Raw genomic sequence first — 57,671 nt, 5'->3', positions numbered from 1 at the left:
GTGGTGGCTGGGTCGGTGAGCGCAGCCCAATCTACGGTTTCCGGCAAATCTCCCTTGCGCGAGTGGCCAGTGACGAACCTGACCGACTGAGCATGGTCACGGTGCGTCAGGGAAACGCCCAGGCGTGCCGCCATGGCAGAAGCCGCAGTGATGCCGGGAACAACGGTTGCCGGGATGCCTTCGGCAGCAAGACGGTCGAGCTCCTCACCACCACGACCGAAGATCATCGGATCTCCGCATTTGAGCCGCACCACGTGTCTGCCCTGACGTGCCAGCGAAACCATCATGTCGTTGATGTCTTCCTGGCGGCAACTTTCCCGACCGCCTCTTTTTCCGACCAGCATCCGCCTGGCTTCTCGACGCGCAAGTTCGAGAACCGCGTCATCGACCAGATCATCGAAGAGGATGACATCAGCCGATTGCAGCGCACGCACGGCTTTCAGTGTCAGATATTCGGCATCGCCCGGCCCTGCACCCACAAGGGTGACTTTGCCTGCAGCAGACGTCCTCGCGTCCTCCAGAAGTACTTCGGCGAGATGTTCTTCCTCTTCAGGCGCCGAACTGCCCGAGAAGGCAAGTTCGGAGATCCGCTCCCAGAACCGGCGCCGCTGTGCCCCTGCGTCCAGCAGGGAAAGCGTCTTTTCCCGCAAACGGCTTGCCAGCTGCGCCCATCCTTGCAGACTTTCAGGCATCAGCGTCTCGATCCGCCGTCGGATCGCCTGGCCAAGGATCGGCGCGACCCCATTGGTCGAGATTCCGATCACGACCGGTGACCGGTTGACGATGGACCCGAACTGGAAGTCGCAATAGGCGGGGTTATCGATCACATTGACCGGAACTCCCGTGCGCCGCGCGGCCAAAACAAACGCTTCTGCTTCTTCGTCACTCTCTGCATCGGCAATCGCAAGGGCTGCGCCCTCGAAGCCTTGCTGCGACCAGCAGGACCGGTGATGTATGAAACGCCCCTTGATGCTGCCGGCCGCAAGAAGTGCCTCGAAAGCCGGCTCCAGCTCCTGTGCATGAACATGCACGTCTGCCCCGGCAGCAGCCAGCAGCTCCGCCTTCCAGGCGGCAGCTTCCGTGCCGCCTGCCAGCAGGACTTTTCTTCCTTCAAGCGGAAAGAACAGCGGCAGGCTTGCAAGAGCCCCCACGCGTGCCGGACGGCTCCGGCGCTTTACCTCAGCTGGCTTGCGCAATGTCGGCATCATCGAGGCTTTCCTTTGCAATTTCATCGAGAAGCGTCTGGATTTCCGAGCGGCAGGAGCCGCAATTCGTGCCGGCTTTCAGTGTTTCACCGATTGCACCTACACTTGTCGCACCGCAGCGTGCGGCTTCGGCAATCTGGTTGCAGCCGATCTGGAAGCAGGAGCAGACCAGTGCTCCCGGATCAGGCCTGTCTGCCGGCACCCGTCCGGCAAGAACCCGTGCCCGCTCCTGCGGCGAAACGGGCCCCTCACCCAGCAGCCCACAAGCCCATTGGCGCGAAACTTCCACCGGGGATGCGGAAAAGAAGAACGCTGCCTGCAGCACATCGTCCCGCCACTCAGCCAAACGTCTCCAGCCAGCGGCACCGTCCGATATATCGGTCGTCTCGTTGCTGGACGAGGTCAACGTAGCTGCGGTTTCCGCGAAATCGGCATCTGATTTCGCCGCGAACTCAAGCCGGTAACCGCCAGGAACAGGAGCAAGGGCCCAGTAGTCGGCAGCGATCTTCTCCGGTCGCTGGCGCAAGACGGCAAAACCGAACCAGGCCATTTTCGCTTTTGCCACAGCCACAGGCGTGAACTTGGATCCTGGTTGTCCGGAATGGGGGTCTGTCTCGGGCGCCATGACCGCATCGATGCGAGCTTTCGATGCAAGCTGGTCGGTCCAATGCATGGGCACGAAGACTTCTCCCGGGGCGACCCGGTCTGTCAGTAACGCCCGCACAATTACGGCCCCAAATGGGCTTTTCACCGTCACCAGATCTGCCGGGTCGATCCCGAGCTTTTCAGCATCGATCGGGTTGAGTTCGGCAAAAGGTTCGGCAATATGCGCGGTAAGGCGCGGCGTCTTGCCGGTGCGCGTCATGGTGTGCCACTGATCTCGGATCCGGCCCGTATTCAGGGAGAACGGATAGCGGCGCTCTGTTTGCCGCGGAGCCTTGAAAACGACAGGCACGAACTGTCCCTTGCCGTTGTCCGTGAAATACCCACCTCCGGCAAAGAACCTCATATCGGCCGGTGGCATCCCCGCCGGTTGCGGCCACTGAAAGGGCTCCAGAGCATCGAAAGCGGCATCGGTCACGTCCCGATAAGCGCCGATATCGAAATCCCGGCTGCCTTCATTCCGATAACCGGAAAGCTCCGCATGCTCACGGAAAATCGCCGCAGCCCCTTCATAGGAAAAGGCCCCGGCAAAGCCCATGCGCCTTGCGACTTCGCTCAGGTGCCACCAGTCGGGGCGAACCTCACCGGGAAGCTCCAGGAACGCACGCTGTCTTGAGATCCGGCGCTCGGAGTTGGTAACCGTCCCGTCCTTTTCACCCCATGCAGCTGCAGGCAGCAACACGTTCGCATAGGGAACCGTGTCGGCTGCCCGCGTTACTTCCGAAACGACAACAAAAGGACATGCTTCCAGGGCTTCTGCCACGCCATCTGCATCCGGCAGACTGTCTACCGGGCTTGTCGCCATGATCCAGAGCGCCTTGATCCGGCCTTCCCGCACGGCCTTGAAAAGCTCAACAGCTTTCAAGCCGGACCGATCAGCCACGATCGGACTTTGCCAGAAATCCTGCACAATCTGCCGGTGTTCGGCATTTTCCAAAGCCATGTGGCCGGCGAGCATATTGGCCAGTCCGCCGACTTCCCGGCCGCCCATGGCGTTCGGCTGACCCGTGACGGAAAAAGGGCCCATGCCGGGCTTTCCGATCCGTCCAGTTGCCAGATGTGTGTTGACGATGGAATTGACCTTGTCAGTCCCGACGACTGACTGGTTGACACCCTGGCTATAGACGGTGACCGTCTTTTCCGTCCGGGCAAACATCTTGTAGAAGAGTGCGATATCCTGGCGTGACAGGCCGGTCTTTTCGGCTATCTGGCCGATCTCGCAGGGTCCTGCAGCCTCAACTGCTTTCTCAAAGCCGTCCGTGAACCGATTGACATAGCTGTCATTCACGACAGACGCTTCCGCCAGAAAGGCGAGCAAACCGTTAAAAAGGGCAACGTCCGTATCAGGCTTCAATTGCAGATGCAGATCGGCAATGGCGCAGGTCGCTGTCTTGCGCGGGTCCACTACGACCACCCGCAACGCCGGGTTTGCAGCCTTGGCCGCTTCAAGGCGCTGGAACAGGACCGGATGACACCAGGCGAGATTGGAGCCGACCAGCACAACAAGGTCTGCCAGTTCAAGATCTTCATAGGTTCCCGGAACCGTGTCCGAGCCGAATGCCCTCCGGTGCCCGGCAACCGAAGATGCCATGCAAAGGCGGGAATTGGTGTCGATATTCGCCGAACCGATGAACCCTTTCATCAGTTTGTTGGCGACGTAATAGTCTTCGGTCAGGATCTGGCCGGACACATAAAACGCAACGCTGTCTGGTCCATGTTCCCGAATGGCATCCTGAAAGTTGCGCGCGACAAGATCGAGCGCGTCATTCCAGTTGGCGCGTTCGCCGTCGATTTCCGGATAGAGCAGTCTGTCATCCAGCGAAAGCGTTTCTCCAAGGGCCGAACCCTTGGAACACAGCCGGCCGAAATTGGATGGGTGCTTGGGGTCACCTGCAACAGTCACCGTCCCGTCCGGGTGCCGGGTCGCGAGGACGCCGCAGCCGACACCGCAATAGGGACAGGTGGTCCGGATTGTTTTTTCTTGTTCGGTCATGCCATCAATCCCGGTTCTTGATTTACCAGGCGTTGTAGCCAAGGTATTTGCCCGACATCTCGATCTTCACCCGGTCTCCCTTGGGGTTCTCAACACGGGTTACCGACATGTCGAAATCGATGGCCGACATGATGCCGTCGCCGAATTTCTCATGGATCAAAGCCTTGATTGTCGGGCCGTAGACACCGACGATTTCATAAAGACGGTAGATGCATGGATCCGTCGGCACGGTCTGCGACCAGATCTTTGTTGGGCTCTCCTGCAGTACCAGCGCTGCTTCTTGCGGCAGACCGAGTGTCTCCGTGATTGCCTTCGCCTTGTCTTCCGGCATGGCGTTCATGCCCATGGCCGCCGAATGGGTCCAGACAGGCGACATGCCGATCGCTTCGGCAATGCCTTCCCATGTGAGCCCCGCCTGGCGCTTCGCCGAAAGGATCATGCTGGTAACGTCTTCACGGGTAAGAGCGGTCATGAAAATCTCCTATGAATTGCCGAAGAGTTGAAACAAGAGGATGGCGCAGAGCACCGCGAGAACAGCAGAGACGATCTGCCAGAAGCGGACCGGATCCCGTTCCGCCAGAGGGACAAAACGATCTGAACTGAAGGCCGGGTTCGGGCGACGAAGATCTTCCAGGAAGGCGCTCAGCGCTTCGTAGCGCTTGCCCGGCTCGGGATGAACCGCGCGGCAAAGCGCACCATCGACCCAGTCCGGCACTCGTTCCGTGACAGCTGTCGCACTGCGATAGCGCAGTGCAGCCTGTGCCCGCTCACTCGTTGCCCTGGCAACGGCCGCACCATAGGGCAAACGCCCGGTCAGCATTTCATAGGCGATCACACCGAGTGAAAACTGGTCGCTGTACTCAGTCCCGAGGTAGCCGAGAAACACCTCTGGCGCGGTATATTGGTGGGTGCCCAGGATCTCACCCTTGTCGAGCGAAGGAGCGGCTTCCATCACGCCGGCGATCCGCACCGACCCGAAATCGATGATTTTTACCGTACCGGACGTGTCGATCATGATGTTTTCCGGCCGCAGGTCCTGATGGACCATTTCCTTGCGGTGGAAGGCCATCAATCCCCTGGCCACCTGCTCCAGAATCCCGCGCACGGTCTCAAGGCTGGGGTGAGGATTGTCGATCATCCACTGGCGAAGCGTCTGGCCTTCGACAAACTCCGTTGCCAGAAAAAGCGTCTGACGGCCCTGCGGATAGGTGGAAGCGTTCAACACATGCGGCGATGAAATCCGGCGTGCAACCCACTCCTCCAGCGCGAACCGGCGCAGATAGTCTTCCTCTCCGCGCAAATCGAGGGACGGAAACTTGAGCGCCACCGGTTCGCCGGTTTCTTCGTTTTCCGCAAGATAGATGTGGCTGCGGCTGGTGGCGTGCAGGCCGCGCAACAAACGGAACCCTTCATGACTGCCAGGCACCTTCGGCAGCGGTGCCGGTGGCAAGGTGCCTTCCCCGTTCAGGAGATCATCTGCACCGGGTTCCGCGATGTCGATCACTCGCACGATCTGAACGGTCAGATTATCGTTGCTGCCTGCAGCCAGCGCCTTTTCGACAAGTGTCCTGGCTGTCTGATCGAGAGCTTCGCCAGCCAGCAAGGCGTCGGCCATATCCTTCGCCCGCAAGAAGCCATGGACGCCATCCGTCGTGAGAACAAACAGATCGCCCGGACGAAGATCGAACACGGCATAATCGATATCGACAGATTGCCCGACCCCCAGAGCCCTGCCGAGATAACTCTCCTGTTCGGAAATCCGGACAGTGTGGTCTTCCGTCAGCTGTTCCAGGCTCTGGCCGGAAAGACGCCAGATGCGGCTGTCACCGACATGGAAGAGATGCGCCTTACGCCCCTTCAGGACCAGGGCAGAAAAGGTGCAGACATGGCCCCTGTCGAGATCATCGACCTGTTTCGTCTGGCTGAAAAGCCAGGAATTGGCGGCAGAGATCACCCGGACGGCAGAGGTCTTCACTGTCCAGGCTTCAGAGGTGCAATAGTAATCGGAGAGAAAGGATTTGACGGCCGCTTCGGCTGCGACATGCGCAACCGGACTGGAGGAAATGCCGTCCGCGACAGCAAGTGCGATGCCCTTGTGCACCAGGGCCGGGCCGTCCGGCACCATGGCGCCATGAAAGTCCTGGTTCAGGGCTTTCCGTCCGGCAGACGAATACTGGCCGGTCTCGACGCTCAAGGTGGTATGGCGGACTTGCATCAGCACGGGAAAAGGCTCCTCGGGAAAAGACGCTCCGCCGCCAGTGACGGCGGAGCGTCACACTTATTCGGCGGGCGCTGCGACCGGCGCCTTTTCGTAGCCTGCCTTGCGGGATGGTGATGTCTTGTAGTGGGTGGCGTAGATCATGCCGCCGACGAAGGTCAGGCCGCCGACCAGATTGCCGACAACAACCGGAATTTCGTTGTAGGCAAAGTAGTCGAACCAGGTGAAGTTGCCGCCAAGCATGATGCCCGAGGGGAACAGGAACATGTTCACGATGGAGTGCTCGAAGCCGAGATAGAAGAACACCAGGATCGGCATCCACATCGCCATGATCTTGCCGGAGACAGAGTTTGACATCATCGCGGCGACAACACCGGTCGAAACCATCCAGTTGCACATCACTGCGCGAATGAAGACCGTCAGCAGTCCCGCCCAGCCGGCGGCGGCATAGCCGAGCGTCCGGGTTTCACCGATCTGGCCAATCTTCTGGCCGACGGCGTTCGGTTCCTGGCTGAAACCCATGGTGAAGATGATCGCCATGAACACCGCCGTGGTCAGGGCACCTGCAAAGTTGCCGGTAAAGACCAGACCCCAGTTCCGGAACACACCGCCCCAGGTGCAGCCCGGACGTTTAGCGATCACGGCCAGCGGCGCCAGCGTGAACACGCCCGTCAGAAGGTCGAAGCCCAGCAGATAGAGCATGCAGAAGCCGACCGGGAACAGGATCGAGGCGACCAGGAAATTGCCGGTATTGACGGCGATGGTCACGGCGAAGGCGGCTGCAAGGGCCAGGATGGCGCCTGCCATATAGGCCCGAATAAGCGTGTCCTTTGTGGACATGAAGATCTTCGCTTCACCGGCGTCGATCATCTTGGTGGCAAATTCCTGTGGCGTTACATATGACATCTGAATTCCTTTCGCGAGAGTGCTCGGCCGGTCAGACGGCTTCGTGGGAATAGGAAAGGTCGACAAGGATCCGGCCGTCCTCCAGCCGGACGGGAAAAGCTGCCGTGCGGCCTTCGTCAGCTCCTTGCGCGGCTCCCGTTTCCAGGGAGATCACCCAGTTGTGCAACGGGCAGGTCACACATCCGTCATGCACAATGCCCTGACTGAGAGGCCCGTTCTTGTGCGGGCACTTGTCTTCCAGCGCAAAGACGTCGTCCTTGGCGGTGCGGAAGATGGCGATGGTCATTTCGCCATTCTTCACGCACCGCGCTCCCTCCCTGGGAATGTCTTCAAGGGTGCCGATATGGACCCAGTTACGGATGTCGGCAGTCATTCGGCAGCCTCCTTCGTCAGAACAGCCATCGGCTTGAATTCATGCTTGTCCTTGCCGGAGACACGCTCCGACCATGGGTCGACCTGGGCGAATTTCTGGGAGAAGACGAAACGGTCGAAATACGCCACGCGCATCGCCTTGTCGTCCATGATCTGGCGACGAATCTCCTCCAGACCTATGCGTTTCGCCCACTTGTAGATCCGCTCCAGGTAGTGGCCCTGCTCGCGGTACATCTGGGTGAGCGCAGCAACATGCTCGATCGCCTCGTCCTCGGTCTTCACCAGGCCCAGAACTTCCGTGCCCTTGATGTCGAGACCGGCAGCTCCGGCGAAATGGATCTCGTAACCGCTGTCGACGCAGATGATGCCGATATCCTTGCAAGTTGCTTCCGCGCAGTTTCGCGGGCAGCCGGACACCGCCATCTTCAACTTCGCCGGGGTCCATGAGCCCCACATGAACTTTTCCAGCTTGATGCCGAGACCGGTGGAATCCTGCGTGCCGAACCGGCACCAGTCCGTCCCGACGCAGGTCTTCACAGTTCTCAGACCCTTGGCGTAGGCCTGCCCGGAAACGAACCCGGCCTTGCCGAGGTCCGCCCAGACTGCCGGCAGGTCTTCCTTCCTGATGCCAAGCATGTCGATGCGCTGGCCACCGGTGCATTTCACCGCCGGAATGTTGAACTTGTCGACCACATCGGCAATCGCCCGCAGTTCCTTGGACGAGGTCATCCCGCCCCACATGCGCGGGACCACCGAATAGGTGCCGTCCTTCTGGATGTTGGCGTGGACACGCTCGTTGATGAAACGGGACTGGTAATCATCCGCATATTCATCCGGCCAGTCGGAGACCAGATAGTAGTTGAGTGCCGGCCGGCACTTGGCACAGCCGCCGGACGTGGTCCATTCCAGTTCCTGCATCACTGCCGGAATGGATTTCAGCTCCTTGGACTTGATCAGGCGGCGGACCTCGTCATGGCCCAGGTGCGTGCAACCACACATCGGCGTCACGGCCGCCGGGTTATAGGCATCGCCCAAGGTCACCTGCATCAGTTGCTCGACCAGCCCCGTGCAGGTGCCGCAGGAGTTCGAGGCCTTTGTGTGGGCCCGAACACCGTCCAGGGTCGTCAGACCCTTCTCCTTGATCGTCGTAACGATCTTGCCCTTGCATACGCCGTTGCAGCCGCAGATTTCCGCATCATCCGGCAAGGCTGCAACGGCCGCCGTAGGGTCCAGCGGGGACCCTCCCTGGTAAGCCTGACCAAAGATCAGCGTCTCGCGCATGTCCGAGACGTCGGTACCTTTTTTGAGGAGGTCGAAGAACCACGGACCATCGGAGGTCTCACCGTAAAGGACGGCACCGACGATCTTGTTGTCTTTCAGGACGATGCGCTTATAGACGCCGGCCGACGCATCACGCAGCACGATCTCTTCCCGGTCGTCGCCTTCGGAAAAATCGCCTGCCGAATAGAGATCGACACCTGTCACCTTGAGCTTCGTCGCGGTGACCGAGCCCGTGTATTCGGAAGAAGCGCCAAGCAGATTGTCGGCAATCACACCCGCCATTTCATAAAGCGGCGCGACAAGCCCGTAACACATGCCACGGTGTTCGACGCATTCCCCGAGCGAGAAGATGTCCGCATCGCTGGTGCGCATATCATCGCCAACCAGCACACCGCGATTGACGTCCAGCCCGACCTCCCTGGCAAGGTCGGCCGACGGGCGGATGCCGACGGCCATGACGATGATCGAGGCTTCGATCTCGGTGCCGTCGTCAAGGCGGACGCCCCTCACCCTGCCTGCATCATCACCCAGGATTTCATGACTGTTTGCCTTGGTGCGCACGTCGATGCCGCGGCGTTTGAATTCCGCTTCGAGCAGGAACCCCGCAGCCGGGTCGAGCTGACGTTCCATCAGGGTCGGCATCAGGTGCAGAACGGTTACGTCCATGCCCTGCATCTTGAGTCCGGCTGCCGCTTCAAGACCCAGGAGCCCGCCACCAATAACAACAGCGCGACCGCCGCGTTTGGCCGCATCCAGCATCTTTTCCACATCGTCCAGATCACGATAGGTCAGAACCCCGTCCAGATCCTTGCCAGGAAGCGGAATGATGAAGGGGGAAGATCCCGTCGCGATCACCAACTTGTCGTAAGAGGCGGTCACGCCGTTTTCCGAGGTCACCGTTTTGGCGTCCCGGTCGATCTCGGCAACCCGGGCTCCCTTGTGAAGCGTCACGCCATGTTCGGCATACCAGTCGTCGCCATGAGTGATGATGTCCTCGTATGACTTCTCGCCTGACAGCACGGGCGACAGCATCAGCCTGTTGTAGTTGACCCGCGGCTCTGCATTGAAAATGGTGACGTCATAAGCATCCCTGTCTTTTTCGAACAGGTTTTCGAGCATCCGCCCGGGTGCCATGCCGTTGCCGACGATGACAAGTTTCTGTTTTGTCATGGCTTTTCTCCAGACTTTCATTCGGCTGCTTCGGCTGCCGCGGTTTGACGGGCCATCCGTGCGGCCCGCTTTTCCTGAATGGATTTCAACTGGTCTTCGCTCGGGTCTGCGCCGCCCTCATAGGCTTCCAGGAAGTCCAGAAGCTCCTCGCGGTAGGCGTAGTAATCCGGGTGGGCGAGCAGCTCCTTGCGCGACCTCGGCCGTGGCAGGTCCACTTCCATGATGTTGCCGATGCGGGCATTGGGCCCGTTCGACATCATCACCACCCGGTCGGCGAGCAGGATGGCCTCGTCGACATCATGCGTGACGCAGACGGCCGTCACCTGGGTGCGTTTCCAGACGTCCATCAGGACGTCCTGCAGCTCCCAGCGGGTCAGGCTGTCGAGCATGCCGAAGGGTTCGTCCAGCAGCAGAAGCTTCGGCGACAGGGCAAAGGCCCGTGCAATGCCGACGCGTTGCTTCATGCCGTTGGAAAGCTCCGAAGCAGCCTTTTGCATGGCGTCCGACAGACCGACCTTGCCGAGGTAATATTCAATCACGTCCCGCTTTTCGGCCCTGGACGCATCCGGATAGACCTTGTCGACCCCAAGCTCGACATTCTCGTATGCTGTCAGCCAGGGCATCAGGCTCGGCGCCTGGAAAACGACGGCACGGTCCGGACCGGCCTGCGTCACATGAGTGCCGTCCAAGACGATGGCACCTTCGGTGATCTTGTTGAGGCCAGCCACCATGGACAGGACCGTCGACTTTCCGCAGCCGGAATGGCCGATCAGGGTGATGAACTCGCCCTTCTTCATTTTCAGATCGAAACCGTCGACAACCTTCAGCGGCCCCTTCGGCGTCGGGTAGACCTTCTTCAGCTGAGAGAAGTCTAGATAACGGTCCTGAACCGCGGATTCCGATGCCCGCTCATAGGCCGCCGGAAGCTTGTCGGCAGGCTTTGGACGCTGGGTGATCGGAACGATGTCCGGCAGAACGATTTCCCGCTCCAGATCAGCGCCACGCTCGGCACCTGCTTCCATCAGGTATTCGGTGACTTCGGCACGCAGTCGAATGAAGTCGTCATCGTGATTGAGTTCACCGCGATCGCGTGGCCGCTGAAACGACACCTTGAACTCCGGACCGAGCGTTGCCGGTGTGCCGGGCTTCAGGGGTATGATCCGGTCTGCTAGAAGGATTGCCTCATCGACATCGTTTGTGATGAGAATGATGGTCTTCTTCTCTTCGTCGCAGATCGCGGCGAATTCGTCCTGCAGCTTCGCGCGGGTCAAGGCATCAAGAGCGGACAGCGGCTCATCCAGCAACAGAAGCTCAGGCTGCATGGCGAGTGCCCGTGCCACGGCAACGCGCTGACGCATGCCACCGGAAAGTTCCGACGGCTTGCGGTCCCTGGCATGCCCCAGACCGACCATCTCGATGTACTTGTCGCAGATCGCCTTGCGCTCAGCGGCGCTCTTCTTCTTGAAAACGCTGTCGACGGCCAGCGCCACATTGCCGAACACCGACAACCACGGCATCAGCGAATAGGACTGGAACACGACGCCCCGATCCTGGTGCGGCCCGTCAATTTCCTTGTTCTTGAAGATGATGCCGCCCTTGTCCGGCTCGATGAGACCGGCCAGCAGGGAGATCAGCGTGGTCTTGCCGGTGCCGGAAAACCCGACGATGGCAATGAACTCGCCCTCTTCCACTTTCAGATTGATATCGTCCAGCACATCCGTCCGGGTGGCATTTTCGCCATAGGATTTGGAGACGCCGGAAATTTCCAGAAAGGACATATCCGTCTCCTTAGCGATTGGCCGAGAATGTGAAGGCGCGCTGCAGGGCAAACATCAGCCGGTCGAGCATGAAGCCGATGATGCCGATGGTCAGGACAGCGACCATGATCTTTGCGAGCGACTGGGAAGAGCCGTTCTGGAATTCGTCCCAGACGAATTTTCCAAGCCCCGGGTTCTGCGCCAGCATTTCTGCCGCAATAAGCACCATCCAGCCCACACCCAGCGACAGGCGCAGCCCGGTGAAAATCAGCGGCAGAGAGGACGGCAGAACCAGTTTGGTAACGGTCTTCCAGGTCGGCAGCTGCAGAACACGGCCGACATTCATCAGGTCCTTGTCGACCGAGGCCACACCCAGCGCGGTGTTGATCAGGGTCGGCCACATGGAGCAGAGCGTCACGGTGACGGCGGAGATCAGCAGGGATTTAGACAGCCAGTCGACAGGATCGGCATAGGTTGCCGAAACGATCATCGTGACGATCGGCAACCATGCCAGCGGCGACACCGGCTTGAAGATCTGGATCAGCGGATTGATTGCGCCGTTGAAGGAGCGCGACAGACCGGAGGCAATGCCAAGCGGCACGGCAATCAGCGTTGCGATCAGGAAGCCGAGGCCGACGGTTTTCAGCGAGGTGCCGATCTGGTCGATATAGGTCGGCTTGCCGGTATAATCGCGCCACTTGATCTTGTCGGTCTTGCCTTCAGCTTCGTATTTGGCATTGCGTTGTTCCTGGCGATCGTAGAAGGCAGCGGCCTTGTCACGCTCGCGCTCATGATCGTCCCAGAGGTTGACCGCCTGGCTCCAGACGGCCGCCGGCCCGGGAACTGCGCCCAGGGATGTCTGCACCTGGGGCGCCAGCGCTCCCCAGAGGACGAGAAAGGCGATGATGCCCAGGAGAGGAATTACGAGAACGCGTTTGAGTTCCCCCAGCTGCTCCTTCGGGTTGTCGCCTGCGGCAATTTTCAGGAGCGGCACGGTCCAGGAAAGGCCGAGCGCATCCAGCCAGCCGGCGGCCTTGTTGATCCGTGTGAAGAGCTTTTCCCGGCGTGCGGCACGGGCAAGGTCCTGACTGCCTGCGGTATCGGCATTGGCCATGTCGTCAATCCTTGTTCGAATTCTGTCGGTTCGTGTCGAATGAGAAAAACGAGCGGCGGGGCTGCAGACCGCCGCTCAAGTTTGGGGAAGATCAGCCGCCCACGACCTGGTTGCCGTCGACCACCTGCTTGCCTTTCAGGCCGATCGGAAGGCTGTCGATGTAGGCGTTCGGCTGCTTGCCGTCGTAGGGAATGCCGTCGATGATGTCCGCCGACGGGGTTGGAGCGCGGTAGCCGTCCGTTTCCCAGGGGAAATCTTCCTTGGCCACATGCCCTTCCTCGACCAGCATTTCTGCGGCCTTCAGATAGATGTCAGGGCGATAGACCGAGCGCGCGACTTCGTCGTACCAGCTGTCGGGTTTGTACTCGGAAATCTGCCCCCAGCGGCGCATCTGGGTCAGGTACCAGACGGCATCGGAATAGTAGGGATAGGTCGCGAAGTAGCGGTAGAAGACGTTGAAGTCGGGAACGTCTCGCTTGTCGCCCTTCTCATACTCGAAGGTGCCGGTCATGGAGTTGGCGATTACTTCTGCGTCCGCACCGACATACTCCGAGCGGGACAGGATCTCGACTGCTTCCATACGATTGGCGTTATCGTTCTCGTCCAGCCACTTGGCCGCGCGGATCAACGCCTTGGTAAGCGCAAGCGTGGTGTTCGGATATTCTTCGGTAAATTCCTGCGTCAGACCGAAGACCTTCTCCGGATTGTTCTTCCAGATCTCGTAATCGGTGATGACCGGAACGCCGATGCCCTTGAAGACTGCCTGCTGGTTCCAGGGTTCGCCGACGCAATAGCCATAGATGGTGCCGGCTTCCAGCGTCGAAGGCATCTGCGGAGGCGGAGTGACCGACAGCAGAGCGTCTGCCTGGATCTGGCCGGAGATATCCGAACTGGAATAGAAGCCCGGGTTGATATCACCGGATGCCAGCCAGTAGCGCAGTTCGTAGTTATGGGTGGAGACGGGGAAGACCATGCCCATGTTGAACGGCTTGCCTTCGGACTTGAACTTGTCGACGACCGGCTTCAAGGCGGTTGCCTTGATCGGGTGAACCGGCTTGCCGTCGTCCTGCATCTCCAGGTGCGGCTTCATCATCTCGAAGATCTCGTTGGAAACGGTGATGCCGTTGCCGTTGAGGTCCATGGAGAACGGCGTCACGATGTGTGCCTTCGTGCCGAAACCGATGGTGGCCGCCAGCGGTTGTCCGGCCAGCATGTGCGCCCCATCCAGTTCGCCCGTGATGACCCGGTCGAGCAGAACCTTCCAGTTGGCCTGCGGCTCCAGGGTTACGAAAAGGCCTTCTTCCTCGAAATAGCCGAGCTCATAGGCAACCGCGAGCGGAGCCATGTCCGTCAGCTTGATGAAGCCGAAGGTGAGTTCGTCCTTTTCGACATCCAGCATCTCGGCATATGCGCTGGAAGCGGACACAAGTGCCGTGGCTGCCATCAGGGCGCCAAATGCGGTCCGGCGGGTGATATTCAGGGTCTTTTTCATTGTCGCGTCCTGTCCCTCGTTCGTCCTGCGCCCTCTTCAGCCGGGCACAGGAGCAATAAAAAAGCCGCCGACCGAACCGCATGACGGGAGGAATTCCCATGCGGTTCAGATCGGCGGCTTTGCCTGTGCACCCGGCAGTGGGTGCGATATCTGGTAGGCCAGCGTCGGCCTCACCTGCTTAAAAGCACGAACTGTGCCAATTTGGAGAAATTGGCTTTTCTCTTTATTTACAGATACTTACTCTTTGTGAAAATTTTGACCATATGCTCAAGCTGCATATTTGATCATCGAAGCTTGCAGGCAACTGAACGAATTTTGTGCAACGCAACCAGACTACCCCGGCTCCAGGCGAGCTGTCTCGGAAGTTAAAAACGGGCGCCGTCAAACATTTCGATGGTCATGTCTGTCGCTTCTCCGGTCAGCTCCAGAGCCTCCAGATAGGCAGTCGGAGAAAAGACCTTTTCAACTTCGCTTTCCGCCTCTCGCGAACGCTCCACCTGCCCCCAGCGAACCATCTGCTCGTAGAACCATTTGCCATGAACCGGCATTGGCGCCGCCTTGAGCCCACCCGAGAAGGTCAGGAAGTCCGGAACGTTCTTCACCGAGACCGGGCCGAGCCTGATGCGGCCCGACAGCGCTGCAAGGCAGATTTCAGCGGGGCAAGCCAGAAGGTCCGGCCTTGCGAGCATGTCGGCCAGCTCGGCATTGTTCTTCGGGTCGGAGCACCAGTCGGCGGCTGCCGAAAAGGCACGCATCAGCGCGGCCAGCGTTTCCGGGTTGGCTTCGGCCCATTTGCGCGTCACGCCCAGCACTTTTTCCGGACTGTCCGGCCAGATGGCCTGTTTGTAGGTTGCAATGCGCCCCGTTCCCGCGTCGACCGCAGCCGTGTTCCAGGGCTCGCCAACGCAATATCCATCGAGCTGGCCAGCGGCCAGGGCATCCGCCATGACCTGCGGCGCCAGTACGGTAATCTCGACATCCCGGTCCGGATCAATTCCGGCGGCGGCGAGCCAATAGCGCAATTCATAGGCATGGCCTGAAAACGGGTGCACAACCCCGAAATGAAGCAGCGGCGCATCCGCCTCCTGCTGGTCGGCAATCACCCGCGCGAGCGCCGCACCGGTCGACACCGGATCGCCTTCCGGATCGGCTCCGACAGCCGACATGTCCGCCCAGAGTGCGTTGGAAACCGTAATTGCGTTGCCACCTAGCCCCAGAAGCATGGGCGCCAGCATGGGCACGGCAAGACTGGTCAGGTTGAGGCTGGATGCAATCGGCATCGGGGCGAGCATATGCGCCACGTCAAAATGACCGACCGAAATTCTGTCTCGAATATTGGCCCAGGATGTTTCGCGGATAAGCTTAAGCGCAATGCCTTCCTGCTCGGCAAAACCGAGTTCGGCAGCTGCCACGACAACGGCACTGTCCAGAAGCGGGATAAATCCGGCGATGACGGGCTTCAAGTTCGTATCCATGATACTCCAGTCCCCTGGTTGGCCGCTTCTCCCCACTCGGTGTTTTTTGTTGTCATCGCGTCAGTCTCCCAGAAGTCCGCTGGCGATCACCAGGCTCTGCGCCACATCAATGATCTTCCGGCTCTGGTTCATGGCCGTACGACGCAACAGGTCATAGGCCTCCTGCTCGCTGAGCCCCTTGGATTTCATCAGGATGCCCTTGGCCCGATCGATGGTTTTCCGGTCTGCAAGTTCAGAGCGCACTTCCTCCAGCTCCTCTGTCAGCCTGGAAAACGCGCGAAAGCGGCTGATCGCCATGTCTAGGATCGATTTGACCCGCTCCCGCTTGAGCCCGTCGACGATATAGGCCGACACCCCCGCATCGACGGCGGCCTCTATGGAATGGCTGTCCGACTTGTCGACGAACATTGCAATCGGTCGCCGCACCGCACGCGACACCTGAAACATGTGTTCCAGCTGGTCGCGATTCGGGTTTTCCAGATCGATGACAATCACATCCGGATTGATGTCGGCGATCTGACGAACCAGTCCTTCCATCTGGTGAACAAGAATGACCCTATCGTGCCCGGCATCGTGCAATCCCTGCTCGATGATCGAGGCACGGATCTTGTTGTCATCTATAACCAGAATGGAAAGCCCGCCGCTCATGCCGCCATTATGCGCAGGGCTATTTTTTATGCAACAAAAATGCTGCGCCGCAACAACGCTGTCCTGTGGAGACATTCTGAAGTGACGCTGGAGCGCTTGAAATCGGACTTGCCAAAGACGGAACCAAAAGAAGATTTCTCCTCTGGACAGAACCCCACAGCCTTAGAATGATGCACCGGGAAAATTCAGGATGAAGGAAAGCGGGATGGCGGACACGTTTGAGCCCAAGGCGCATGTGGCCCACATGGAAAAGATGTTGGGGCTAACGATCGAAGAAGACTGGCGCCCTGTTGTGGAAATGCACATCGCCGCGATCGAGAAAGCTGCCGAAGCCGTCCTGGATTTTCCGCTGGAAGGCCACGCCGAAGCCGCACCGGTCTTTGTTCCATGAGCCAGGACAACAGCAAACTGAACACCCGCTCCGCGGCTCAGACGGCCACAGCCGTCAACAGCGGCGACATCAGGGCTCTGGAAGTTGCCTACGCATCTCTCGAGACCATTGAACGTCTCAATCCGACGGTCAACGCCTTTACCGACGTTCTGGGGGAGCGTGCACTTCTTGAAGCGCGCGCTGTCGATGACGCGATTACAGAGGGCCGAACACTGCCACTCGCCGGTGTGCCATATGCGGTCAAGAACCTGTATGATGTCGAAGGCCTGACAACCCGCGCCGGCGCGAAGATCAATCGCGAAAACCCGCCTGCTTCTGCCGATGCGGCTTTGGTCCGCAAGCTGAAAGACGCTGGCGCAGTTCTGGTCGGCGCGACCCACATGGGCGAGTACGCCTATGATTTTACCGGCGAGAGCGCGCACGACGGCATCTGCCGCAATCCTCATGATACGGGTCATATGACCGGGGGCTCTTCCTCCGGATCTGCCGCGGCAACGGCTGCCGGCATGGTGCCGCTGGCAATGGGCTCCGATACCAATGGCTCCATCCGCGTGCCGGCCTCGTTCTGCGGCCTGTTCGGCTTGAAACCGACCTATGGCCGTCTCAGCCGTGCAGGCACATATCCGTTTGTCGGCAGTCTCGATCACCTGGGCCCACTCACACGATCGGCAGAAGATCTTGCCCTGATCTTTGACGTCCTGCAGGGCCACGACCCCGCGGACCCGGCCCAGGCAAACCATCCGGAAATCGAGACCCATAACCGGCTGCAGGAAGATATCGGCCCGCTGCGCATTGCCGTGGCAGGTGGCTATTTCCGCGACAAGGCCCTGCCGGATGCCCTGAATGCAGTGGATCTTGTCGCCAAGGCGCTTGGGGCAAGCCTTGAGATCGACATTCCGGAAGCTGCCCGGGCCCGTGCCGCGGCCTATGTCATCACGGCGGCCGAAGGCTCTACCCTGCATCTTGGCCGCATCCTGGAACGGCCGCAGGACTTTGACCCGGAAACGCGTGACCGCTTCCTGGCGGGAACCATGGTACCGGCAATCTGGGTCCAGCAGGCTCAGCGCTTCCGGAGCTGGTTTCGCGACCTCTTCCGCAAGATCTTCGAGAATGTCGATGTTCTTCTGGCCCCGGCCACCCCCTTCCCGGCCCTGCCGTCAGGTACCAAGACCTTCACGATCGGCGGTGAAACCATGCCGGCCCGTCCCAACATCGGCCTGTTTACCCAGCCAATCTCCTTCATCGGCCTTCCCGCGGTGACGGTACCGGTCTGGCTGGAAGGGGCGACATTGCCGATCGGTGTTCAGGTGATCGCCCCTGCCTGGCGCGAGGATCTGGCGCTTCGTGTCGCTCACCACCTGGAACAGACAGGTATCTGCCGCGCGCCCGTCGCCAATTTGACGGCCTGAAGCCCGGTGAAAAGGGAACTGGCCCGCACCACAGGAAATCTCAGCCTGGCGCAACTGCGAGCGCTGGAAGCGGTGGTACGCACCGGGAGCTTCACAGATGCGGCGAAGGAAATCGGCGTCTCCCAACCCTCCATCTCCAATCACATTCAGGGTCTGGAAAGCCGCTTCAAGACAAAACTGCTGGTAAAGTCCGGATATTCAGTTTCCGCGACCCCGGCTCTGGTCGCTCTATTACCCCGCATCAGGGCGTTGCTGGCATTGGCAGGTGATCTGGAAACCGAGCTGTCTCACCACCGCGCCTTGGCGGCTGGTGAACTCAGGATTGGCTATTCAACCTATCAGCTCGCCATCCCGATCATCTCGTCCTTCATGGCGAAACACCCGACCATCTCGATCGAGGCACGCGCCCTTGCAAGCCAGGACATCGTCAACCTGATCGAAACAGGCTCTCTCGATATCGGCTTCATTACCGGACGCGAAATTCCGGCAGGTCTCGAAGGCGAACTGATCCTGAAGACACGCATTGTCCTCGCGGTTCCTCCCGAACACCCGCTGGCAAAAAAAGGACAGCGCTTCCTGGAAAGACGTCGCCGAGCTCCCCCTCCTCCAACGCGAAGGAAGTTCCGGTACCCGCAGACTGTTCGAAGCCGCTGCCACGCTTGCCGGGACAAGACCCAAGACCGCGCTCGCTCTTGGCTCGTGGGGGTCAATCGCAACGCTGGTCAGATCCGGCTCGGGTATCGGTGTCGCTCTGGAAGCGGAAATCACCGAGCGCGACGGTTGTGTCGGTGTCAGGATCGAAGACGCGAACCTCACCGCAAACCATTTTGCAGTCTGGCAAAAAGATATGGGTACAGTGGCCGCCATAGAGGCATTTCGAGCCGGTTTGCCCGCCCCATGACAAATTGAAGTCACCCGTCATTTGATAATTAAAACCTATTCATTCCGATCTTTGATAGACCGAAAGACACTTCCGTGATTACTGGCGCCTGACGTTTTCAAAAACACTGCACCAGAGCCGATTTCATCGCCCGCGACAAAAGCGTGATACTGACTTCGAACGGCTCCAGCACATTTCCAGAGACCGCCTGAATGAAACAGAGATCTTATGACCTTGCGATCGTCGGTGCCGGGATCGTTGGGCTTGCGCATGCCCTCGCAGCAGTCAGGCGCGGCAAGAAAGTTGTCGTCATTGATCGCGACAGCCAGGCAAATGGCGCCTCGATCCGCAACTTCGGCTTTGTGACCGTAACCGGCCAACAGGCAGGCGACTGCTGGCAGAAAGCATCGCGCAGCCGACAGGTGTGGGCAGAAGTTGCGAAAGCCGCCCGCATACCGCTGCTGCACGAGGGTCTGACCATGACCGCAAGGCTCCCGGAATCGGAATCTGTTATCGACGCGTTTCTGAAGACAGAAATGGGTGCGGAGTGTCGGCGCCTGACACCCGCTGAGGCCGCCCACAAGGTTCCCTGTTTGCGACAGGAGAAAATCACCTGCGCGCTCTATTCACCGCTGGAAGTGCGTGTGGAATCGAAAGATGCCCTGCCCCGGATCGCCGATTGGCTGAAAGAAGCCCATGCAGTCGACTTCCTCTGGCAGACAAGCGTCAATTCTGTCGAGGCGCCGAAGCTTCAGACCTCGCGCGGGACGGTGCACGCGGAGACCGTGATCATCTGCCCCGGCGACGATGGAACGACGCTTTTTGCTGACCGGATCGCCACTTACGAAGTCACGCGCTGTAAACTGCAGATGTTACGCGTCGCCCCTCGCAATCGTATCGACCTTGGCACCGCAGTCATGTCTGACCTCGGCCTTGCGCGATATCTTGGCTATGCCGAACTCCCCGAAGCAGAGCCTTTGAAAGCCCGGCTGGATCGGGAGATGGCTGTTCACCGGGAAAACGGCATTCACCTGATCGTTGTCCAGTCCGAAGACGGCAGTCTCGTTGTCGGCGACAGCCATCATTACAGCTCGACACCCGATCCGTTCATCGACAAGACCGTGAACGACCTGATCCTGGGCGAGATGGAGACGATCCTCGATCTTGGCCCCTATGACATTTCTGAAACCTGGATCGGCACCTACGCCTCTGCCCCGGACCGCTGGCGCTTCACCGATGCGCCGGACGATAGTACCCGCATTGTCGTCGTCACGGCCGGCTGCGGTGCCTCCGCCGCCTTCGCCATCGGCGAAGAAACCATTGCCGATCTCTATGCATGAGGAAACAAGATGAGCAAATTCAAAGCCGTGGTCTTCGACTGGGCCGGCACCATGATCGACTTCGGTTCCTTTGCCCCGATGGGTGTCTTCGTAAAGGCCTTCGAGACCTTCGGCATTACCGCAACCATCGACCAGGCACGCGGCCCGATGGGCAAACCGAAGTGGGACCACATCCGCTCCATGATGGATGATCCGGACATCTGCGCCCAATGGATCGCCAAATACGGCCAAGCACCAACTGATGCCGATGTGGACAAGGTCTACAAGGTCTTCGTTCCAATGAACGAGGAAGTCGTCGCCGATTTCTCCGATCTCGTTCCAGGTGCTGCCGAGGTTGTCAGATTGCTTCGCGCCAAGGGCATGAAAATCGGCTCGACCACCGGCTATACCCGCTCGATCATGGAACGCGTGCTGCCGAAAGCTGCCGAACAGGGTTATGAACCGGACAATCTCATCTGTGCCGACGACCTGCCGGAAGGCCGTCCCGGTCCGCTCGGCATGTATCAGTGCTTCGTCGATCTGGTGGCCTACCCGCCGAGCGCGGTCATCAAGGTGGACGACACTGAACCGGGCATTGCCGAGGGTGTTGCAGCCGGCTGCCTGACTGTTGGTCTTGCGCTGTCAGGCAACTATGCAGGCAAGACACCGGAGGAACTCGCTGCACTTTCGAAAGATCAGGTTGACGTCCTGCGCCAGCATGCAACGGTAGAGCTGAAAAAAGCCGGCGCCGACTACGTCATTGATACGGTCGCGGATCTGCCAGCCCTGATCGAGAAACTGGAAGCGGAATGACACGTCCGAATATCCTGCTGATCACCGCTGACCAGTGGCGGGGCGATTGTCTCGGCACAGTTGGACACCCTGTTGTCAGGACGCCGAACCTTGATGCCTTCGCCGCAACGGCAACAGTTTTCGAGCAGCATTATGCGGCAACGGCTCCGTGCTCTCCTGCACGGGCCTCGCTCTATACCGGACTTTACCAGATGAACCACCGGGTCGTGTGGAATGGCGCACCACTCGATGATCGGTTCGACAATATCGCCCGTGCTGCCCGCCGGGCCGGATATACGCCAACGTTGTTCGGCTACACCGATACCTCACCCGATCCGCGCCTGCATCACCCGAACGACCCCGTCCTGACTTCCTATGAAGGTGTTCTGCCCGGCTTCTGGGTACGCCAGCCGCTTGCCGAGGACGAAAAGCAGTGGCTTTCCTGGATGGTTTCACGCGGTCACGATCCCGCAGGTTTGCCTACCATCCATCACGTGGAACCCGAAGAAGGTGAAAAAGTCAGCCTCAAGGCAGCCAGGTATTCGAAGGACGAAACCCAGACAGCCTTCATGACGGATGCCTTCCTCACCTGGCTTGGAGAACAGGATGAAGACCGGCCATGGATGGCGCATGTTTCCTTCCTGCGACCGCATCCGCCGATTGCCGCTCCTGCCCCCTATAACACCCTCTACAATCCCGATGACGGGCCGGGTTTCTCCGGGGCACCAACTGCGGCGGAGGAAGCTGCGTTTCACCCCTTCATGGAAGCCCTGCAGGATTATCAGCAGCTGGCCTCCCATCTACCGGGGACCACTGACTTCGTTCGTGATCTGACGGAGCGCGATCTCAGGCGGTTGCGAGCACTTTATTACGGCATGATCACCGAAGTTGACGCACAGCTCGGCCGGATCTTCGAGGCGCTGGAACCACTCGAAAACACGTTGGTTGTTTTCACCTCCGATCATGCGGAGATGATGGGCGATCACTGGATGCTCGGCAAAAGCGGGTTCTACCGCGAGAGCTACCACATCCCCCTCATGATACGGGCACCGGGTGGCGGTGCAGCGAACCGGGTCTCCGCCTTCACGTCCTCGACCGATATCTTCCCGACACTCCTGGATCTGCTGGATATCGAACCCGAGCATGCCCCGGACGGAGCCAGCCTGCTGCCGTACCTCAGCGGACAAACGCCTCTGTCCTGGCGAGATGCTGCTCTCTGGGAGTTCGATTACCGGCAATTTCTGAAAAAATGGCCGGAGAAGTTCCCGGCATCTGCCCATGAAGGATCCTCCACAGCACTTTGCCGCCTCGGGCCGGAATGGCAGTTCGTGCATTTCTCCGGAATGCCCAACATTCTGATGAAGGCCACCTGCACGTCCACCGCGCCGGTCAACGAGGCGGCCAGTCACCCGGACCTGGTGATCGCCAACCTTGATGCCCTTGTGGCAACCCGGATGCGCCACAACGACGAGACCCTGGCCCGCACCCTGGTCTGGGACTACTATCGGGAATAGCGTGGACTTTCGCAGGTCCGCTTAGCGTCACGTTAAGCGTCGAACGACAGAATGAACCCTCCAATGGGACTCTGAAGAATGCGTCAGACTTTGCGGAAAAATCGGCTATTCACCGGGATTGGACGGAGTGTCCTCCGGACCATGGGGCTGGCTCTCGTCGCCCTGTTCTCGCACCAGCATGTGTCCGCGGCCCCGATTGAGCTCAAGGTCATTGACTCGGTCGATCCCCCCTGGCCGTCCATAGGACGGGTAAACGTTGCCGGCTTCAGGTCGACTGCCATGTGTACCGGCACCTTGATCGCACCCGATATCGTGCTCACAGCCGCCCATTGCCTCTACAACAAGACGACCCGCAAGCCCTTTCCGATCGAAGACCTTCTGTTCATGGCCGGTGTTCGGCGGGACGAATACTCCGCCCGCTTGGAACCTGCATGCACCATCACCGCTGCAGGATACGAGCCACGGCAGAAACCCAGGTTGCGGGAGGTACACAAGGATGTCGGGATCATTCTGCTGAAGGAACCCAGCACATTACCGCCCGTTCCGGTGCTTTCGCTGGATGAGGCAACAGTTCTGACCAAGGACACACAGTTTCAATCCGCAGGCTACCGCCGCAGCCGCCGGTTTCTGCCAACCGTCGTGCCCGCTTGCAGGGTCATGGGAACCGCCGAGGACAGCTGGGTAACGGATTGCGCATCGGAAGCCGGCGCATCGGGCGGTCCGCTCCTGGTGGAAACGCCGAACGGGCTCCGTGTTGCCGGCATCATGTCGGCCAAGATCGACGCTGTTCGCTCAGCCATCGTGCCTTTCCTGGAATGGCAGGACCTTTTGGCCAATCCGAGCTGCAGCGGTGACAGTGCTCCGGCAACCCCGCCACTCCGGTCATCGCTTGATACGGACAACTGACGACAATTCAGCCGACGGGCATAATCTGAACCGAAAGACAAATTTTCTCTGCACCAACGCCGGTTGCCCGGTTATGGTGCTATTCCCTGAATTCGGCCCGGAGCAGCTTCGCAACGCGTGCAGCTTTTTGGCCGGCAGACTGCCAGACGCAAAGACCCCTTGGCTCATGTACCAATCTGCGCCTCCTTCCAGTGCTGAACACTTCCGGCCGGTTTCCACCGACAAGCTTGCCTTTGTCGCCAGCGACACGGAGGAAGCACTCAAGGCTCAGGAAGACCTGTCCGCCCGCTACGGCAACGTTCCGGTGGCTGAAGCCGATGTCATCGTGGCACTCGGCGGTGATGGCCTGATGCTGCAGACCCTTCACAAGCACATGGGCAGCAACAAACCGATCTACGGCATGAACCGTGGTTCGGTCGGCTTCCTGATGAACGAATACCGGGAAAACGACCTGAAGGACCGGCTAGCGCTGGCCGACATCACGACGATCCGGCCTTTGGAAATGACGGCAACGACCTCCGAAGGCATCCATCACGCCCTTGCCATCAACGAGGTGTCACTCCTGCGCCAGACATCGCAGGCCGCCCGGCTGCGCATCTCGGTCGATGGACGCGTCCGGCTGGAAGAACTTGTGTGCGATGGCATCATTGTCGCGACACCGGCGGGGAGCACTGCCTACAATCTATCTGCGCATGGCCCGATCCTGCCAATCACCGCACAGCTGCTCGCGCTGACCCCCATCAGCGCCTTCCGGCCACGGCGCTGGCGCGGCGCGATCCTGCCAAACGGCGCAAAGGTAGATATCGAGATACTGGATCCCGGCAAACGCCCTGTCAGCGCGTCAGCCGACCACACTGAAATCCGTCACGTCACCCATGTTGCAGTCCGGGAGGCGGCCGAAGCGGAAGGCGTGATCATGTTTGATTCCGATCACGGTTGGGACGAACGTATCCTCACTGAAATGTTCCGCTATTAATTTCGAAACATCCTGGCGGAAACACCCTGTTAAGTATGATTGCCGATACTGCGAGCCACAGGCTCCGGCCGAATGCCCGAAGGCTTTGCCACCGAGGTGTTCTGAAGTCAGGACCGAGCGAGGATAACGAGGACATTTGCCGTCATGGCCGACACTGCCAAGGACCAGGAATATGAAATCTTGTCCCCGCCTTCGGACCTGCGCAGCAAGGTGCGGGAACTGACACCTCGCGAGGCCAAGAAATTCGATCCGGTCAAGGCGGCTGAAGCAGCACTCGAACGCTTGTCCTCCCATTTCGGAACCTGGATGAACAACGAGAGCGCCACCCTGCTCCACGCCTGGGAAGCTGTTCGCGCACAGGGATTAAACGACGACACCCTCGCCGCCCTGTTTCAGGCTGCACACAACATCAAGGGACAGGCCCTGACACTTGGTTTTCCATTGGTTGGCGAAGTCGCCGCCAGCTTCTGTCACCTGATCGAAACCGTGCCGTCTCCCGACAAGTTGCCCCTGTCCCTCGTCGAACGCTACGTCGAAGCCATTCGCGCAATGGTCGCCGAAGGTGCAAAAGACGAAGCGAACAAGACCGGCGTCGAACTTCTGAAAACCCTGCAAGGCGTGACGGAAGAATATCTGGCTCAATTTCCGCCGAAACCTGATGACGTCTGACGGACCAGTAGACCAATTGCCAACAAGGTTTATGCCGCAACGTCAAAGAGTTGATTGACTCAGGTTTCAAGCGCGCATAGCATTCGGCCTATTCATGGAGAATGGCCGTGAAACATTTTTTTTGTTTCTTTTTTCTTTTATTGCTGTCTTTGACTTCCGCACATGCCGAACGAAGGGTAGCTCTCGTAATAGGGAATTCCGGCTACGCGAATGTCGCGGAGCTGAAGAACCCCTACAATGATGCCAAGGGCATGTCGGACAAGCTGACGGACCTCGGGTTCGATGTTGTCACAGGTCTCGACCTGAGCTTGAGGGACATGCGCCAGACCGTGCGCGAGTTCATCAAGAAGCTCGATAACGCAGACCTTGCCCTGTTCTTCTATGCCGGCCATGGCATCCAGGTGAACGGCGAGAATTATCTCGTCCCGGTCGACGCCGAACTCAGCACCCATCTCGACCTTGATTTCGAGGCCCTGCCCGCAAATCTCGTGCTCAACGCCATGGAACAGAGCACGAAGGTCAACCTTGTCTTTCTGGATGCCTGCCGAAACAACCCGTTTACGGAAAACCTCGCCCGGTCCATGGGGACGCGCTCAAGCGCAGTCGGTCGTGGCCTTGCAAAGATCGGCTCCGGTGTCGGCTCCCTGGTTTCCTTCGCCACCCAGCCGGGCAATGTCGCGCTTGACGGCGATGGCGAGAACAGCCCGTTTACAACTGCCCTGATCAAGCATCTCGGCACGCCCGGTCAGGATATCACCCGCGACCTGGTAATGGTGCGCCGGGACGTTCTGGAAGCCACCAAGGGCCAGCAGGTTCCCTGGGACAATTCTTCACTGACCGGCGAAGTCATTCTCAAACAGCTTGAGATGGTGCAGCCCGTCGAACCGGAAAAGCCGGCGATCAACCCACAGATCGAACTCACCTATTGGGACTCGATCAAGTCGGGACAGAATGCGGCCTACTTCGAGACCTATCTGTCTCGCTACCCGGAAGGCCAGTTCGCCGACATCGCCCGGATCCGTCTGGACGAGATCAAGGCAAAGGCAGAAAGCGACAAGGCCGAGCAAGCGAAACCGGATGCCACAGCCGAAATCACTTATTGGCAGACAATCCAGAATTCGAACCGCCCGGAGATGTTCGAGAGTTATCTCGGCAGATACCCGAACGGGATCTATGTCGACCTTGCCCAGCTGAAAATCCAGTCTATCAAGAGCCAGGCGGAAGCGGATGCGCGCCGCAAGGCTCAGGCAGAGGCAGAAGCCCAAGCCATCGCTACGGCAGCAGCGAATGCATCGCCTGAAAGAACGACGTCCAAGCCTGCAGACGAAATCACCGTTGCCGCCCTGACGCCTGATCAGGCGCCGTCAACGACCTCGACATCCCCGGTATCGTTGCTATCGCCTGAAGAGCTTGCAACGGCTCTCCAGACAGAACTCAACCGGGTTGGCTGTTCGGTTGGCCGTGTTGACGGCGACTGGGGCAACAGAAGCCGTCAGGCACTGAGAACCTATGGCCGCGAAGCCGGGATCGATTTGGCATCACTCGACCCGGATCCCTCGATCCTGGAACAGCTCAAGAAATCGACCGGACGTGTCTGCCCGCTGACCTGTGGACGGAACCAGGAACTGAAGAACGGTCGCTGTGTCGCGACCAGAAAGCCTGAACCTTCCGGCAACAGCCCCAAGCCAAGCACGCAGACGAAGACAACTGACAGCTGCCCGAAAAACCCGTCTGCCTATGGAAACAAGGTAATTGGAAAATCTCATGGCCTCGGCCGCCAGACCCTTACACACCCCTGCGGCAGGAAGCTCGCATGCAGAGGTTCTAGGGCCAGCTGGGTAAAGACCTGCACCTGGCTTTAGCCGTTCGGCTGAAGTCTGATTTATGAATGTTTGAAGTTGAATTTTTCTGGTGAGCCCGCGATCTGAATTCCGATCCCGAATCGCCGGATTACCCTTCGGGGGAGCAGCCGATTTTGTGCCCGATTGCTCCCGAGATCAGGTAGCTCTGGAGAATCGATTGTGAAGCAGATCCTCGTATCCCTTTTGCTTCTTGCGTTTGCCGCAAGCGCGGCACATGCCGAACGCCGGGTGGCGCTTGTGATCGGTAATTCCGGTTATGAACATGTCACCCAGCTCACCAATCCGGACAACGACGCCAAAGGCATGGCCGAAAAACTGACCAGTCTGGATTTCGAGGTCGTGACCGGCACCAACCTGTCGCTTCGGGATATGCGAAAGACAGTGCGGGAATTCATCGCCAAGCTCGAAGGTGCTGATATAGCCCTGTTCTTCTACGCAGGGCATGGCCTGCAGGTAAGTGGCGAGAACTATCTGGTGCCGATTGATGCCGAGCTGAATTCCTACGTCGATCTTGAATTCGAGGCGATGCCGGCAAATCTCATTCTCAATGCCATGGAGCATTCCACCAAGGTCAATCTGGTGTTTCTGGACGCCTGCCGGAACAATCCGCTGGCTGAAAACCTTGCGCGGTCCATGGGCACACGTTCCGGTTCTGTTGGCCGGGGCCTTGCCAAGATCGGCTCCGGTGTCGGCTCCCTGGTTTCCTTCGCCACCCAGCCGGGCAATGTCGCGCTTGACGGCGATGGCGAGAACAGCCCCTTCACCACGGCCTTGCTGAAACATCTCGGCACACCCGGACAGGATATTACCCGGGATCTGGTAATGGTGCGACGTGACGTTCTGGAAGCCACCAAAGGTCAGCAGGTTCCCTGGGACAATTCCTCGCTGACTGGCGAAGTGATCCTCAAGCAGCTTGAGATGGTGGAGCCCATTGAGCCGGAAAAACCAGCGATCAACCCGCAGATCGAGCTGGCTTACTGGGATTCGATCAAGTCCGGCGAATCCATTGCCTATTTTGAAACCTACCTGAGCCGTTACCCCGACGGCCAGTTTGCCGACATCGCCCGGATCCGTATCGACGAAATCAAGGCAAAGGCCGAACGTGACAAGGCCCAGCAGAACAAGCCGGATGCAACGGCTGAGATCACCTACTGGCAAACAATCCAGAATTCGACCCGGCCGGAGATGTTCGAAAGTTACATTACCCGGTATCCAAAAGGGATCTACGCCGACCTTGCGCGGTTGAAGATCGAATCGATCAAACGCCAGGCCGAAGCAGAAAGCCTCCGCAAGGCCCGGGCCTCAGCGGCCGCGCCCAACCCGGTGCCTGAAAGAACTGCTACCAAACGCGACGAGGAAATCACCGTTGCCGCGTTGACACCTGACGAAACACCGGCAGGCGTCATTCCTTCGCCAATCACACCGCTCTCCGCTGAAGAACTGGCTACGGCTCTGCAGACTGAACTCAACCGCGTCGGTTGTTCGGTTGGCAGGGTTGATGGCGATTGGGGCAACAAGAGCCGTCGGGCACTGAGGACCTATGGACGCGAAGCGGGCATCGATCTTGCCTCACTCGACCCAAGTCCCGCTATTTTGGACCAGCTCAAGAAATCAACCGGACGCGTTTGCCCGCTCACCTGTGGACGGAACCAGGAACTGAAGAACGGTCGCTGTGTCGCAACCAGAAAACCTGAACCTTCCGGCAACGGCTCCAAGCCGAGCACCAAGTCCAAGACCGCCGACAGTTGCCCGAAAAACCCGACTATTTACGGCAACAAGATCATCGGCAGAGTGCCCGGTGTCGGACGACAGACGTTGACACACCCGTGCGGCAGGAAGCTCGCTTGCAAAGGTTCAAAGGCCAGCTGGATATTGAGCTGCAACTGGATTTAGCCACACGGTTAAAGCCAGATTTAAGTACGTTTAAAGTTGAAGTGTGCCGGCGAGCCGCGATCTGAATTATGATCCCGGCCTGCCGGAGTGCCCTACAGCAGAGTAACCGGAATAGTTTTACACGGCAGCTCCCGAGAGCTGGTAGGTTTGGAGAACCGCCTGTGAAGCAGATAATCGCATGCCTGTTGCTACTTGTGTTTGCCGCAAGCGCGGCACATGCCGAACGAAGGGTAGCTCTCGTAATAGGGAATTCCGGCTACGCGAATGTCGCGGAGCTGAAGAACCCCTACAATGATGCCAAGGGCATGTCGGACAAGCTGACGGACCTCGGATTCGATGTTGTCACAGGTCTCGACCTCAGCTTGAGGGACATGCGCCAGACCGTGCGCGAGTTCATCAAGAAGCTCGACAACGCTGACCTTGCCCTGTTCTTCTATGCCGGCCATGGCATCCAGGTGAACGGCGAGAATTATCTCGTCCCGGTCGACGCCGAACTCAGCACTCATCTCGACCTTGATTTCGAGGCCCTGCCCGCAAATCTTGTGCTCAATGCCATGGAGCAAAGCACGAAGGTCAACCTGGTCTTTCTGGATGCCTGCCGAAACAACCCGTTTACGGAAAACCTCGCCCGGTCCATGGGGACGCGCTCAAGCGCAGTCGGTCGTGGACTTGCGAAGATCGGCTCCGGTGTCGGCTCCCTGGTTTCCTTCGCCACCCAGCCGGGCAATGTCGCGCTTGACGGCGATGGCGAGAACAGCCCGTTTACAACTGCCCTGATCAAGCATCTCGGCACGCCCGGTCAGGACATCACCCGCGACCTGGTAATGGTGCGCCGGGACGTTCTGGAAGCCACCAAGGGCCAGCAGGTTCCCTGGGACAATTCCTCGCTGACTGGCGAAGTCATTCTCAAACAGCTTGAGATGGTTCAGCCCGTCGAACCGGAGAAGCCCGCGATCAACCCGCAAATCGAACTGGCCTACTGGGATTCCATCAAGTCCGGCGAATCTATTGCCTATTTCGAAACCTACCTGACCCGATATCCCGAAGGCCAGTTCGCGGATATCGCCAAGATCCGGATCGATGAGCTCAAGAGCCGCAGCGAGGCAGAAGCTGCCCGCAACGCGAAGCCCGACACCTCCGCTGAAATCGCTTTCTGGCAATCAATCCAGAACGCCACCCGGCCGGAAATGTATGAAACCTATCTGGAGCAATATCCGGACGGGATCTACGCCAAGCTGGCAAGGCTGAATATATCTTCACTGCAACAGCAGGCGGAAGCGGCAGCTACTGCCGCCGCTGCGGCAAAGGCAGCCAAGGCTGCGGACGCCTCCAACAGCACGTCCCCTGCGCAGGAGATAACCGTTGCTGCCCTGCCGCAGCAGGAAACAGTATCAACCGAACCTGCTCCAGCAATTGTTCCTTCAACAAGCAGCCGGTCACTCTCGCCTGAAGAACTCGCCACTGCAATGCAAACCGAATTGAACCGCCTTGGGTGTTCGGTTGGTCGTGTTGATGGTGATTGGGGCAACCGTAGCCGGCAGGCTTTGAGGACTTTCAGCCGCGAAGCAGGTGTCGATCTTGCCTCGCTCGACCCGGACCCTTCAATTCTAGACCGTCTGAAGCAATCGACAGGCCGAGTGTGCCCGCTGACATGTGGCCGAAATCAGGAACTGAAGAACGGCAAGTGCATCGCCGTTCGGCAGGAGACACCCTCCAAATCGAACGAGAAGTCCAACTCCACTAAGACAGTACAATCAAGTGGTGCTTGCCCCGCCAATCCGACGGCATCTTCCAGAAGGCTGGTTCATTTCAACAACCGGCAGATCACTGCGACCATCACACACCCTTGCGGTCGGCAAGTGATTTGCAATCGCAACCTCAAATCAGGCACACAGCCGACTTGTTTCTGGAGGTAAGGTCGAGCTTTTGAAATGGAATCTGACAGCAGTTCAAGCAGCGGCTGTCACCTGAAGGCCGCTGTTCTTCACCAATAGCCGCGCTTCCAAGCGTGCAACGTCGATGGCGAAACGGCGCAGGAATGCAGTCACGTCTTCGTCCGCCCCCAGGGCACCGTCCTGCATTTCGGAAAGCAGTGTTTCCGTTAGCATGCGGGCTTCGTCCAGCGCCAGATCATAGGTGAAGTCGGCATCCGCCTGCCGGGCAATGTCAATGGCCAGCAGAAAGGCCTGATGAGCCCGTAGAGGCAAACCGGCCTTGCGGAGCATGGCCTGCAGCGCCGACCGTCGAACCGTCACCAGAAGCTTGCACAGCCTCGGCAACGGCACCTGGCCAAGGTTGGCAAGAGCGGCAGCGAAAAACCGCAAGCGTCCACAGCAGACCGCGCGCAGCAGCAACCGGGTGGTCAGCTTGCCATTGACACGAAGATGCTCGACGAATTCCGGCAGATCGTCTGCACCGGCTTCGAGAGCCAGCCGCAGCACGACCTTGTCTTCCGCATCGCTCAGGAAAGTATGACGCTGGTTTTCCGGAACGCGCTCCAGCACGATCGGATGATCGTCAAGGTTCTGCGCGAGCCGCATCAGCAACTGATAGCGCGTGGTCAGCGGCAGGTCCCGGGTTTTCAGAAGCTGGTCGCAGAGGTCCGGCCGGTCTTCGAATCTTTGCGCGATACGCAGGAGGGAGGACTGCAGGATGCGGGCGCTTCTGTTTTCCAGAAGCTGTCTGCAGGCCTGCTCGCAGCCAACCTCGCAGATGGCGGCGCAGACAGAAGCCGGCAATCCCTCACGCGAGGCGATGGCGCATTGAACTGCGTCGCTGCCTTCTGCAAGAAGGTCGACCAGTTCGACATCCGTCAATATGGGAGAGTGCTTGAGAACCGGCAAAGCCACTTCGTCGACATCACTTGCGAGGCAGCGCACGACGTGACCGGGAGCGTAGGCGCTTGGCGCAAGCAGGCTTGCTATCGCCTTGCGCACAGCGCGGCTGGGGTCGTCGAGAAGAATCGTCAAGGCTGCAGCCATGCTGGTCTGTTCCTGGCTGCCAGGTTCGGCTGCCAAATAACGTTCCGCGAATTCTTCCGCGGCCCGTATATCCAAGGTGCGCTCGTCAACTTCGTTCAGAGGGTGAAAGTCATGTGCGTTCATGGCGGTAAAACAATCTTCCCAAGAGTCGAGTGTGAGTCTGACATCAAAGGCTTAACGATCGGTTCACCATAATTTTGCCAGGTTCTCTGGCGAATGCCCGCCTTTGCCGATGGTGGCGGACATGAGACTTCAGGCTTTCAGCCGGGTCTTTCAACTGCCCATGCTCAAGCCGGTGGCAGCAGGTCCTTTTGTTCCTCTTCTGCCTTCAGGCGCAGGAAACGCGTCAGGTCCAGCGGTCCACCCTGATTCACCAACGCCAGTTCCTGTGCCTGCACCTGGTTGGAAGCTCCGGACAGGGCGCTGACAAGGGCCGCTTCTTCCACAGCGGCGAAAGCCGACGCAAAGCGCGGGTTGACGCCTGCCTGGTTCGAAGCCCCGTCATTGCGGAACAGAGCCTCGAACGGATTGGCTGTTTCCGTCGCCTGGAAGGCCGACAGAACCCTGTTGCTTGCGTCGAAATCATCACCATCAATGGCTGCTTCGCGTGTGGTTTGCGGCACCGGACGGTCCGGGGTCACAGAGCCGACACTTTCTTCCAGGAAAGCTGCGCTTGCCGTTGTGGTTGCCCCCTGCCCTGCCGTGCGCTCAGGTAGCGGCACATCCGTCTTTGCCAATTGAAACAGTTCGCTCTGAGGCAATTGAGGGCCTGTGGTGTCAGCTCTCGCGATCTGGCCGGGGCCAGCGGGTTTCGTCCGCATTGCGAAGGCGGCAGCCGGATCTCCTGCCAGATGATCGAAGGATTTCTGGTTGATCGTCGCAGCGCCGTCCGCAGGCTTTGCATTCGGCAGCGTCGCGACCTGCGTGAGTTCTCCCGATGTCCGCAGGTCCTTGTTGGTGCTGGCCTGCGCAATCATCGTGACGGCATCGTGCTTGGAAACGATAACCTCGTAAACTTCCTGCATCGAGCGGGCCTTGCCGTTCGAATGATAGAAGATCGGTTTGTTGGCGCGTGCCTGGGCGGAAAAAACCTTGTCGGCACGCATGTCCGGGCTGGCGCCGGCCGCATCAATCAATCTGCTTGCGCCGTTGGCACCAAGAAAATGAGCCATATAGAGCTCGCCGTCGCTCGGTTCGCGCCCGATTCTGCGTTCCAGGTACTGGGAATTCTTCTGCGTGAGCGCCCCTGCCATCATGGACGAGATTTCCGGATCCTTCCGAAGGTCGAGAATCTCCCGCCGCATTTGCTGGTCGCTTACATAGAACTTTCCGCTCTTGGAGCGTTGAATCTGATCGGAGTATTTTTCAAGACCGTGTTTCGGACCAGCTTCCTTCATTGTCTCCAGCCAGGTGGATTCAATGAATTGGAACAACCCGGTGGCGCTGGATGTTCTGGCCTTTGCCGTTGGGTTGAATGACGATTCCCGCGCAGCTGTCTTCACCAGGTAGTCGAATGACGTCCCCGTTGAAGTACTCGCAGACTGAAACGCAAGCTCGATCCTAGACGCGATCGAGGCGGTGTCAGCAACTCGCATGACCCTGTCTCCTCGACGGAACCAAATTATCACTTCGTTAACTTTCAGCGTTAACTTTCACGCCCAAAAGGTTAACAAAACCTTAACAACACACAGGTGGGGATCTAAGCAACTACAGGCGAGTCTTTTTTCTTTTGTGCCTGGTCAGAACTACTTATGTCGAAAGCCGGTTATGTGGACAGACAAGAGGCTACCGGCCATTTCCTTTGGAAAAACGCACCAGGAAAAACATCGACTACTGCATTCGAATAACGCCGTTTTCCATGAGTCGGCAAGTCACAATAAAAGGGCGCCGACTTTGCCGGCGCCCTTTTCGGTCATAATCGTTCGGATAATCGTTAAACTTTGGGCCGGCCCATCTGGAACACCTCGTTCACCACGGCGTAGTCCATGTAGCCAAGTCGGGATAGCGGCTTGTAAAGCGTGACATCCACCTTCCCGTCGACAATGACGCTTTCATCGATGTGGACACCGACAACCTGACCGAAAACGACGTAGCTGTCAGTGTCGTCTCCTGTCAGCGTCTTCAATCGCAGGGTTTGAAGGTGCTTGCACTCCAGCGCAGTGACGGCCTTTGCAACGCGAGGCGCTTTCACCAGTCTTGAGGCAGCCATCTCCAATCCGGCCAGATCAAACTCGGAGATCTCATGTGCGACGGAGGCGGAGGTCTGGTTCATCTCGTCCTTGAGGCCGAGGTTCGCCATGTTGCAGACGAACTCCCCTGTCGCGTCGATGTTGGAGACGCTGTCCTTGTACCCGGTGGAAGAGAACATCACGATCGGCGGTGTATCGCAGACCGCGTTGAAGAAACTGTAGGGTGCAAGGTTGGCCTTGCCGTCTTTGTCGAGTGTGGAGATCCAGCCAATCGGCCGGGGTGCGACAATAGCCTTGAACGGGTTATGCGGCAGGCCGTGGTCGTTTTTTTCCGTTTCGTAGAACATGGGTCAGTCGGTCTCTGTCCAGGTGGATACAATATCGGCAAGGTCGGGGCGCGGACGCTCGAAAGGTGGTTGTGTCGGGGTTCCGATATGTACGAACCCCGCAAACCGCTCTCCGTCTCGCGCGCCAAGGTAACGGGCAGCATCTTCATCGAAGGCAAACCATTCGGACAGCCACTGCGACGCGAATCCTGATGCAGCCGCGGCTGTCAGAAGGTTCATGCAGACGGCGCCGGCGGAAAGCTCCTGTTCCCAGATCGGGATTTTCGGATGCTCGGCTGCCTGGCTGAGAACACCGATCACCAATGGCGCACGGGTGAAGCGGGTCAGTTCCTTCTGGCGTTGCTCGCCGTCGAGCGGTCCGTTGAGTGCTTCATACCGGTCCGCCAGCCAGGAACCGATCGTGCGTCCCTGTTCCGGCCTGTAGAGAACGAAACGCCAGGGCGCCAGTTTGCCATGGTCTGGCACACGCGCTGCAATGGTCAGAATGTCGTTGATCTGTTCTTCGTTCGGCCCCGGGGCTGTCATGGTAACAGAGGGGTGGGAGCGCCGCTGTCGCAGAAAGTCCAGAGTTGCCGTCGATCCGGCGCTGTTACTCGGCATGAAAAGATCCTGTCGGCCTGTTGCAATCGTACGATCCACCTAATTCATTGACCGTAATTGTCAACTTTGATCGCGGCGTCTTGAATTTGCCCAATTTCCGGGCGCATTAAGGGACAACGCTGCAGTGCGGTGAATCTCGGGAAAATCGTCCTTGGCCCGTGATCGGTCAGATTGCACCGAGAATTCAAAAAAACGCACTGGAAACAGAAACATAGTCGTTACCCTGCAACCGGTGCACTTGCACCAGGCAAACCGGACCGGATCTCCAAGGTCAGTTTCGGGTGACGAATGCCTCAAAAGACTGGTAAAAGTCTGCGAGTCAAAATGATAACGACGTAGGCATGGTGAATTCAGCCCCCCTCTCCGGCCAATCGGCTTTGAAGCGTGCAGTCAGATGCACTGCATTTTCGATAATGCTGAGCGCCGTCCTTTCGATGGGCCTTGCTCCTGCGACCTTGGCGCAGACATCTGACGTACCGCCGGCCCCTGCAGAAAAACCTGATCCGAACGCACCGTCCGCTGCCCCTGAAGAACCCATCATCAACCTGCTCGACCGCGAGCCGGAACCCCTCTTTTCCGATACGCTTGTCCCCTACGCGCCGGCCAGGGCATCATCCCCCGGTATCAAGGGCGGCTTGCGGCAGGGCGCTCTATACCTGATGGCAAAGCTGACGCCCGACAGCCCTCCGCTGAACGAAGGGCTCATCTGGCGGATCTATTCGGAAACGACCAATGCCGACGGGCGCCTGCAACTTGTTGCAACGTCTCAAGGCGGTGATGCCGAATTCCGGCTCGACCCGGGCACCTACCTGATTCACACCGCCTACGGCTTCTCCCAGGCAACCAACCGCATCGTCATCGGCAAGGAAGTCCAGTCGAAGATGGTGACGCTCAATGCGGGCGGCATCAAATTCGGTGCGGCACTCAAGGATGGTGAAGACCTCGACGGGCGCGCCGTGGCCTTCGATCTTTATGGCATGGAGTTCAATCAGCGCGGTGAACGCAACCTGATTGCCAGCAACGTCAAGCCGGGCTCCATTCTCCGTCTCAGCGCCAACACCTATCATGTTGTCAGCAAATACGGCGATGTGAACGCGGTCGTCCGGGCGGATATCCAGGTGCTGCCGGGCAAGCTCACTGAAGCGACAATCTTCCACAAGGCCGCCGGTATCACGCTCAAACTGGTCAACGAACGTGGCGGCGAAGCAATTGCCAACACGACGTGGTCCGTCCTGAGCCCGGGGGGGGACGTCGTGGTCGAAGCGACAGGTGCCTTCCCTGATTTCGTGCTGGCAGAAGGCGAATATGAAGCCCTCGCCCGCAACAATGGCCGCACCTACCTGCACACGTTCCAGGTGGAACCGGGTGAAGATCGCGAAGTTGAAGTGGTCACTTCCATCAGCGAACTGGCCAGCCAGCAGCAGTCCAGCATCAACAACTGACCTGCGCCGTGTTCCCGGCGACTTTAAGATCTGACCAGGTAGCGACGTCTAACGCCGTCGGCCAAGCAAACGCCGGGTCCGTGTGGGCGGCGCCATCTCCATGACCTTGGTCTGCAGGAAATCCATGATCTCCTTCTGATCGCCAAATCCCGAAAGCGTTTCGAACGGGATTGCCCTGCCCGCGCGTGCGGTCATCACAGACCCGAGGATACGGCGAAACTCGCGCACAAGCAGCGCCAGACGAAGGGTCAGCGAGTATTTGCTGACCAGGTGGAACAGCCAGGAATTCTGCCCGTCGAAATAAAGCGGAAGGACGGTTGCTCTCGAAGACCGGATCATTTTTGCCGTGAAAGTCTTCCAGGGCAGTTCTTCCGCACGGCCGAATGGCTTGGCAGCCGTTGCCACGCCACCACCAGGAAAAACGATAATGGTCGTGCCTTCCTGCAGCAGGCGCAGAGCCTCCTTGCGAGTGGCCATGTTGGTCTTGAGCGCTTCCTTGGTTTCCTCGAAATCGACCGGCAGCGAAAACGGCCGGACTTCCGGCACCTTCAGCAACTCGTTGTTGATCAGGATCTTGAACGGGCGGCCAAGCTGTTCCGCGAGTGCCAGGATCGCTAGACCATCGCCAATGCCGTAGGGATGATTGGCGATAAGCACCAGTGGACCTTCCGGCAGATCCTTCGGCGGCCATTCGCCATCTGCAACCGAAACGTTGAGGTTGATCAGGCCGAGAAGGTCATTCCAGATATAGTCGGACGTGCCGACCATCGTTTCCTTCCACACCTCGTAGATGTTGACCAGCTTTCGCCGGCCGGAGAGACCTTCAATGGTGCGGATGGTCCAACGCTTCAGCGGTGGATGCTCAGGATTGGCATAACTGAATTCAGCGTAGTTCACGGCAGTCGTCTTGACCCTGATGAAACGGTGGCAAATCCGGAACCCAATACCAGACACCCTGTTTCATGATTGTGACAGCACATTGCCCTGATGCCAGGGCAATGTGCAAGCTGTCAGATTTTCCCTTAATGCCAGGGAAAACCTTACTTCAGGTCTGGCGGCGTCGCTTCTTCAACGAACGCTGCAATCGCCTCGTCGAGGCCCATCGGGGTCTGGTCCTTGGAACCGAGACGGCGAACGTTCACGGTCCGCTCCTCGGCTTCACGCATGCCGCACACGATGATCACCGGCACCTTGGCCAGCGAGTGTTCGCGGACCTTGTAGTTGATCTTCTCATTGCGGAAATCGGTCTCGACCTTGAGGCCTTTCGCCTTGAGCAGATCCGCCACTTCCTGGCCGTAATCGTCGGCTTCCGAAGTGATCGTTGCCACCACGATCTGCAGCGGCGCAAACCACAGCGGGAAGTGACCGGCGAAGTTCTCGATCAGGATACCCAGGAACCGTTCCATGGACCCGCAGATCGCCCGGTGGATCATCACCGGTGTCTTCTTCTCGCCGTCCTTGTCGACGTAGAAGGCACCAAAGCGTTCCGGCAGGTTGAAGTCGACCTGCGTCGTGCCGCACTGCCATTCACGGCCGATGGCATCGCGCAGGGTGTACTCGAACTTCGGACCGTAGAAAGCACCCTCGCCCGGCAGGATGTCGGTCTTCACCCGGCCGCCCGACTGGGCTTCGATCTGCTTCAGCACATCGGACATGATCGCTTCGGCATGATCCCATGCCTCGTCGGTGCCGACGCGCTTTTCCGGACGGGTGGACAGTTTCACCACGATCTCGTCGAAGCCGAAGTCTTCATACACAGACAGGATCAGGTCGTTGATCTTGAGACACTCATCCGCCATCTGCTCTTCGGTACAGAACACATGGGCATCGTCCTGGGTGAAGCCGCGCACGCGCATAAGACCGTGAAGAGCACCAGACGGTTCGTAGCGGTGCACCGCACCGAACTCGGCAAGGCGCATCGGCAGATCGCGGTAGCTCTTCAGCCCGTGCTTGAAGATCTGTACGTGCCCGGGGCAGTTCATCGGCTTCAGCGCGAAGACACGCTCGTCCTCGGCTTCCGGATCGGCACACTGCACGGAGAACATGTTCTCCTTGTACCAGGTCCAGTGGCCGGAAGTTTCCCAAAGCGACGTGTGCAGCACCTGCGGTGCGTTCACTTCCTTGTAGGTGTCCTTCAGAACCCGGCGCTTGTAGGCGATCAGGCTCTGGAACATGTCCCAGCCCTTCGGGTGCCAGAAGACTACACCCGGGCCTTCTTCCTGGAAATGGAACAGGTCCATTTCCCGGCCCAGCTTGCGGTGGTCGCGCTTTTCGGCCTCTTCCAGCATGTGAAGGTAGGCTTTGAGCTCCTTCTCGCTGTGCCACGCCGTTGCGTAGATGCGCGTCAGCATTTCGTTGTTGCTGTCGCCGCGCCAGTAGGCGCCGGCCACCTTCATCAGCTTGAAGGCATCGCCGATCTGCCGGGTGGAGACCATATGCGGACCCCGGCACAGGTCCAGCCACTGGCCCTGCTTGTAGATCTTGAGTTCCTGATCTTCCGGAATCGCATCAACGAGCTCGACCTTGTAGTCCTCGCCCTTGGCTGCGAAATAGCGCTTCGCTTCGTCGCGGCTCCACACTTCCTTGGTGAACTGCGCACCGCGGCCGATGATCTCGCGCATCTTCTTTTCGATAACCGGCAGCTCTTCCGGCGTGAACGGCCAGTCGGCGCCCGTGTCCGGGTGAACGCGCTTGAAGTCGTAGTAAAAGCCGTTTTCGATCACCGGACCGATGGTCACCTGGGTACCGGGCCAAAGTTCCTGCACGGCTTCGGCCATGACGTGGGCCGCATCGTGGCGGATCAGTTCAAGGGCGCGCGGGTCGTCGCGGGTGACAATCTCGATCTGGTGATTGCCGCTGATCGGGTCGGTGAGATCTTTCAGTTCCCCGTCGAGAGCCATCGCCACAGCCTTTTTGGCCAGCGACTTGGAAATGCCTTCGGCGACGGCGAGACCGGTGGTGCCTGCCGCGTATTCGCGCACGGAATTGTCGGGGAAAGTAAGTTCAATCATCGGTTTTCTCCTGCTCACTCCTGCAGACAAGGCAGGTAAGCTGTTCAAAGGAAATGGAACGGGCCGGGCATACGGGATTCAAACTAATCCGGCAACCTTTTCCGAAGCATTTCCCTTGATTTGGCCGGCGGTGTTGCCCTAGCGCGCCTCCAGGCGGCGTACGAACCAACGGATAAGCTGATCCCAGACAGCGTCCTTTTCGGCAAGATCCTCAACCCCGTGATCGAGATTGGGATTGTCGTTGATCTCGATGACCACCACCCGCTCGCCGATCACTTTCAGATCGACGCCGTAAAGACCATCACCGATAAGCCGCGCAGCCCGAACCGCGATATCGATCACTGCTGGCGGTGTTTCGGCCATGGAAACTGTCTTGAACCCGCCTTCGACGGCCTTCTTGCCGGTCTCGTGCCGCACGATCTGCCAGTGTTTCTTGGCCATCAGATACTGGCAGGCGAACAGCGGTTCTCCGTCCAGCACACCGATGCGCCAGTCAAAGTCCGTCGGGCAGTATTCCTGCGCAAGCAGGATGGCGCTTTCCTGGAAAAGCTCTTTCAGCTTCTCCTTGATGGGTTCAGCGCCCGTCACCCGGAACACGCCACGGCTGAAGGAACCGTCAGGGATCTTCAGAACGATTGGAGAGCCGAGTTTGGCTTCCAGGTCACCCGCCTCCTTCAGGGAGGACAGGACGATGGTCTTGGGCGTCGCGATGCCATGACTTGCCAGAAGCTCGGTCAGATAGACCTTGTTGGTACAGCGGATCATCGACACCGGATCGTCGATCACCGGCATGCCTTCCTGCACGGCGCGCCGGGCAAAGCGGTAGGTGTGATTGTCGATGTTGGTGGTCTCGCGAATGAACAGCGCATCATACTGCGCCAGCTTGTCGAGATCACCCTTGCCGATCGGCACGACTTCAACCCCGTGGCGCGCCGCCACCTTGGCCATGTGCTTCAGAGAGGCGATGGAGGATGGCGGCAACTCTTCCTTGGGATCGGACAGAACAGCCATCGCGTACTTCATCAGTGCGCGCTGTTTCGGCGCCCGCCAGGGACGTGTCGTATAGCTTTCCACCGCTGCCAGAAATTGCGCGCGCTCTTCCGCCTCAAGGTCATTTACCGCCAGAACCCGGATGCGTTTGATGCTGCGCCATTCGCCCTCTTCCAGCAGTACCTCCAGCACAGGTGCGCGGAACCAGTCGAACAAGAGCCGCGCGAAGGGTTCAAGTGCAGGGTCGCCAACCTGACCGAGATAGATCAGCAGCCGAGAGACCGCACCAGCGGCCTCCGGTGCCATCTTGCGAAGGCAGCGGTTCAGCCGGTCTTCAAGCTCCGGCAAGGCATGCTGATAGAGTTGCTTGCGGGACAGTTCGATCATCGTCTCGACAACCGGCACCACGCGGTGCTGGCGTGCTTCAGCCAGAAGCGACGCGTAATAGCCTGCCCCCTGATAAGCGTAGGAGCGCGACAGGTTGAGAATGGTCGGCTTGGCACCGGTAAACAGTTTCGGGTGCGTCAGATACTCCCGCACGGTCATGACCTTGTGCGGCGTTTCCGTGTTGGAGAGGTCTTTGAGGTTGTCGACCAGAATGACCCAGGAAGACATTGGATCAGGCGTCCTTTCGTATCAGGATTTGGGCACGTACCGCGCTGCGGCCCCAGCGGGCCATGCGGTCGAATTCGGCAAAGGGAATGGGAAGATTGGCAGCATCTGCCGGACTTTCATGGCGCTCGCGCTCAAGCCACGGGTCATGAATGATGAGGTGGCGATCGTCCGCATCATGCACAAGCACCCAATGTGGCACTTTCTGGCCGAACATGCGGTAGCCGGAAATGAGCACGATCGCGAGCGTACCGGCTGATATCTCGGTCGCCAGTGCTGTTGCCTCCAAGGGGGTTTCCGAACGGGCAACACCAAGCTGCGCGGCTTCCGATCGGTAGCCTTCCTGTACCAGGGTCAGAACCTTGCGCTTTTCCGGGTTCCGAACCGAATTGAGAAACAGGAGTTCGTCGGGAAACAGCCTGACCTCGACCGAAAGCCCGCGCCGTGCAAGCGCATTGGCCAGGCCGAAGGGACCGCAGCCGCCATGACCGGAGGCGAGATAGATTGTCGTTGCCTCCCGCCAGAGGGTGAGTTCCGTCAAGGGCTCTGCCGGAACCGACCGGTCGAAATGCCGGGCCGCCATCAGTGCACAGGCCGGGCCGCAGGTGAATTCGGTTGTCTGCGAGTAATAAGGCGCGTTGCCGGTGCCCAGCACCGGACCATGGAGCAGCTTTTCCATGCGCAACGCTGCGCAGCCATCCTCGTAATAGGCCTCTACCCTGCCCAGCATCCGGTAGCCGCTGCGCTGATAGAGTGCGATGGCCGCCTCATTGTCCGCACGCACTTCAAGCCGCAGCACAATGCGATCGCTGTCGAAAGCGGCAACTTCGGACGCTTCCAGCAGCTTTGCGCCAAGCCCCTGCCCCCGGCAGGCCGGATCCACAGCAAGCGAATAGAGCCGCGCCAGCGCGGTTGCCTGGCGCAAGAGCAGCAGCGCGTACCCAACCAACCCGTCTGGACCGGTTGCGACCAAAAGGCGTGCGCGAGGGCTCTCCAGAAATCGCCTGAAGCTTCGCCGGGAAATGCGATCTCCGGCGAAGGCGGCGTTTTCAATGCGAAATAGTTCGGCGAGATCGCCGGGCTCGGCAGTGCGAATGAGAATATCCCCGGTTTCGGCCTGGGGCGAAGCCTTGTCCATGGTGCCTTGAAAGACCCAAAGGCCGGTGCGCCGCACCCGGTCTCCATCCAACATTGGCGACGGCCCTGAGGCAGTTTAGAGACTGCACGGACCGGTCGGCGGCCTTTGCGGAATACACCGATTTGCAGGTGCTGTCTTTGAGAATTTTCGTTGCGGCAACACATTTTGCATTCAGGCCTTAACGGCCCGGAAACGCAGGCCTCAAGAGGCCTTCTCAGCCACAGCCAAGGGCGGCGGACGGCGGCGGATCGGCTGGGATTTGACAATCGAGGTGCTGGTTTCCGCCTTGTCCGAAATCCGGTCCAGAATTCCGTCGAGCTGATCGATGGAAGGAATGGCAAGTCGGGCGACGAAACAGTCTTCTCCCGTGACCTTGTCGCACTCGCAAAACTCGGGAATTTCCTGAATGAGTTGCTGCACGATGTGCAGCTTTCCAGGCAGTGGTCGAATGCGCACGATCGCCTGCAGACTGTAGCCAAGCACCTTCGGATCAATATCCACTGTAAAACCGCGAATGACGCCGCGCTCCTGCAGACGGCGGATCCGCTCCGAAACACCGGGCGACGACAATCCCACGTGAGTGGCCAGGTCTTTCAACGACATGCGCGCGTCGTCAATCAAGGCTTCAACGATCTTGATATCCGTCTCATCCATCTTCATTTCGAAACACCAATCGGCAGATAAGCTTACATTTCACAAAACAATATCAGCTTCTGTTGATTTATCAAAAGTACTCGCATCCATCTCCTTGGCAGAATGAGAACCATCCTGAAACGCTTGGAGGCAAAAATGGACAAGACATTGCGCGGCGCCACCGAAATGACCGCCGCCATGACCATTCTGGGAACGATAGGACTTTTCGTGGTCCTTTCCGGCCAGGGAGCCATCGACGTTGTGTTCTGGCGCTGCGCCTTCGGTGCGTTGGCGCTGCTTGTCATCTGTTCTGCCCAGGGCCTACTCCGCCGGCACCTGACCTGGAAGAAACTGGCCGTTGCCGCCGTAGGGGGCGTTGCCATCGTGGTGAACTGGGCAATGCTCTTCACTGCCTATTCCGAAGCATCCATCGGCGTGGCAACTGCTGTCTACAATACCCAGCCGTTCATCCTGGTCGGCTTCGGCATTCTGTTTCTGGGAGAACGGATCACCGTCAACAAGCTCGGCTGGCTGGTCATTGCCTTTGCCGGTGTCCTGCTGATCGTCCAGGCAAAACCCGGCGCTGTCGAATATGCCGGTTCAGATTATGCACTCGGCATAGCACTCTCGCTCGGCGCTGCCTTTTTCTGGGCTGTCGCAGCCCTGCTGACCAAGAAGCTGACGGGAACGCCTCCACAGCTGATCGCCCTGGTACAGGTCTGTGTCGGCATCCTGATGCTTGCCCCCTTCGTCAGCTGGAACGCTCTGCCGGAAGGTACAATGGCCTGGGGCTCGCTTGTCACGCTTGGCGCTGTTCACACGGGGTTGATGTATATCCTCATGTATGGCGCTGTGCAGAAGCTGCCGACCTATCTGCAAGGTGCCTTTTCCTTCATTTATCCGGTGGTGGCGATCCTTGTCGACTATGTAGCCTTCGGCCATCAGCTGAAACCGCTGCAGCTTGTCGGAGCGGCTGCGATCATCATTGCCGCAATGGGCATGACCTTCGGCTGGCGGCTGCTTCGGCGCAAGGCTACGGCCTCTCCATCATAGGGCTGAAGCTGCCTTCGCACGGTCTTTCCCGGCCTTCGAAAGCGCGGCATCGCGAAGCTGTTTGGCAACCGCTTCCGCGCCGCCTCGTGTTTCCCGGATCATCGCCAGATCCTCTTCTTCGCTCCGGTTCATCGGGGCAATGGCAAGATCGGAATACGTCCGCCTGTCAGGCGATGCCTTGACCCTCCGGTAGATCCGGTAAACCCGCCTGACGGCAGATAGATAGACCCAATGTTTGGCGACGATTTCGGCAAGATACCGCGGATAGAACACCAGCGGATTTTCAAGCGGCAGCCCACCGCGTCGGTCTGTGCGGAATTTCAGGCGAAAATAACCGCCCTCAAGCGGATGAACGCCTTCGCGTTCAACCATCAGCTTAAACCACATCATCAGGAACAATTTGTTGCCCGGACGCCCCTTGCGGTGCGCCGCGGCTCTGCGCAGCACCGTTTCGATGTGACCATCCGAATAGTAGCTTGCCCAGGCCTGCCGGTAGGCCTCCTCCCAATCCTCATCGCTCATTTTCGGGTGATGGCTCACCCGGTGATTGAGATCGTACTTGTTGAGGTCTGGATCCATCCAGATGCCTTTGCTTGAAAGCACCTTGTGATCTTCGGATCCCGGAAGCGGCGTCAGATAAAAGAACTCGAGCAGATCGAGCGGAAGCTCCTTTTTGATGATCTCGACATCATGCAGGACCGACGCCTTGGTATCCGCCGGAAAACCGATGATGTAACCGGCATAGGTGGTTGCCCCGTGGGCCCGCCATTTCTGCAGCATCTCCCGGTATTCGGTGATCTTGTTCTGCCGCTTCTTTGCGGCCATGAGATTGTCCGGATTGATGTTTTCCAGCCCGATGAAGACCCGGTTGACCCCTGCCCTCGTCGCCTTCTCGATGAAACCGTCAATCCGGTGACAGAGCGTGTCCACCTGGATGATGAACTTGATGTCGAAACTCTCCTGCTCCCTAAGCTGGATCAAGCGGTCGAACAGCGGCTCCCATTCCCGGTTGCGGGCGAAATTGTCGTCGGTGATGAAAAAACGGTCGATCCCCTGTTCAACGTTATCGCGAATGATCTGCTCCAGATCGTCGGCGGAACGAAACCGGCTCTTGCGACCTTGCACGTTGATGATGGTGCAGAAGGAACACTGGAACGGGCAACCGCGGCCAAGATCGAAGCTGGAATGCGATCCGGCCGTGAAGCGAATGTGCCGGGTGGGCAGGATCGGGGTCGGCTCGCCCTCCAGCGACGGCAAGTCCGCCATGAAATTGTAAAGCGGCTTCAGGTCGTCGGAAAAGGCATCGCGGAAGACATCGTCCAACCGCCCGTCCTCGGCCTCGCCGGCAAAATAGACGACACCTTCCTTTTGCAACCGAACCATCTCTTCCGGCATTTCATCCAGCATGGATATGCAGCCGGAGACATGAAATCCGCCGATGGCAACCGGCAGACCAAGACCTAGAAACCTGCGGGCAAGGTCGGTCGCCCGGGGAAACTGGTTTGACTGAACCCCGACCAGCGCGATCAGGGCCTTTCCGCCTGCTTTTTGGATATCCCGGGCAATCTTTTCCGGACGAACCCGCTTGTTGGTTTCATCGTAGGTATGAAGATGGATGCGGACATCCTTCCCAAGAACCAGACGGTTGCGGGCCGCTTCTGCGAGCCCGTTCTAGCTGGCGAGCGTGTTGGAAGGAATTGCAGAGCGAAGCCACTGGATCGGATAACCGTCGTCGTCGTAATGGGTCGGCTTGATCATCACGAAATGGAAGTCGCGTCCGCTCATTCTTCCCTCCGCCTTCTGGCATGAGAGGCAAGCGTTGCACCAACCTGACGTTGGGTCAACAACAGATCAGAGGAGCGATTAGTCCAGACGATGTTCCGGCGGTATGTGCTTGCCGGTCCAGTGACCGTAACGCCAGGGCAAAAACCAGTGCGCATCTGGCGGCAAGGTGTCGAGAACCGGGTCAAAACCGGAGGCACCCCAGGGATTACACCGAAGAACCCGGGACAGGCCAACCCACCCCCCGGCCCAAAAGCCGAAGCGGCGAATGGATTGCTCGGTGTAATCGGAGCAAGTCGGCGCGTAGCGGCAGGTGCGCCCCATGAAGAGCGACAGGGAATGGCGGTAAAGCCAGATAAGCCCAATCGCTGCATATCCGATTGGTGACAATCGGCCATCCGGCTTTCGCGGTTCGTTATGGCAAGAACACATGGGACGCAGAACTGCGGTCACGCGACCGCGCTGTCTTCCTTGGCTTTTGCCTCGATCTGGTCGAGCGCGTCGACAACGGCATCAAAGGTCAATAGCGTCGAGGCATGGCGCGCCTTGTATTCGCGAACCGGTTCCAGAAACTTCAGGTCTTCGAAGCGGCCTGTGGGGGCCTCGCCGCCTTCCTTCAACATGGCGCGCATGGTTTGCTGCACTTCGCGCAACTCATCTGCGCGCGCGCCGATGATATTTCGAGCCATGATTGACGAAGACGCCTGGCCAAGCGCGCAGGCTTTGACGTCGTGAGCAAAATCCGTGACGACGCCGTCCTTCATGGAAAGGTCGACAATGACGGTGGAGCCACACAATTTGGAATGAGCTTTTGCGCTTGCGTCCGGATGCTCGAGACGGCCGATCCGTGGGATATTTCCGGCGAATTCAAGGATCTTCGCGTTATAAATGTCGTCGAGCATAACTCGCCTCTTCGTGAATGCCTGTGATGCGCGACACATTGATGGCGCACTGCTTTCATATATATACATCAGACGCCACGGCAAATTCGCAAGGGGCAGAGTGGTCGCAGTTGGTCTTTCGCATGACGTTTGCACGCTAGAAACCGGCTCCTCCCGCTCAGAAACTGTGCGTTCGCTTTTTGCCTGGAGTATGATAAGGGTCCGCGGCTTGAAAAGCCCGAACCTTCTGATCTGTGCACCAGCGGGCGCCGTATGACGAGTGACAAGGGTAAAATTGCGAGGATCCCCATGGACGCTGTCCTCAAGCCGGTAGAAAAAACCTTCGAAAGAAAGTCACCGGATCAGTTGCATCGGCCAAGCCGTGAAGAAGCGGAAGCTGCGGTGCGCACGCTTCTGGCCTGGACCGGCGACGACCCGGACCGCGAAGGTCTGGTGGAAACACCGAAGCGCGTGGTCAAGGCACTGAGCCAGCTTTACAGTGGCTACTTCGAAGATCCGGCAGAGCATCTTGCAAGGACGTTCGAAGATGTTGGCGGCTACAAGGATATCGTCCTTGTGCGCGGCATCCCGTTCCATTCCCATTGCGAACACCACATGCTGCCTTTCATCGGCGAAGCTCATATCGCCTATTACCCGGCAGAAGGCGTCGTTGGTCTTTCCAAACTGGCACGCGTTGTCGACATCTACGCCAAGCGTCTGCAAACGCAGGAAAACTTGACTGCGCAGATCGCATCGGTCATTGACGACGCTCTGGCCCCGCGTGGCCTGGCCGTGATGCTGGAAGCCGAACACCAGTGCATGACCATGCGCGGTGTCCAGAAACCCGGTGTTTCCACGATCACCACCCAGTTTACCGGCGTATTCCAGGACGATCCCGCCGAACAGGCGAAATTCATGTCTCTGGTACGCGGCAAGGGTCTCTGAGTTTTCAGCCCTTGCGTTAATGACGACAAGGGCTTTCCTCCCATGTGCAATACCCACCTGACTGAGCGCGGCGACAAGGCAACGGTCGAAAACGGCGATCTGATGATGCCGAAGTTTGACCGGGACGGCCTGATTGTGGCTGTCGTCACCGATGTGGCGTCAGGCGAAGTGCTCATGGTTGGCTACATGAACGCCGAGGCCCTGAAGCGGACGATCGAGACCGGCGAGGCCTGGTACTGGAGCCGTTCTCGCCAGAGCTTCTGGAAGAAGGGCGAAACCTCCGGCCAGATCCAGACCGTGCATGAAATCCTGACCGATTGCGACCAGGACGCCCTGGTCCTGAAGGTTTCGGTTGCCGGCAATGGCGCAACCTGCCATGTGGGATATCGCTCTTGTTTTTATCGTAAAACCATCAAAGGTGACGATGGGTCTGTGCGTCTGGAGCGCGTGGAAACCGAGAGGGTCTATGATCCCGACGAAGTTTACGGCAAGGGTTGAGCCCGGCAGTAGAGCCTCCAGCTTTGAGCGGGGCTTATCCGCAAGCCATTGAAACATATTAACTTTCGAATTCTTGAAACAAAATTTTAAGTAGTATCCCGTATATCTCCACCCTCTCTCTTGTGCCTAAGTTTCCACTAGGCGCGAACAACAAGATCAAAACCCCGTGCCTGATTCCCTATCGACCGCAAGCTGAGGGAGAGGCTATGGCGGACAACACTGTTCCAAGCAAACGGGACGAGCGGATTGCGTTCATCCTGTTGGCCGTTTTGCTTGCCCCGGCGCTTTCCGTCGCAATTGTTGGCGGTTACGGCTTTATCATCTGGATGTCACAGCTGGTCCTTGGGCCGCCGACGGGCTGATCCCATGTCACCCGACCCTCATTTTTCGGCCAGCCGCAGAGCGTTCCTGAAACTGCCCAGCCAACCGGAGATCCAGAGACTTCGCCCACCCTGGACGGACGAAGCCCTGGTTGCTGCGCGTTGCACAAGCTGTAACGCCTGCAGCGAAGCTTGCCTCGAATCCATCTTGAGGCCGGACGACACCGGGAAGCCGGAAGTTGTCTTCGACGGCGGCGAATGTACTTTCTGCGGCAAATGCGCAGATGCCTGCGCACAGGACGTCTTTGACACGAAGCGCACGCCGGCCTGGCCGATGAAGGCTGAATTTCAGCCGGGTTGCCTGCAGGATCACGGCATTGCCTGCCAGGTGTGCCGGGATATCTGCCCCACTTCGGCAATCCGCATAGATCTCACCAAACGCCCCTTTGGCCGGCTTCGCATCGAAACAGATGCCTGCACGGGCTGCGGAGCCTGTCTCCCAGTCTGTCCGCAGGATGCACTGGCCATTGTCCATCCCAAAGAGGATGCCCAGACAGCATGAGCACAACAGTCCATATAGCCAGTCTTCTCGTTCATGCGCGGACCGAAGCGATATCCGATGTCGAGCGGGATGTTCTTGCACTCGGCGGCGCCGAGATCGCCCATTCCGATGATCAGGGACGCCTGATCGTGACACTGGAAACCGCGAACGAAGCGGAAATCGTACAGGCTCTCACGGATATCCAGCTGCTCACCGGCGTTGTGAGCGCCTCCCTTGTTTACCACCAGACAGACGGTACGCCCGAGGCGGCACCGACCTCCCTTCAAGGAGACACACAATGAGCGGAATTAGCAGACGTGATGTCATCAAGGCGCAGGCTGTGGCGGCCGCCGCCGCGGCAGCGGGACTCCCCGTGCCTGCGGCCGCACAGAACCTTGTTACCCATGCGCATCTGACCGACCTGAAGTGGTCCAAGGCTGCCTGCCGCTTCTGCGGCACCGGCTGCTCCATCATGGTCGCGACCAAGGCCGGACGCGTGGTTGCAACCCACGGCGACGCTGAAGCGGAGGTGAACCGGGGCCTCAACTGCGTCAAGGGCTACTTCCTGTCGAAGATCATGTACGGCAAGGACAGGCTGACCACACCTCTCCTGCGCAAGAAGAACGGCAAGTTCGACAAGGACGGCGACTTCGAACCCGTGTCCTGGGACGAAGCGTTCGACATTATGGCCGAGAAATGGAAGGCGACACTGAAGGCCAAGGGCCCGAAGGCTGTCGGCATGTTCGGCTCGGGCCAATGGACAGTCTGGGAGGGGTATGCGGCTTCCAAGCTGATGAAGGCCGGCTTCCGCTCCAACAATATCGACCCCAACGCTCGCCACTGCATGGCGTCTGCGGTCGTCGGGTTCATCCGTGCCTTCGGCATTGACGAGCCCATGGGCTGCTACGACGACTTTGAAAACGCCGACGCCTTTGTGCTCTGGGGCTCCAACATGGCCGAGATGCACCCGATCCTGTGGACCAGGATCGCCGACCGGCGCCTTAGCCATCCCCATGTCAAGGTTGCCGTGCTTTCCACCTTCGAACATCGCAGCTTCGATCTGGCGGACATTCCCGGCGTATTCGTTCCCCAGACGGACCTGATCATCGCCAACTATATTGCGAACCACATCATCCAGTCCGGCGCGGTCAACGAGGAGTTCGTGTCAAACCACGTCAATTTCCGGAAAGGCGCACAGGACATCGGCTATGGCTTGCGACCGGAAAATCCGCTTGAAGCCGCTGCAGCGAATGCCGGCAGTGGCGATTCCGAGCCGATGTCTCTCGAGGAATTCGCCGAATTCGTGAAACCCTATACTCTGGATTTTGCAGCGGAGAAGTCCGGAGTTTCAAAGGAGCGGCTTCTGCAGATCGCTGAGCTTTACGCAGATCCGGACACCAAGGTGATGTCCCTTTGGACCATGGGCGTCAACCAGCATACCCGCGGTGTGTGGATGAACAACCTCATCTACAACATCCACCTGTTGACCGGTAAAATTGCCCAACCCGGCAATTCCCCCTTCTCCCTGACCGGCCAGCCGTCTGCCTGCGGTACCGCCCGGGAAGTCGGCACCTTCGCTCACCGCCTGCCTGCCGACCTCGTGGTTTCAAATCCGGAGCACCGGGCAACAGCCGAAAAGATCTGGAAACTGCCGGCAGGAACCGTTCCTGAATGGATCGGTGCACATGCCGTTCTGCAGAACCGGAAACTCAAGGACGGCGAAATCAACTGCTACTGGGTGCAGGTCAACAACAACATGCAGGCCGCCCCGAACATGATGGAAGAAGGCCTGCCCGGATATCGCAATCCGGAAAACTTCATCGTCGTTTCCGATGCCTACCCGACTGTGACGGCAGAAGCCGCCGACCTTGTGCTGCCGACCGCAATGTGGGTGGAAAAGGAAGGTGCCTACGGCAACGCCGAGCGCCGCACCCAGTTCTGGCACCAGCTCGTCGACGCACCGGAAGGGGCGATGTCCGACCTGTGGCAGCTGGTTGAGTTTTCCAAACGTTTCACAACAGACGAAGTCTGGCCGCCCGAGCTTCTGGCCGACAATCCCGATTACAAGGGAAAGACGCTGTACGAAGTTCTGTTCGAAAACGGCAACGTCAACGCCTTCCCCAACAGCGAGCGGGCGGAAGACTACGAAAACCGCGAATCCGACGAGTTCGGCTTCTACATCCAGAAAGGCCTGTTTGAGGAATACGCCCAGTTCGGTCGCGGACACGGCCACGATCTGGCGGATTTCGACACCTACCACCAGGTGCGCGGGCTCCGTTGGCCCGTGGTGGACGGCAAGGAAACCCGCTGGCGCTACAACGGCAAATACGACCCATATGTGAAAGAGGGAGCCGCGTTCGATTTCTATGGGAAACCGGACGGCAAGGCGGTCGCCTTCGCCCTGCCCTTCGAACCGCCCGCGGAAAGCCCGGATAAGGAGTATCCCTTCTGGCTGTCCACCGGCCGGGTTCTGGAGCACTGGCACTCCGGATCGATGACGCAGCGCGTGCCTGAACTCTACAAGGCCGTGCCCGATGCCCTCTGCTACATGCATCCGGACGATGCCGAGGCTCTAGGTTTGAGGCGCGGTGCGGAAGTGCGCATCAAATCCAGACGTGGGGAAATTCTTACCCGCGTCGAAACCAGAGGCCGCAACAAACCGCCCAAGGGGCTGATTTTCGTGCCCTGGTTCGATGCCCGCCAGTTGATCAACAAGGTCACGCTGGACGCGACCGATCCGCTGTCGAAGCAGACCGATTTCAAGAAATGCGCCGTGCGCGTAGAAGCAGTGTGAGGTGAGCCATGAAACGCTTTGCAATCGGCCTTGCCTGCGCCGCCCTGTTGGTTGCCGCAGCTGCCGCAGCCGCCCAGGAACACATCGCCACCATGCGCCCCGCAACGCCGTTGGCGGAAAACGGGACGCCTGCCCCCATGCCAAAGCCGGTGAACTCCGACATTCGCCAGGTGCGGAACTATCCCGAGCAGCCACCGCTGATCCCTCACACGATCGAGGGCTATCAGATCGACAAGAACTCCAACAAGTGCCTGAGCTGTCATTCTCGTACAGCCATTGAAGTCAGCCAGGCGCCAATGGTGTCGATCACGCATTTCATGAACCGGGACAACCAGTTCCTGGCGTCCGTCACACCCCGGCGGTACTTCTGCAATCAGTGCCACGTGCCGCAGACCGACGCCCGGCCTCTGGTCGAGAACGACTTTGTCGATGTCGATGAAGTGCTCGAATATGTGAAATCCAAAGAGGGGGCCAAATGATGCTGGCCTTCCTCAAAAGGCTCTGGACCACCATCCGCCGCCCGAGCGTGCACTACAGCCTCGGCTTTCTGACCCTCGGCGGCTTCATCATGGGCATAATTTTCTGGGGTGGTTTCAACACCGCGCTGGAGTTAACCAATACCGAGAAGTTCTGCACGGGCTGTCACGAGATGCGCGACAACGTCTTTGCCGAGCTTAAAACGACAATCCACTACTCCAACCGCTCGGGCGTGAGAGCCACGTGCCCGGATTGTCATGTCCCCCATGAATGGACAGACAAGATCGCCCGCAAGATGCAGGCCTCAAAGGAGGTCTGGGGCAAGATCTTCGGGACGATCAATACGCGGGAAAAGTTTCTGGAACACCGGCTTGAACTGGCCCAGCACGAATGGGCCCGGCTCAAGGCGAACAATTCTCTGGAATGCCGCAACTGCCATTCCGCCGATTCCATGGACATAACCCGTCAGAGCGGAAGGGCTTCTGAGGCACACCAACGCTTCCTGTTCACGGGTGAAAAGACCTGCATCGATTGCCACAAGGGCATTGCACATCGCTTGCCGGACATGTCCCAGTCGGCATGGCACGGGGAAAAACCCGAAAAGATGCTGAAGGAAGCCACCGCGTTTCTGGCAACACGGCAAGATTGATAAATCACACGTCGAAACAAAAAGGCTGGCTGACAAGCCAGCCTTTTTTTTCACGTCAGGCCATCGTAATGTAGCTGCGCATCTGCTCGGCTTCGAGTTCAACTTGCGCAATCTTGAACTTCACGACGTCGCCGATGGAGATCACACCGGTCAGCTTGCCGTCCTTCACGACCGGCATATGGCGGAACCTGCCCTGTGTCATGCGAGCCATGACTTCGTTGATGTTGTTCTCTTCGGAGCAGGTAACCACGTTCTTGGTCATGACACCGGAAACCGGTGTTTTCAGCGCCGACACGCCTTGCGTACCGACCACGCGAACGATGTCCCGCTCTGACACAATGCCGTCAACGGCACCTTCCTTGTCGGAAACGACCACGGCACCGATCTTGTGTTTTGCCAGGGTTTCACAAATTTCGCTGAGCAACGCGTCGCTGCGCGCTGTGATAATATCGTGGCCTTTCCCACTCAGGATAGCGGCTACGGTCATTCAATCACCTCCCATGGCATCAATCGGTCCGTTTTACCGGACCAGATCAACCGACGCTCAATCGGAAGCGATCAAACGTCAATAGTTGATCGACCTTAATGTAGTCTGCCAGCCGGTCTCCGGAAGGAGATGTTCCAGCTGCTCGACCACTTTCGCACCGACTGGGGCCGGACGTCCATTCGAATCCGACAGGACGACCTCCAGTCGTCTGGTATCATGGCAAAAAAATCAGATCGCGCAAACTGTTGACCTTGCGTCTTGAACGCACTTTCGCTCCGCGTCAGGAATTCCGCCGCTGCGGCACGGGGTCAAACAGCGGGAACAGGGCAAGTCCGGCGACAAATCCACCAATATGAGCTTGCCAGGCAACACTTGCCGGCTGTCCCGCAACGGGACCGCTCATCAGACCGAAGAACAGATTGAGCCCGAACCATACCGCGACAAAAACCAGAACCTGTTGATTGCGAAGGCATTCCGCAAGCGGCTGCGCCGGTACGAAATAGGCTGTCGGATCGTTGCTGCGGATCGCACCCAGCGGGCCACCACGCTCGAAAACGAAGCGAATGGCCGCAGCCATCTGGCCGGAAATGGCGGCGGATGCACCGATCATCGGCGCCCCTTCCCCCCAATGGGTGGCAAGATGAGCCAGCGCCCCGCCAACGGAACAGGCCGCCGAAAACAGCAGAAACCGGCCCACACCAAACCGCCTGGCAACTGCACTGCCGAAAATCGCCATCCAGAGCAGGTTGAAGATGATGTGCATGGCGCCACCATGCAGCAGGCTATAAGTGACGAAGGCCCAGAGGCTGGAGAGAAGATCAAAAGGCGGCAGACTGCCGAGATAGGCATATTTTACCGGCCAGAATGCAAAAAGTTCGATGATCAGATTGTCCAGGTTTGCCGGAAGGACCATCACACGCAGAACATGGATCGCAATCAGGATACCGCCAAGCCAGACGATGATCCCGGGCAGATTGAATACGGGCGGACCGGACGGCCGTTGGGGAGGTTGTTCCTTCTGGGCTTTTTCGCGCCGGGCGCGTTCTTCATCAATGCGGTAAACGTTCATGGACCCTCTGCCTTTCCTGTCTTTCTTCTAAGCCAGATCGAAGACAAAACAAGAGTGGTTCGACCGCCAGAACATGCGAAACCGGGAAATAGTGACTTCGACTTCACCGGTCACAATCCCCAAAAAGCCTGAAAATACAAAGCGCCGGCCACCTAAAGGTGACCAGCGCTTTGCGATGCCCCCCAAAACCGGTCGCGTCCCCACGACGCCCGTTCAGGACAGTTGTTCACTCTGGCCGGCGCTTGTTTTACCGAGGCAGCTCTTGGCGGCTGTACCTATCGGCCCGCGGCCTGACCTGCAACAACAGGTTCCTCCCACCCGCTGTCTATGTGAACTGAGTGTTAAGCTGACAGGCAACTGCCCCCAATACAAGCTTTACCGAAAATTAACCTTAATTTCTGACCGCCTCTCAAGCTTTCGCGCCAACAAGCACTTGGCACGCGCCCTGCTTTGTAAAGGTCAAAAACCAACAGGGAAGCATTTTCGTCCCGTTTTGAAACAAGAACTGTCTTGAGACGAAACACCGGGCGCAAGAATGGCAAAGAGGCGAACCAGATGAAACACGGCGTAACGCAAACTCTTTACAACTACTGGGACAATCTTCGCGGCGCCCGTCCTGCACCGAACCGCAGTGAAGTCGATCCGGGTGAGATCCGCGGCCTTCTTGGTGACACCTTCATTCTGGAGACGAACGGTTCGAGGGACGTTCGCTACCGCCTTGCCGGCACACGTCTGTGTTCCGCACATTGCCGGGAACTCAAGGGCCGCAACTTCCTGCGCGGCTGGAGCGTGAAAGACCGTGAAGCCCTGGAAAGCCTGATCGCCGCCATCACCGAAGATGCGGCCGCGGCCGTGATCGGCATCAACGGCCATACGGAACGCGGACAGATCCTGCAGATGGAAATGCTGCTGGTACCGCTGAATGTTCCAGGTGAAGGCAGGATCCGTGTCCTGGGAAGCTGTACCCCGATGGAAAAACCCTATTGGATCGGCCTGCATCCCATTTTGAGCCAGTCGATCAGCAGCCTGCGCCTGGTCTGGCCGGACGAGCGTCCCTATTTCGTGGATTCCCCTGCTTCCACGCTCAACCCGATCCTGCCGCGCTTTACCGCCGAGGGCATCGCCATGCCGACACCGCCCCTGCCGAACGGTGCGGAGCGCAAGGTCGGACATCTGACCGTCTATTCCGGCGGCAAGTCCTGACCCGCACAACATAGCAAGTCTGGTAACATCCCTGTTCACCTGCGAAATCGGGCCGGCCGAGAATCAGCTGGCCCGAATTCATGTTCGGCACCGGCTGATTTGCGGCCTCTATTCAGCTGAAAAGAAGTCCTTCCTTCCGGATTTTTACTCTCGCGTTATTGTGCTTTCTCGCCAGAGAGCACTCGAATTCCGAACATCACGGCCGTACCCGCATTTTTATCGATCACAAGTCTGGACCTGTGCGCCTTCTGAGCTACACTCTTACACATCGTTAACCCCAGCTACCTAAAGTGCTTTGAAAGACGTCTTTTGAATCGCATCTCAGCCGGGGACAATGCGATTTGCGCACCGTTTTGGATAGAACAGGCATGAGCGCCGGAGTGGCAACAGCAACCGAAGGAAGCAGATCGCTTCAAGTCACTGACCGCCGGCGCCATCAACGGGTCCAGGTCAATATACTGGGCCGCTTCATGCTTGAAGATCGGCGCGAATATCCTTGTCAGGTTATCGACATGTCGCCTGGCGGCATGGCCATGATTACACCGGTCACCGGCAGGGTCGGCGAACGCGTGATTGCCTATCTTGACCACCTGAGCCGCGTCGAAGGCAGGATTTCCCGCCTGATCGATGGTGGCTTTGCGGTTGAACTGCGCAATACTGTCCGCAAACGCGACAAGATCGCCAATGTTTTGACGTGGCTTGCGAACCGGGACGAACTCAATCTTCCCGAAGACCGCCGCCACGACCGCTTCGTGCCCAAAAACCCGATGACGAAGATGATCCTGCCGGACGGTTCGGAACATGTCTGCCGCATCATAGACGTATCCCTGTCCGGCGCGGCCATCGCCACGGACATCGTGCCGGAGATGGGCGACGCCATCACGCTCGGCAAGATGCATGCACGTGTCATTCGCCGCATCGAAGGTGGCATAGCCGTCGAATTTGCTGCTGTTCAAAGCCGCGAATTGCTGGAACATCACATATCGGCACCAGAGGAAAGCTGACTTTAGCTTTCTCATCAATCGCAAGTGCTTAAAACCATTCAGACAGGCCCGGCTTTTTGCCGGGTCTTTTCGTTTCTGCGCAATTTTCCGGGTAGTCGCGTTTCTTTTCTGGTGGCCAGATCCAAAAAAATCAAAAAACTTTCATGCCCTTTTCTCACCCTTGAGGACGGGCACAAGGCCCGCTCCAGACCGAAAACCAGGCGATTGAAAACCGATTGCCACCATTCGAAAAACACCAATTTCTCGCTAATTCAATGACTTCTGGAGGATGCATCAAATTTTACGAAAATTTTCTTCCAACTTGAATTAAAGTAAATTCAAATAACGATAAAAAGAAACTCAAACACTCATAAAATACAAATACAGTTTTACTTTGGAGATTTTCTCCAATTAAAAATCATTGAGTCATCGTTGCGTCAGCCTTGGGGAGGGCGTTACGATGAAATTACTTCACAGAACTCTACTCGCATCTGCAATGTTGCTGTCTTGCACCGTCATGGGATCGGTTGCACAGGCGGAACCCGGCCGCTTCATGGACATGCAAATGGTTGTCAAGGCACCCGTCGGCTATGACCAGTTCTGCCGTGACAACGTCTCGGCTTGTCCGAAGGAAACATACAAGCCGGTTGTCGTGAAGCTTGACGAAGCCCGCTGGAACGAACTCATTGCAATCAACAAGGAAGTCAATCGCCGGATTCATCCTATGACCGACCAGGACCTGTTCGGCCAGGAAGAATACTGGACCTATCCGGTAAACGGATACGGTGACTGCGAAGAATACGTCCTTGAAAAGCAACGGGTCCTGATCGAAGCCGGCTGGCCGAAAAGCGCCCTTCTGATCACTGTTGCAAAAGATACCCAGAACTCGGGTCATGCCGTTCTGACGGTACGTACGGACCATGGCGACATGATCCTCGACAACCAGATCGAGGCGGTGCTGCCCTGGTATTCGACACCCTACCGTTACATCAAACGCCAGTCCGCCAGCTCGCCCGTGCAGTGGACAGGTATTGCAGACACGCGCGTGACGACTGTCAGTAGCGTGTCCAACTAGGATTGGGATTGGTCCGGCTTCAGCCGGCCTCTAGGACGATCCGGTCGTGGTACGGATGGGGAGGGT

General features: G+C 58.5%; 50 protein-coding genes and 2 pseudogenes (1 of these 52 running past the window's edge). 26 read left to right on the top strand and 26 right to left on the bottom strand.

The genetic code is table 11. The annotated features are described in order from the left end of the window. From cysG to HEP89_RS19620, 12 genes are all read right to left on the bottom strand, one after another. Positions 1–1,205, bottom strand: partial view of a siroheme synthase CysG gene (cysG, locus tag HEP89_RS19675; RefSeq protein ID WP_168692900.1) — the 5' portion only. It extends 340 nt beyond the left edge of the window; only the first 1,205 of its 1,545 coding nucleotides appear in the window; the start codon lies at positions 1,203–1,205; the stop codon falls past the left edge of the window. Then, positions 1,180–3,861 carry a nitrate reductase gene (locus tag HEP89_RS19670; RefSeq protein ID WP_168692856.1) on the bottom strand — a complete coding sequence of 894 codons (2,682 nt, stop codon included), beginning with the start codon at positions 3,859–3,861 and terminating at the stop codon, positions 1,180–1,182. The genes cysG and HEP89_RS19670 overlap by 26 nt, the downstream gene beginning before the upstream one ends. 22 nt (positions 3,862–3,883) lie before the next feature. After that, positions 3,884–4,333, bottom strand: a complete 450-nt coding sequence (gene cynS / locus HEP89_RS19665) for a cyanase (protein WP_023001126.1) — start codon at positions 4,331–4,333, stop codon at positions 3,884–3,886. Between the two features lie 9 nt (positions 4,334–4,342). Beyond that, on the bottom strand, positions 4,343–6,076 hold the full coding sequence (locus HEP89_RS19660; protein WP_168692899.1) for a bifunctional protein-serine/threonine kinase/phosphatase: 1,734 nt from the start codon (positions 6,074–6,076) through the stop codon (positions 4,343–4,345). Positions 6,077–6,139: 63 nt separating this feature from the next. Further along, positions 6,140–6,985 carry a formate/nitrite transporter family protein gene (locus HEP89_RS19655; RefSeq protein ID WP_055654787.1) on the bottom strand — a complete coding sequence of 282 codons (846 nt, stop codon included), beginning with the start codon at positions 6,983–6,985 and terminating at the stop codon, positions 6,140–6,142. 31 nt (positions 6,986–7,016) lie between these two features. Then, positions 7,017–7,358 carry a nitrite reductase small subunit NirD gene (gene nirD, locus HEP89_RS19650; protein WP_197923253.1) on the bottom strand — a complete coding sequence of 114 codons (342 nt, stop codon included), beginning with the start codon at positions 7,356–7,358 and terminating at the stop codon, positions 7,017–7,019. Next, positions 7,355–9,808 carry a nitrite reductase large subunit NirB gene (gene nirB / locus HEP89_RS19645; RefSeq protein WP_168692855.1) on the bottom strand — a complete coding sequence of 818 codons (2,454 nt, stop codon included), beginning with the start codon at positions 9,806–9,808 and terminating at the stop codon, positions 7,355–7,357. The genes nirD and nirB overlap by 4 nt, the downstream gene beginning before the upstream one ends. 17 nt (positions 9,809–9,825) lie before the next feature. Further along, positions 9,826–11,586 carry a nitrate ABC transporter ATP-binding protein gene (locus tag HEP89_RS19640; RefSeq protein WP_168692853.1) on the bottom strand — a complete coding sequence of 587 codons (1,761 nt, stop codon included), beginning with the start codon at positions 11,584–11,586 and terminating at the stop codon, positions 9,826–9,828. A gap of 10 nt (positions 11,587–11,596) precedes the next feature. Then, complete coding sequence (locus tag HEP89_RS19635; protein ID WP_168692848.1) at positions 11,597–12,679, bottom strand: ABC transporter permease; 1,083 nt, start codon at positions 12,677–12,679, stop codon at positions 11,597–11,599. Positions 12,680–12,770: 91 nt separating this feature from the next. Next, the gene (locus HEP89_RS19630; RefSeq protein WP_023001119.1) at positions 12,771–14,171 is read right to left on the bottom strand and encodes a CmpA/NrtA family ABC transporter substrate-binding protein; all 1,401 of its coding nucleotides are present in this window, start codon (positions 14,169–14,171) and stop codon (positions 12,771–12,773) included. Between the two features lie 365 nt (positions 14,172–14,536). After that, positions 14,537–15,646, bottom strand: coding sequence for a CmpA/NrtA family ABC transporter substrate-binding protein (locus HEP89_RS19625; RefSeq protein ID WP_077292666.1), 1,110 nt, complete (start codon positions 15,644–15,646; stop codon positions 14,537–14,539). A 60-nt stretch (positions 15,647–15,706) separates the two neighbouring features. After that, on the bottom strand, positions 15,707–16,294 hold the full coding sequence (locus HEP89_RS19620; RefSeq protein WP_023001117.1) for an ANTAR domain-containing protein: 588 nt from the start codon (positions 16,292–16,294) through the stop codon (positions 15,707–15,709). A 205-nt stretch (positions 16,295–16,499) separates the two neighbouring features. Between HEP89_RS19620 and HEP89_RS19615 the strand changes: the two genes are divergently transcribed. The 13 genes and pseudogenes from HEP89_RS19615 (at position 16,500) to HEP89_RS19560 (ending at position 30,821) form a co-directional block, all read left to right on the top strand. Then, on the top strand, positions 16,500–16,685 hold the full coding sequence (locus HEP89_RS19615; RefSeq protein ID WP_167579593.1) for a DUF4089 domain-containing protein: 186 nt from the start codon (positions 16,500–16,502) through the stop codon (positions 16,683–16,685). Next, entirely contained in the window at positions 16,682–18,094 is a 1,413-nt protein-coding gene (locus HEP89_RS19610; protein ID WP_077292664.1) for an AtzE family amidohydrolase, read from the top strand. The genes HEP89_RS19615 and HEP89_RS19610 overlap by 4 nt, the downstream gene beginning before the upstream one ends. A 6-nt stretch (positions 18,095–18,100) precedes the next feature. Further along, positions 18,101–18,607, top strand: a pseudogene (locus HEP89_RS29900) (LysR family transcriptional regulator); the annotation flags it as partial. Between the two features lie 10 nt (positions 18,608–18,617). Then, on the top strand, positions 18,618–18,995 hold the full coding sequence (locus HEP89_RS29895; RefSeq protein ID WP_286201062.1) for a LysR family transcriptional regulator substrate-binding protein: 378 nt from the start codon (positions 18,618–18,620) through the stop codon (positions 18,993–18,995). 191 nt (positions 18,996–19,186) lie between these two features. Continuing rightward, entirely contained in the window at positions 19,187–20,314 is a 1,128-nt protein-coding gene (locus tag HEP89_RS19600) for a TIGR03364 family FAD-dependent oxidoreductase (RefSeq protein ID WP_077292662.1), read from the top strand. Between the two features lie 9 nt (positions 20,315–20,323). Continuing rightward, positions 20,324–21,106: a phosphonoacetaldehyde hydrolase gene (phnX, locus tag HEP89_RS19595; RefSeq protein ID WP_077292661.1), complete on the top strand. Its 783-nt coding sequence runs from the start codon at positions 20,324–20,326 to the stop codon at positions 21,104–21,106. After that, entirely contained in the window at positions 21,103–22,599 is a 1,497-nt protein-coding gene (locus HEP89_RS19590; RefSeq protein ID WP_062488508.1) for a sulfatase-like hydrolase/transferase, read from the top strand. The genes phnX and HEP89_RS19590 overlap by 4 nt, the downstream gene beginning before the upstream one ends. Before the next feature lie 141 nt (positions 22,600–22,740). Further along, positions 22,741–23,505: a trypsin-like serine protease gene (locus tag HEP89_RS19585; protein ID WP_208997701.1), complete on the top strand. Its 765-nt coding sequence runs from the start codon at positions 22,741–22,743 to the stop codon at positions 23,503–23,505. A gap of 166 nt (positions 23,506–23,671) precedes the next feature. Continuing rightward, positions 23,672–24,481, top strand: a complete 810-nt coding sequence (locus tag HEP89_RS19580; protein WP_031269325.1) for an NAD kinase — start codon at positions 23,672–23,674, stop codon at positions 24,479–24,481. 144 nt (positions 24,482–24,625) lie between these two features. Continuing rightward, positions 24,626–25,150: an Hpt domain-containing protein gene (locus HEP89_RS19575; RefSeq protein WP_023001108.1), complete on the top strand. Its 525-nt coding sequence runs from the start codon at positions 24,626–24,628 to the stop codon at positions 25,148–25,150. 107 nt (positions 25,151–25,257) lie between these two features. Next, entirely contained in the window at positions 25,258–27,012 is a 1,755-nt protein-coding gene (locus HEP89_RS19570) for a caspase domain-containing protein (RefSeq protein ID WP_208997700.1), read from the top strand. Between the two features lie 159 nt (positions 27,013–27,171). Continuing rightward, entirely contained in the window at positions 27,172–28,905 is a 1,734-nt protein-coding gene (locus tag HEP89_RS19565; RefSeq protein ID WP_077292658.1) for a caspase family protein, read from the top strand. 161 nt (positions 28,906–29,066) lie between these two features. Continuing rightward, a complete protein-coding gene (locus HEP89_RS19560; protein ID WP_077292657.1) occupies positions 29,067–30,821 on the top strand; it encodes a caspase family protein in 1,755 nt (584 codons plus the stop codon). 33 nt (positions 30,822–30,854) lie between these two features. On the opposite strand, the gene HEP89_RS19555 is transcribed toward HEP89_RS19560, so the two are convergent. From HEP89_RS19555 to HEP89_RS19540, 4 genes are all read right to left on the bottom strand, one after another. After that, positions 30,855–32,009: a DUF2336 domain-containing protein gene (locus HEP89_RS19555; protein ID WP_023001104.1), complete on the bottom strand. Its 1,155-nt coding sequence runs from the start codon at positions 32,007–32,009 to the stop codon at positions 30,855–30,857. 164 nt (positions 32,010–32,173) lie between these two features. Next, a complete protein-coding gene (locus HEP89_RS19550; RefSeq protein ID WP_168692846.1) occupies positions 32,174–33,481 on the bottom strand; it encodes a transglycosylase SLT domain-containing protein in 1,308 nt (435 codons plus the stop codon). Positions 33,482–33,819: 338 nt separating this feature from the next. Then, positions 33,820–34,422 (bottom strand): flavin reductase family protein, encoded by a 603-nt coding sequence (locus HEP89_RS19545; protein ID WP_062488500.1) that lies wholly within the window; start codon positions 34,420–34,422, stop codon positions 33,820–33,822. A 3-nt stretch (positions 34,423–34,425) separates the two neighbouring features. Continuing rightward, positions 34,426–35,022, bottom strand: coding sequence for a nitroreductase (locus tag HEP89_RS19540; protein ID WP_168692845.1), 597 nt, complete (start codon positions 35,020–35,022; stop codon positions 34,426–34,428). 413 nt (positions 35,023–35,435) lie between these two features. Here HEP89_RS19540 and HEP89_RS19535 point away from each other — a divergent pair, with 413 nt between their 5' ends. Further along, the gene (locus tag HEP89_RS19535) at positions 35,436–36,464 is read left to right on the top strand and encodes a hypothetical protein (protein ID WP_023001099.1); all 1,029 of its coding nucleotides are present in this window, start codon (positions 35,436–35,438) and stop codon (positions 36,462–36,464) included. 48 nt (positions 36,465–36,512) lie between these two features. On the opposite strand, the gene HEP89_RS19530 is transcribed toward HEP89_RS19535, so the two are convergent. The 5 genes from HEP89_RS19530 to HEP89_RS19510 form a co-directional block, all read right to left on the bottom strand. Further along, positions 36,513–37,361 (bottom strand): lysophospholipid acyltransferase family protein, encoded by an 849-nt coding sequence (locus HEP89_RS19530; protein WP_023001098.1) that lies wholly within the window; start codon positions 37,359–37,361, stop codon positions 36,513–36,515. 143 nt (positions 37,362–37,504) lie between these two features. Further along, entirely contained in the window at positions 37,505–39,475 is a 1,971-nt protein-coding gene (gene thrS, locus HEP89_RS19525) for a threonine--tRNA ligase (RefSeq protein ID WP_023001097.1), read from the bottom strand. 138 nt (positions 39,476–39,613) lie between these two features. Continuing rightward, positions 39,614–41,080, bottom strand: coding sequence for a RimK family protein (locus tag HEP89_RS19520; RefSeq protein ID WP_023001096.1), 1,467 nt, complete (start codon positions 41,078–41,080; stop codon positions 39,614–39,616). 4 nt (positions 41,081–41,084) lie between these two features. Next, entirely contained in the window at positions 41,085–42,269 is a 1,185-nt protein-coding gene (locus HEP89_RS19515) for a GNAT family N-acetyltransferase/peptidase C39 family protein (protein WP_208997699.1), read from the bottom strand. 147 nt (positions 42,270–42,416) lie between these two features. Next, a complete protein-coding gene (locus HEP89_RS19510; protein WP_152506358.1) occupies positions 42,417–42,869 on the bottom strand; it encodes an Lrp/AsnC family transcriptional regulator in 453 nt (150 codons plus the stop codon). A 135-nt stretch (positions 42,870–43,004) separates the two neighbouring features. Between HEP89_RS19510 and HEP89_RS19505 the strand changes: the two genes are divergently transcribed. Next, positions 43,005–43,901, top strand: coding sequence for a DMT family transporter (locus tag HEP89_RS19505; protein WP_168692844.1), 897 nt, complete (start codon positions 43,005–43,007; stop codon positions 43,899–43,901). On the opposite strand, the pseudogene HEP89_RS19500 reads toward HEP89_RS19505, so the two are convergent. From HEP89_RS19500 to HEP89_RS19490, 3 genes and pseudogenes are all read right to left on the bottom strand, one after another. Continuing rightward, positions 43,896–45,686, bottom strand: a pseudogene (locus HEP89_RS19500) (radical SAM protein). The gene HEP89_RS19505 and the pseudogene HEP89_RS19500 overlap by 6 nt on opposite strands. A gap of 78 nt (positions 45,687–45,764) precedes the next feature. Next, the gene (gene yidD, locus HEP89_RS19495) at positions 45,765–46,073 is read right to left on the bottom strand and encodes a membrane protein insertion efficiency factor YidD (RefSeq protein ID WP_168692843.1); all 309 of its coding nucleotides are present in this window, start codon (positions 46,071–46,073) and stop codon (positions 45,765–45,767) included. Positions 46,074–46,132: 59 nt separating this feature from the next. Beyond that, positions 46,133–46,585: an iron-sulfur cluster assembly scaffold protein gene (locus HEP89_RS19490; RefSeq protein ID WP_023001091.1), complete on the bottom strand. Its 453-nt coding sequence runs from the start codon at positions 46,583–46,585 to the stop codon at positions 46,133–46,135. A 288-nt stretch (positions 46,586–46,873) separates the two neighbouring features. On the opposite strand from HEP89_RS19490, the gene folE reads away from it, so the two are divergent. From folE to HEP89_RS19450, 8 genes are all read left to right on the top strand, one after another. Beyond that, complete coding sequence (gene folE / locus HEP89_RS19485) at positions 46,874–47,509, top strand: GTP cyclohydrolase I FolE (RefSeq protein WP_023001090.1); 636 nt, start codon at positions 46,874–46,876, stop codon at positions 47,507–47,509. A 42-nt stretch (positions 47,510–47,551) separates the two neighbouring features. Beyond that, on the top strand, positions 47,552–48,007 hold the full coding sequence (hisI, locus tag HEP89_RS19480) for a phosphoribosyl-AMP cyclohydrolase (RefSeq protein ID WP_031269315.1): 456 nt from the start codon (positions 47,552–47,554) through the stop codon (positions 48,005–48,007). A 206-nt stretch (positions 48,008–48,213) separates the two neighbouring features. Next, complete coding sequence (gene napE / locus HEP89_RS19475; protein WP_023001088.1) at positions 48,214–48,369, top strand: periplasmic nitrate reductase, NapE protein; 156 nt, start codon at positions 48,214–48,216, stop codon at positions 48,367–48,369. 4 nt (positions 48,370–48,373) lie between these two features. Next, positions 48,374–48,889 carry a ferredoxin-type protein NapF gene (gene napF / locus HEP89_RS19470; protein WP_168692842.1) on the top strand — a complete coding sequence of 172 codons (516 nt, stop codon included), beginning with the start codon at positions 48,374–48,376 and terminating at the stop codon, positions 48,887–48,889. Beyond that, positions 48,886–49,170: a chaperone NapD gene (locus HEP89_RS19465; protein ID WP_075282457.1), complete on the top strand. Its 285-nt coding sequence runs from the start codon at positions 48,886–48,888 to the stop codon at positions 49,168–49,170. Before napF ends, HEP89_RS19465 begins: the two co-directional genes overlap by 4 nt. Next, the gene (gene napA / locus HEP89_RS19460; RefSeq protein WP_168692841.1) at positions 49,167–51,662 is read left to right on the top strand and encodes a periplasmic nitrate reductase subunit alpha; all 2,496 of its coding nucleotides are present in this window, start codon (positions 49,167–49,169) and stop codon (positions 51,660–51,662) included. The genes HEP89_RS19465 and napA overlap by 4 nt, the downstream gene beginning before the upstream one ends. Before the next feature lie 8 nt (positions 51,663–51,670). Further along, entirely contained in the window at positions 51,671–52,141 is a 471-nt protein-coding gene (locus HEP89_RS19455) for a nitrate reductase cytochrome c-type subunit (RefSeq protein WP_023001084.1), read from the top strand. Beyond that, entirely contained in the window at positions 52,141–52,788 is a 648-nt protein-coding gene (locus HEP89_RS19450; protein WP_031269311.1) for a cytochrome c3 family protein, read from the top strand. Before HEP89_RS19455 ends, HEP89_RS19450 begins: the two co-directional genes overlap by 1 nt. A gap of 55 nt (positions 52,789–52,843) precedes the next feature. On the opposite strand, the gene HEP89_RS19445 is transcribed toward HEP89_RS19450, so the two are convergent. Together HEP89_RS19445 and HEP89_RS19440 are read right to left on the bottom strand one after the other, a co-directional pair. Further along, positions 52,844–53,275: a CBS domain-containing protein gene (locus tag HEP89_RS19445; protein ID WP_023001082.1), complete on the bottom strand. Its 432-nt coding sequence runs from the start codon at positions 53,273–53,275 to the stop codon at positions 52,844–52,846. Between the two features lie 280 nt (positions 53,276–53,555). Beyond that, on the bottom strand, positions 53,556–54,344 hold the full coding sequence (locus HEP89_RS19440) for a rhomboid family intramembrane serine protease (RefSeq protein WP_055654831.1): 789 nt from the start codon (positions 54,342–54,344) through the stop codon (positions 53,556–53,558). A gap of 555 nt (positions 54,345–54,899) precedes the next feature. Here HEP89_RS19440 and HEP89_RS19435 point away from each other — a divergent pair. The 3 genes from HEP89_RS19435 to HEP89_RS19425 all read left to right on the top strand — a co-directional run bounded on the left by HEP89_RS19435 (position 54,900) and on the right by HEP89_RS19425 (position 57,605). After that, entirely contained in the window at positions 54,900–55,547 is a 648-nt protein-coding gene (locus HEP89_RS19435; protein ID WP_168692832.1) for a PAS domain-containing protein, read from the top strand. A 368-nt stretch (positions 55,548–55,915) separates the two neighbouring features. Then, positions 55,916–56,551: a PilZ domain-containing protein gene (locus tag HEP89_RS19430; protein ID WP_055654833.1), complete on the top strand. Its 636-nt coding sequence runs from the start codon at positions 55,916–55,918 to the stop codon at positions 56,549–56,551. Between the two features lie 439 nt (positions 56,552–56,990). After that, the gene (locus HEP89_RS19425) at positions 56,991–57,605 is read left to right on the top strand and encodes a transglutaminase-like cysteine peptidase (RefSeq protein WP_031269305.1); all 615 of its coding nucleotides are present in this window, start codon (positions 56,991–56,993) and stop codon (positions 57,603–57,605) included. The last annotated feature ends 66 nt before the right edge of the window (positions 57,606–57,671 follow it).

This window comes from Labrenzia sp. 5N (genome assembly GCF_012395805.1).
Taxonomy (GTDB): domain Bacteria; phylum Pseudomonadota; class Alphaproteobacteria; order Rhizobiales; family Stappiaceae; genus Roseibium; species Roseibium algicola.
The sequence above is the reverse complement of the archived record's forward strand: the minus strand, read 5'-3'. Positions and strand labels throughout refer to the sequence as shown.

What these genes read in the sequence shown, in the direction of transcription:
- HEP89_RS19670 (WP_168692856.1), bottom strand. Translation starts at nt 3,861, where the DNA reads ATGACCGAACAAGAAAAAACAATCCGGACCACCTGTCCCTATTGCGGT.
- cynS (WP_023001126.1), bottom strand. Translation starts at nt 4,333, where the DNA reads ATGACCGCTCTTACCCGTGAAGACGTTACCAGCATGATCCTTTCGGCG.
- HEP89_RS19660 (WP_168692899.1), bottom strand. Translation starts at nt 6,076, where the DNA reads ATGCAAGTCCGCCATACCACCTTGAGCGTCGAGACCGGCCAGTATTCG.
- HEP89_RS19655 (WP_055654787.1), bottom strand. Translation starts at nt 6,985, where the DNA reads ATGTCATATGTAACGCCACAGGAATTTGCCACCAAGATGATCGACGCC.
- nirD (WP_197923253.1), bottom strand. Translation starts at nt 7,358, where the DNA reads ATGACTGCCGACATCCGTAACTGGGTCCATATCGGCACCCTTGAAGAC.
- nirB (WP_168692855.1), bottom strand. Translation starts at nt 9,808, where the DNA reads ATGACAAAACAGAAACTTGTCATCGTCGGCAACGGCATGGCACCCGGG.
- HEP89_RS19640 (WP_168692853.1), bottom strand. Translation starts at nt 11,586, where the DNA reads ATGTCCTTTCTGGAAATTTCCGGCGTCTCCAAATCCTATGGCGAAAAT.
- HEP89_RS19635 (WP_168692848.1), bottom strand. Translation starts at nt 12,679, where the DNA reads ATGGCCAATGCCGATACCGCAGGCAGTCAGGACCTTGCCCGTGCCGCA.
- HEP89_RS19630 (WP_023001119.1), bottom strand. Translation starts at nt 14,171, where the DNA reads ATGAAAAAGACCCTGAATATCACCCGCCGGACCGCATTTGGCGCCCTG.
- HEP89_RS19625 (WP_077292666.1), bottom strand. Translation starts at nt 15,646, where the DNA reads ATGGATACGAACTTGAAGCCCGTCATCGCCGGATTTATCCCGCTTCTG.
- HEP89_RS19620 (WP_023001117.1), bottom strand. Translation starts at nt 16,294, where the DNA reads ATGAGCGGCGGGCTTTCCATTCTGGTTATAGATGACAACAAGATCCGT.
- HEP89_RS19615 (WP_167579593.1), top strand. Translation starts at nt 16,500, where the DNA reads ATGGCGGACACGTTTGAGCCCAAGGCGCATGTGGCCCACATGGAAAAG.
- HEP89_RS19610 (WP_077292664.1), top strand. Translation starts at nt 16,682, where the DNA reads ATGAGCCAGGACAACAGCAAACTGAACACCCGCTCCGCGGCTCAGACG.
- HEP89_RS19600 (WP_077292662.1), top strand. Translation starts at nt 19,187, where the DNA reads ATGAAACAGAGATCTTATGACCTTGCGATCGTCGGTGCCGGGATCGTT.
- phnX (WP_077292661.1), top strand. Translation starts at nt 20,324, where the DNA reads ATGAGCAAATTCAAAGCCGTGGTCTTCGACTGGGCCGGCACCATGATC.
- HEP89_RS19590 (WP_062488508.1), top strand. Translation starts at nt 21,103, where the DNA reads ATGACACGTCCGAATATCCTGCTGATCACCGCTGACCAGTGGCGGGGC.
- HEP89_RS19585 (WP_208997701.1), top strand. Translation starts at nt 22,741, where the DNA reads ATGGGGCTGGCTCTCGTCGCCCTGTTCTCGCACCAGCATGTGTCCGCG.
- HEP89_RS19580 (WP_031269325.1), top strand. Translation starts at nt 23,672, where the DNA reads ATGTACCAATCTGCGCCTCCTTCCAGTGCTGAACACTTCCGGCCGGTT.
- HEP89_RS19575 (WP_023001108.1), top strand. Translation starts at nt 24,626, where the DNA reads ATGGCCGACACTGCCAAGGACCAGGAATATGAAATCTTGTCCCCGCCT.
- HEP89_RS19555 (WP_023001104.1), bottom strand. Translation starts at nt 32,009, where the DNA reads ATGAACGCACATGACTTTCACCCTCTGAACGAAGTTGACGAGCGCACC.
- HEP89_RS19550 (WP_168692846.1), bottom strand. Translation starts at nt 33,481, where the DNA reads ATGCGAGTTGCTGACACCGCCTCGATCGCGTCTAGGATCGAGCTTGCG.
- HEP89_RS19545 (WP_062488500.1), bottom strand. Translation starts at nt 34,422, where the DNA reads ATGTTCTACGAAACGGAAAAAAACGACCACGGCCTGCCGCATAACCCG.
- HEP89_RS19540 (WP_168692845.1), bottom strand. Translation starts at nt 35,022, where the DNA reads ATGCCGAGTAACAGCGCCGGATCGACGGCAACTCTGGACTTTCTGCGA.
- HEP89_RS19535 (WP_023001099.1), top strand. Translation starts at nt 35,436, where the DNA reads ATGCTGAGCGCCGTCCTTTCGATGGGCCTTGCTCCTGCGACCTTGGCG.
- thrS (WP_023001097.1), bottom strand. Translation starts at nt 39,475, where the DNA reads ATGATTGAACTTACTTTCCCCGACAATTCCGTGCGCGAATACGCGGCA.
- HEP89_RS19520 (WP_023001096.1), bottom strand. Translation starts at nt 41,080, where the DNA reads ATGTCTTCCTGGGTCATTCTGGTCGACAACCTCAAAGACCTCTCCAAC.
- HEP89_RS19515 (WP_208997699.1), bottom strand. Translation starts at nt 42,269, where the DNA reads ATGTTGGATGGAGACCGGGTGCGGCGCACCGGCCTTTGGGTCTTTCAA.
- HEP89_RS19510 (WP_152506358.1), bottom strand. Translation starts at nt 42,869, where the DNA reads ATGGATGAGACGGATATCAAGATCGTTGAAGCCTTGATTGACGACGCG.
- HEP89_RS19505 (WP_168692844.1), top strand. Translation starts at nt 43,005, where the DNA reads ATGGACAAGACATTGCGCGGCGCCACCGAAATGACCGCCGCCATGACC.
- HEP89_RS19490 (WP_023001091.1), bottom strand. Translation starts at nt 46,585, where the DNA reads ATGCTCGACGACATTTATAACGCGAAGATCCTTGAATTCGCCGGAAAT.
- folE (WP_023001090.1), top strand. Translation starts at nt 46,874, where the DNA reads ATGGACGCTGTCCTCAAGCCGGTAGAAAAAACCTTCGAAAGAAAGTCA.
- hisI (WP_031269315.1), top strand. Translation starts at nt 47,552, where the DNA reads ATGTGCAATACCCACCTGACTGAGCGCGGCGACAAGGCAACGGTCGAA.
- napE (WP_023001088.1), top strand. Translation starts at nt 48,214, where the DNA reads ATGGCGGACAACACTGTTCCAAGCAAACGGGACGAGCGGATTGCGTTC.
- napF (WP_168692842.1), top strand. Translation starts at nt 48,374, where the DNA reads ATGTCACCCGACCCTCATTTTTCGGCCAGCCGCAGAGCGTTCCTGAAA.
- HEP89_RS19465 (WP_075282457.1), top strand. Translation starts at nt 48,886, where the DNA reads ATGAGCACAACAGTCCATATAGCCAGTCTTCTCGTTCATGCGCGGACC.
- napA (WP_168692841.1), top strand. Translation starts at nt 49,167, where the DNA reads ATGAGCGGAATTAGCAGACGTGATGTCATCAAGGCGCAGGCTGTGGCG.
- HEP89_RS19455 (WP_023001084.1), top strand. Translation starts at nt 51,671, where the DNA reads ATGAAACGCTTTGCAATCGGCCTTGCCTGCGCCGCCCTGTTGGTTGCC.
- HEP89_RS19450 (WP_031269311.1), top strand. Translation starts at nt 52,141, where the DNA reads ATGCTGGCCTTCCTCAAAAGGCTCTGGACCACCATCCGCCGCCCGAGC.
- HEP89_RS19445 (WP_023001082.1), bottom strand. Translation starts at nt 53,275, where the DNA reads ATGACCGTAGCCGCTATCCTGAGTGGGAAAGGCCACGATATTATCACA.
- HEP89_RS19440 (WP_055654831.1), bottom strand. Translation starts at nt 54,344, where the DNA reads ATGAACGTTTACCGCATTGATGAAGAACGCGCCCGGCGCGAAAAAGCC.
- HEP89_RS19435 (WP_168692832.1), top strand. Translation starts at nt 54,900, where the DNA reads ATGAAACACGGCGTAACGCAAACTCTTTACAACTACTGGGACAATCTT.
- HEP89_RS19430 (WP_055654833.1), top strand. Translation starts at nt 55,916, where the DNA reads ATGAGCGCCGGAGTGGCAACAGCAACCGAAGGAAGCAGATCGCTTCAA.
- HEP89_RS19425 (WP_031269305.1), top strand. Translation starts at nt 56,991, where the DNA reads ATGAAATTACTTCACAGAACTCTACTCGCATCTGCAATGTTGCTGTCT.